Below are 57,671 nucleotides of genomic sequence, written 5' to 3' on the forward strand. Positions count from 1 at the left end.
GGCGCTCAGCATCTTCATCGATGGTGCCGTAGACATTGTCCCGCAGCAGCATTCCTTCTTTCGATTGCTGAGAGATGCTCTTATTCTTTTGCTCTTGGTGGTGACCGCGGAATGTCGCTACTTCAATGATGTCTCGGCCAAACATAATGTGAGCCAAGCGGAAGCGGCGACCAATCAAACGGCAGTTACGAAATAGCTGTTTGATCTGTTCCGGCGTTGCGTTGGTCGCAATGTCAAAATCTTTTGGTTTCTGTCCAAGCAGTAAGTCTCGAACCCCGCCACCCACAAGAAAAGCATCGAAACCAGCACCATTTAGGCGGTACAGTACCTTCAGTGCATTATCACTGATCTGCTTACGCGAAATGTTGTGCTCTTCACGAGTTATTACATTGAGAGCGAGCTCTGGAATAGTGGCAGGTTCGCTTGGTGTATAGTCGTTTGTATTCATGTGCATCTGGCAATAACTGGGTTTAGTCCAATCTTGCTTTGGTTAGTTTTTGCGCCTCTAGGGCCTAATTTGCGGCTAATGATAGCCTACACAATGCCATTTGAGAATCACGGTGTGATCTCGATCTCTGTTGGAAGCTGTTCCAAGCGCCAGTTTTCGCAGCCCCAACGAAGAATCTCTTCTATGTTGGCCGCTTTTATGGCTTCCGGTATCTCGAAGCCCAAAAATGTCATGGCGCGTAATAGAGTAGGCTTTGGTGTCTCTATATCAATAGCCGTCGCGTGATTTTGTTTCGACAGTTTATTGCCGTTGTTGTCCATCGCCAATGGTAAATGCAAGTAGCTGACTTCAGGCTGCCCAAGTATCTGGTACAGACTGATTTGACGCCCTGTTGGCTCGATTAAGTCTGCACCACGCACGACTTCGGTGACGCCTTGGTCGATGTCGTCCAATACTACCGCAAGATTATAAGCAAATAATCCATCTCGACGTTTAATAATGAAATCTTCATTAACGAGTTGCTCTGGAATTTTAATTGTTCCACGCTTCTGATCGAAGAAATGAGCGACAGGCTTGGTCATTTTTAGGCGAATCGCGCCGTCTTTCAAGTTTTTATCGCGGCAAGTGCCAGGATAAAACCCGCCATGCTCTTTAATTTGCTTTCGAGTACATTGGCAATAATAGGCCTCACCATTTTCGAGCCATGTGTTTATTTGGGCTTGGTAAAGGTCATGACGTTCACACTGGTATACCACCTCTCCATCCCAATGCAGCTGATAGGCTTTGAGCGCATCTAGGATAAGTTGCGCCGCACCTGGCATTTCTCTTGGTGGGTCCAAGTCCTCAATACGTACTAACCAGGTTCCGTTGTGTGCTTTCGCTTGAAAATAGCTGCCAAGAGCGGCAATCAGTGAACCAAAATGTAAAGGACCAGAAGGAGATGGGGCGAATCGACCTACATAGCGTGTCATGCGTGTATCTCGAATTTAGTAAACAAATGGGATGAAAAGGTAGTCAAAACAAAAAGGGAGCCTGAGCTCCCTTCAATAATCATAATGCTTGGTTGATTAACCTTGCATTTGCTTCTCTTTGATTTCTGCAAGTGTTTTACAGTCAATACATAGGTCAGCGGTTGGACGTGCTTCAAGACGGCGAACGCCAATCTCTACGCCACAAGACTCACAGAAGCCAAAATCGTCTTCTTTGATTTTATCCAAAGTCTTTTCAATCTTCTTGATCAAACGGCGTTCGCGGTCGCGGTTACGCAGTTCTAGGCTGAACTCTTCCTCTTGAGAGGCGCGGTCAACTGGATCTGGGAAGTTTGCTGCTTCGTCCTGCATGTGGTGAACGGTACGATCCACTTCAGCTCTCAGCTGGTCGCGCCAAGCTGTTAAGATTTTCGTAAAGTGTTCAACCTGCTCTGGTGACATGTACTCTTCACCAGGTTTTTCCTGATATGGCTCCACGCCGGCAATGGCTAGGATGCCTATCGTTTTCTTCTTTGATTCTGGCATACAGCATCTCCTACTTACACCTAGTCAACTGCTACGCAGTCAATTTAAGGCGGGTATCTATAGCAAAAAGAGGCGGTGCAAGCAAATACTGAATCGCAAAGTTATCGTCAATGTGAAGACGACATCATTTTTTCTCTTAATTGATAAAATCAATAGCGGAAATCAGATTCATTCCAGTATCGCTCAGTTCAGCTTTGTAGCAGAGAACTTCCACTCCAGCGTCTTGTGCTTGTTTGAGTAATAGTGAATATTTCGCGTCTATATGGTGCGCCGCGGATACTTTTTCAATACCTGAATGTAAAACAGTGAATAAAAGTATGGCTCTACTTCCATTTTGTGCCATTTCTGTGAGCTCTCTCAGGTGCTTTTGTCCCCGAGTCGTGACCGCATCTGGGAAGTATCCTTGTCCAATAGAGTCGGTCTCATCAAGAAGAGTGACGCTTTTCACTTCTATATAGCACTTTGGCTTGTTGTCTGCGCTGAGCAAGATATCAATTCGGCTATTTTCATTACCGTATTTCACCTCAGTTTGAAGTGTGTCATAACCACAAAGCTCTGAAATGACATTATTTTCAATAGCCTCAACGGCTAATTGGTTGGCGCGCGCGGTATTGATACAAATACGGTGGCCTTGTTCGGTTTCACTCAACTCCCAACTATTGGGGTATTTTCGTTTCGGGTTGTCGGAAGTGGAAAACCAAACTTTGTTTCCGGGTGTCGCACAACCTGTCATAGCGCCAGTGTTTGCGCAGTGGATAGTACGAATTTCACCGGTATCGAGTTCGATATCGGCAAGAAAGCGTTTATAGCGTTTGAGTAGAGTGGCGGACTCTAAAGCGGGTGTGAAATGCATTTGCTTATTTAGACAAAAATTTTTTTATGTACAATGTTGCCACCATTACACCATAAGGTATTTCCTTTGTCACAATTGCCGATTGAAGCCGTGATGCCTGAGTTGCTGACGGCGGTCAAAAATCAACATCAAGTGATCTTAAAAGCGGCGCCTGGTGCCGGTAAGTCGACCTACTTCCCTTTACAGCTCCTCTTAAACCATTCGGTTGTTGGAAAAATCATCATGCTCGAACCAAGACGACTCGCGGCGCGTAACATTGCCCGTTATCTTGCTGAGCAATTGGGAGAGCAAGTAGGGCAACGCGTGGGTTATCGAGTTCGTGGCGAGGCAAAGGTAAGTTCTGCAACGCAGCTGGAGATCGTAACCGAAGGGATCATGACTCGGATGATCCAAACTGACCCTGAACTGGATGGTGTTGAACTGCTGATCTTTGATGAGTTTCATGAACGCAGCATTCATGCCGATACCGCTTTGGCATTCAGTTTAGAAGTTCAAGAGGCATTGCGAGACGATCTCAAGCTGGTGGTAATGTCGGCAACGCTTGATCAACAAGCCTTACAGTCGTTGTTGCCGGAAGCCAGTTACATTGAATCAGAAGGACGCAGTTTCGACGTAGACATGCGTTACCAACCGTTAGGTGTGAATGATCATTTACCTAGGAGTATGGCAAAAACAATAGAAAGTCTTATGAACAAAGAGTCCGGCTCTTTGTTGGCTTTCCTACCGGGCGTTGGGGCCATTAAACAAGTCGAAGAACGTTTATCTCATTTGGCGGATGATATTGAAGTGTGTCCGCTTTATGGGCAACAGAGCTTTACTGAGCAACAAAAAGCCATCACGCCGGCAGAACACGGCAAGCGTAAAGTCGTACTCGCGACCAACATTGCAGAAACTTCACTGACGATTGAAGGCATTCGCCTTGTGGTTGATTCTGGGTTAGAGCGTATTGCCCGGTTTGATTTGAAAAACGGTTTAACACGCTTAGAGCAAACACGCATTGCACAGTCTTCAGCGATTCAGCGTGCAGGACGAGCGGGACGAATAGAAGAGGGCATTTGCGTTCGCCTCTATTCTGAAAGTCAGTTCAAGCAGCAACCTCTGGTTCCCCAGCCCGAAATTTTGCATTCCGATTTGGCTAGTTTAGTTATGGAGCTCGCATTTTGGGGAGCGAGTGATATCAACGATCTCAAGTGGCTTGATGTTCCCGCTAATGCGTCATTGGAACAAGCGAAGCAGCTATTGGTGTCATTGGGACTACTGACGGAAAAAGGGCAATTAACGTCCGAAGGAAAACAGGCGCATGAACTAGGCGTTGAGCCTCGTGCGGCTGCGATGCTAATTAAAGCGCAATCTTACAGTGATAAGATGTTAAATGCTGCTTTGGCGGCGGTCGCACTGATTGAAGAGCCAGAAAGAAACGTCACCAATATCGCTCATAGTTTGCATCGTTGGCTTGTTGGTACTCATCCAAAAAAGTCGATGTTGTTCAAGCGTGCTCAATCTCTGGCGTACAAATTAGATACGGTATTTGACCTGAAAGGCGTGGATGAAGAGGCATTACCGCTGGTGTTAAGTTTGGCATTTCCAGATCGCATTGCGCAGCAGCGCACAAATCAATTTGGGCGATTTACTTTGGCTAATGGTCATGGTGCAGAATGTCGTCAGGAAGACATGCTAGGTGGCTGTGAGTATTTGGTTGCCGTTGACTTAATGCGTTCTCATTCTAACTCCAGTCAAATTCATTCGGCATGTGAATTGGATGTCAATATATTGCGAGCGACCTTTGAAGCGCTATTTTCGTCTGAAGAAGTTGTAGACTGGGATGAAAAAAGAGGGCGTCTAATGGCTGAGAGACAAACAAAACTCGGTCAGCTGGTGGTTGAACGCGAGCCGTTGCCAAGCCCTGGCAAAGAAAAAATGACACAAGCTTTACTCACGTATGTCCGCCGCCAGGGCTTACAGAGTCTAAACTGGACACCGGCAGCGGAGAGCTTGTTGGCTCGGATTCGTTGTGCGGTGGAATGGTTACCCGAGCAATCATGGCCAATGTTTGATGAAGCCAGTTTGTTGGATTCATTAGAAGAGTGGTTAGAGCCGTACATGACGTCCGTCAGTTCGGTTAACGATTTGAGCAAGATAAACTTGGTCGAAGCGCTGAACGCTCGATTAGGTTGGCCACTCAATCAACAACTGGATGAATGGTTACCAGAGCATTACCAACTGCCGACAGGTTCAAAGAAGCGTATCCGTTACCAGTATGGCCATGAGCCGAAATTATCGGTGCGTATGCAAGAGGTATTTGGTGAGAGTGGCTCCCCTACGGTAGCGCTTGGTCGTAAGCGTTTGGTGCTTGAACTGCTTTCGCCGGCACAACGTCCGCTGCAAGTGACGTCTGACTTGGCGGCTTTCTGGAACGGAAGCTATAAAGACGTTCAAAAAGAGATGAAAGGGCGCTACCCAAAACACGTTTGGCCAGATGATCCTGCCAATCATGTAGCAACTACGAAAACAAAAAGACAATTGAATAATGACTAACAGCAAGAAGCCTAGCGCGAAAAAAGCGCCAGCGAAGAAAAGTACAACCAATAAAGGAACGACAAAACAGACTCGACGCACACCGAGTAAAAAGCCGGCTAACGAGAAACGTTCGTGGCTGAAAGTTTTGTGGTCATTTAGCTGGAAAGCCGGTGTTGCGCTTGCCGCTGTTTTGCTGTTTGTGGGTATTTATTTAGATAGTGTTGTGAAAGAGCGCTTTGAAGGCCAGCTGTTTGAACTGCCAACGGTGGTTTATGCTCGCATCTTGAACTTAAATCCGGGTGAAAATATCACCATTCAAGAACTTCGTAACGAGCTGGATGTACTGAATTACCGTAAGGTAAGTCAGCCTCGCTATCCTGGTGAGTACTCTTCTTCTTCCACTCGTATTGAGCTGATCCGTCGTCCATTTGAATTTGCCGATGGTCCTGAACCGGATCGTCACGTGATGCTCCATTTTTCAGATTCTGGTTTACAGCGTATTCAGTCTTTAGAGTCCCGAGGTGATCTTGGTTACTTACGCTTAGAACCGAAGATGCTGGGGATGCTGGAGAAAGATCAAGATGAGCAGCGTCTGTTCTTGCGTCGTGATCAGTTCCCAGAAATTTTAGTTGATGCACTGCTTGCGACCGAAGACCGGGATTTTTATCAACACGATGGGGTGTCTCCACTCGCGATTGCACGAGCAATGGTTGCAAACATTAAAGCGGGTCGTACTGTTCAAGGTGGTAGTACGCTAACTCAGCAGTTGGCGAAAAACCTGTTTTTGACCCGTGATAAGACGCTGTGGCGCAAAGTTAGAGAAGCGTATATCGCGTTAATTTTGGATTACCGTTACAGCAAAGATCGTATTTTGGAAGCCTACCTTAACGAAGTGTATCTAGGGCAAAGTGGTGGTGAAGCGATCCACGGGTTTGGCTTGGCATCGCGTTATTACTTTGGACAACCGATCCAAGAGCTGCGAATCGATCAACTGGCGATGTTAGTTGGGATGGTAAAAGGACCGTCTTACTACAATCCAATTCGTTACCCCGAGCGCACGAAAGAGCGCCGCGATCTTGTATTACGTTTGTTGATGCAGCAAAACATGCTGACATCTGAGCAGTATGAGCAAGCCGTCAGTCGTTCGCTTGATACGCAGAGCAAACCACGTATCGCGAGCCGTCAGCCCGCTTATTTCCAACAATTGAGCATTGAATTGAAAGAAAAAGTGGGGGAGCGATTTAAAGCGGAAACCGGGCTGCGCGTGTTTACGTCTCTAGATCCGGTATCGCAAAGCAAAATGGAGCAAGCCATCGCGAAAAAGATCCCGGAGCTAGCTAAACGAGGCGGTAAAGAATTGGAAGCCGCTGCAGTCGCGGTTGATCGTCATAGTGGTGAAATCCGTGCCATGGTTGGCGGTAAACGTGTTGGTTATGAAGGTTTTAACCGCGCGCTCAATGCCAGTCGTCCAATTGGTTCTCTAGTTAAACCAGCGATTTACTTGACGGCTTTAGAACAACCGGAAAAATATAACCTAGGCACGACGCTGCACGACACGCCGCTAAGCCTGAAAAGCAGTAAAGGTAATGTATGGACACCGCGTAACTACGACCGAAAATACCGTGGTGATGTGCCACTCTACATTGCTTTAGCGAAGTCACTCAACGTGCCAACTGTGCGCTTAGGCATGGCGCTTGGTATCCCAGAAGTATCCGATACTTTAGAGCGTTTGGGCGTCAACAAAGACGAAATCCGCCCAGTGCCTTCGATGTTTTTGGGCTCGTTTTCTTTGACGCCGTTTGAAGTCGCGCAGATGTATCAGACACTGACGAACTCAGGCAAACGTGCGAAACTGACCGCTCTGCGTTCAGTGATGGATATGGAAGGTAATGTGCTTTATCAATCCTTGCCTCGTTCATCAAGAGCCGTGGATGAGCAAGCAGCATGGCTAACGACCTACGCGATGAAACAGGGGGTTGCTCAAGGTACAGGCCGCTTCTTACAAAGCCAGTTTGGTTGGGCTGCACTGGCAGGAAAAACGGGTACCAGTAACGATAACCGCGATAGCTGGTTTGTCGGTGTTGATGGCCGTGAAGTGACGACAATTTGGCTAGGTCGCGACGATAACAAACCGGTTCATCTAACGGGATCGAGCGGTGCATTACGAGTGTACGCAGAGTATTTGAAGCAACGCATTCCTGAGCGTTTAGAGCTTCCATGGCCAAGAGAGATCACCACGTTAGGATTTAAGCCGACATCAGATGGTGGTTTAGAAATGAACTGTCGTAGTGATTATAAACTGCCAGTTTGGGATAAAACGGGTCAAATAAAGCAGCAGTGTGAGAAGAAATCAAACTGGCTTAACAGCTTATTTGATTGGTAGCATCGCCAAATCAACAACATTAGCTTGTCTCTCTGGTCAATTCTTAGTACATATTAGGGCGTGTTAGTGCGGTGCTGCTAGCACGCCCTACTTGATAAGAAATTCAACAAAGGAAGAAGTGAATGTTCAAAAAGCTGTTATCAAGCCCGTCGACTCGCCATTTCGCGCTTTGGGTTAGTGCCTTTTTGATCACCACTCCTTCTGTTTCCCTTGCAAACTCTCTAGCAAAAATGTATGACGTGGAGCCTCGCCCAAAGGTGGCGGTTGTGCTCGCTGGTGGTGGAGCAAAAGGCGCTGCGCATATCGGCGTCCTCAAAGCGTTAGAAGAGATGCAGATCCCGGTCGATATCGTAACGGGCACCAGTATGGGCGCTTATGTTGGTGGTCTCTATGCCACGGGGATGAGCGCTGATGAAATTGAAAGTTTTATCTACACCGTGGATTGGAGCAGTGGCTATCGAGATCGTGTCGACCGTAGTCAACGCCGAGTTCGTGATAAAGAGTATGAAGACCGCTATCAAATTAACACTGACCTCGGCTTAAGATTTGGTGAGGTTCGTGCCCCAACGGGTGTCGTGCAAGGCCAGAACATGTTGCGCGTATTGCGTGAGACTACAGGGAACTTAGGGCGATTCGATTCTTTTGATGATCTTGCCATTCCTTATCGCTCTGTGGCGACAGATATTCTTGCGCTAGAGGAAGTGGTTCTTGGCAATGGCTACCTTGTGGACGCCATGATGGCTAGCATGTCTGTACCAGGAGCGCTTCCTCCCTATAAGCTCAATGGCCATATGCTTGTTGATGGCGGCGTGGTCAATAACATGCCTGTCGATGTGGCTCGCGCCATGGGGGCTGATGTCGTTATTGCCGTCGATATTAGCACCGATTACAAAACCGAAGATGAATTTACGGGGCTGTTTACTGTCGCGGACCAACTCTCTAACTATCTCGTTCGTCGTAGTACACAACAGCAAGTGGACGAGCTTGAACCTCAAGATATCTATATTCGTCCCAATGTGGGCACCATGGAAACCGTCGAGTTCGACAAAATGCCTTGGGCTTTTCAAGCTGGGTACGATATTACCAAGCAGTTAAAAGACAAGCTGAAAGAGTTACGCTTGTCCAACGCGGACTATCAAAAATACATCGATCGCAAACAAGAAGTTCGTAAAACTTTGATTTATGGCGATCAGCGTGTGGTTGATGACATTGTGATTGTAAATAACACGCACTACAGCGATGTGTTATTGACGAATCGTATTGAACTAGAAACCGGACGTCGTATTTCAACGGCCGAAATTGAGAAAGCCGTTGAAAACCTCTACGCGTTAGATCGGTTCGAGCTCATCACTTATCACTTTGAAGAGGTGGATGGTGAGACATTGTTGGTTTTTGATGTTAACGAGAAGTCGTGGGGGCCTAATTATCTCAACTTCCGATTTTTTCTTGAAGATGACTTCGATACAGATAGCCAGTACGGCATAGGAATATCGACCAACTTTACCAATTTAAACTCTCATGGCGCGGAGTTGGCGTTCAACGTAGAAATGGGCACGGATAAGCTGATTGAAGCTGAGTTGTATTCTCCTGTTTTATCTAGCCAAGAACTTTTTGTATCGGGGCGAATTTCCTATGGCAGTGAGAGCCGAAACTTACCTTTAACAGAGCCTCAAGCTCCAGATTTAGAGTCAGTAAATGACTTTTTTCCGGTCACTTACGATGATTTTACAACAGAGTTAGCGATAGGTATCCAACCCACATTGTGGCAAGAACTTCGATTTGGCGCTCGCTACTCAACCGGAGATATTGAGCTTTCTACTTTGGCTTCTGCTGGTAAATTGGATTTTGAACGTCGTGGCCTGTTTGCCAACTATCGCCTAGATACACTTGATGACTTCGCATTTCCGACTCGTGGGCTTTTAGTCGATCTCGAATATTTAGTGTCTCATGATCAAAGTCCTCAAGGCGTTAGCCTTTTAGAGACTGACAAAATTATTGAAGATACCGTGTATGAAATCTCTGCACGATTTAAAGGTGCAGTGAGTCATCAGCGTCATACTTTAGTCGGACATGCTGAATATAGTTTTGTAGAGAGTAAAAACTCATCTTTACCGCTTGATCCCAGAGAGTTGGGCGGCTTTTTAAGCCTATCTGGAATCCCAAGAAATAGCCTGATCGGACAGAACTTATTTTTCAGCAGTTTGGTGTACCGATATAAGTGGTTTGATAATGATTTCGGATTGTTTGAAGCTCCAGTCTACCTGGGCGCATCGGTCGAATATGGCGGTGTTTGGTCTGATAATGATCTGAAACTAAACGAAGCGCCGCTTTACAATGCTGGCTCCATCTTCTTTGGTGTTGACTCACCAATAGGACCAATAATGTTGGCATACGGTCGTACCGAGCAAGATTTGGATGCTGTGTATTTGATCGTAGGAACATCGTTTAATTAATCGGGTATGAGAAAGCAAAAACTTGGCATATTTGGTCAAAATTAGCAGAACTTTAGTCGTAAGTTGCTATGTTGGTCAAAATGATAAGATTTTAATTTAAGGTTAAATTTGCTATTATTTCGCCCACAGTTTGGCCTCTACGGCGCTGTTTCTCAATCATAATTGAATGAAAACAAGGGCAATGGAGAGCCAAGTTTCCAAGGATGTTCACTCCTTTACTTTAACAATAGTAATAATAGAGGAGGAACCGCAATGAGAGGAAAAAGTCGTGCTTGAAGCCTACCGTAAACACGTCGAAGAGCGTGCTGCTGAAGGAGTTGTTCCTAAACCGCTAGACGCAGAACAAGTTGCTGGACTTGTAGAACTTCTGAAAAATCCCCCGCAAGGTGAAGAAGAGTTCATTCTTGACCTACTTGAAAACCGTATCCCTCCAGGTGTTGATGAAGCTGCTTATGTAAAAGCGGGTTTCCTAACAGCAGTAGCAAAAGGTGAAGTTAAATCACCATTAGTGAGTCGTGAAAAAGCGGCTGAACTGCTAGGCACTATGCAAGGTGGTTACAACATCGAGCCGCTAGTTGAGCTACTTGATGACGAAGCACTGGCAGAGATTGCTGTAGAAGCACTGTCTCATACACTTCTGATGTTTGATGCTTTCTATGATGTAGAAGAGAAAGCAAAAGCAGGCAATGCGCATGCACAGAAAGTACTTCAGTCATGGGCTGATGCTGAGTGGTTCCTTTCTAAGCCTAAGCTTGAAGAAAAAGTCACTCTAACTGTATTTAAAGTAACAGGTGAAACGAACACGGATGACCTTTCACCTGCACCTGATGCTTGGTCTCGTCCTGATATCCCAGTGCACGCACTTGCGATGCTGAAGAACGAGCGTGAAGGCATCAATCCTGATCAACCGGGCAATATTGGTCCGATCAAGCAAATTGAAGAATTGAAAGAAAAAGGTCACCAATTGGTTTACGTTGGTGATGTTGTTGGTACTGGTTCTTCACGTAAATCTGCAACCAACTCAGTACTTTGGTTCATGGGAGATGATATCCCTTACGTTCCAAACAAACGTGCTGGTGGTTATGTGCTTGGTGGTAAAATTGCACCTATCTTCTTCAACACAATGGAAGATGCGGGCGCACTACCAATCGAAGTCGACGTGACTAAGCTCAACATGGGCGATGTTATCGATGTTTACCCATATGAAGGTAAAGTTTGTAATCACGAAACAGGTGAAGTTTTAGCTGAGTTCTCGCTGAAAACGGAAGTACTGATTGATGAAGTTCGTGCTGGCGGTCGTATCCCATTGATCATCGGTCGTGGTTTGACAGACAAAGCGCGTCAATCGCTAGGTCTTGAGCCTTCGGATGTATTCCGTAAACCTGGTGAAATTGCAGATTCTGGCAAGGGTTACACGCTTGCACAGAAAATGGTTGGTAAAGCGTGTGGCGTAGAAGGCATTCGCCCTGGTACCTACTGTGAGCCGAAGATGACGACAGTAGGCTCGCAAGATACTACCGGCCCTATGACTCGTGATGAACTTAAAGACTTGGCGTGTTTGGGCTTCTCTGCTGACCTTGTCATGCAGTCTTTCTGTCACACCTCTGCGTACCCAAAACCAGTAGACGTAAACACGCACCACACACTTCCGGACTTTATCATGAACCGCGGTGGCGTATCTCTTCGCCCGGGTGACGGTATTATCCACTCATGGCTAAACCGTATGCTACTGCCGGATACAGTCGGTACGGGTGGTGACTCACATACTCGTTTCCCGCTAGGTATTTCATTCCCAGCAGGTTCGGGGTTGGTTGCCTTTGCTGCTGCGACAGGCGTTATGCCACTAGATATGCCTGAGTCAATCTTGGTTCGCTTTAAAGGTGAAATGCAACCGGGTATCACACTACGTGACCTTGTTCATGCCATCCCTTACTACGCGATTCAGCAAGGTCTACTAACAGTAGAGAAAGCGGGCAAGATCAACGAATTCTCTGGTCGTATCCTTGAGATTGAAGGCCTAGAAACGCTAACTGTTGAGCAAGCATTTGAGCTGTCTGATGCTTCTGCTGAGCGTTCGGCGGCAGGTTGTACTGTAAAACTGTCTCAAGAGTCGATCGAAGAGTACCTAAACTCTAACATCGTGATGCTGAAGTGGATGATCTCTGAAGGTTATGGTGACCGCCGTACTATCGAACGTCGTATTACAGCGATGGAAGAGTGGCTAGCAAATCCTGAGCTGATGCAAGCTGATAAAGACGCTGAATACGCACATGTTATTGAAATCGATATGGCTGAAATCAATGAGCCAGTACTATGTGCACCGAATGATCCGGATGACGCTCGCTTGTTGTCTGAAGTACAAGGCACAGCGATTGATGAAGTGTTCATCGGTTCTTGTATGACGAACATCGGTCACTTCCGCGCTGCTGGTAAGCTGCTAGATAAGTTTAACGGACAGCTTGCAACTCGTCTATGGATCGCTCCGCCAACGAAGATGGACAAGGATCAGCTAACGGAAGAGGGTTATTACGGTATCTTTGGCCGTGCTGGGGTTCGAATCGAAACACCAGGATGTTCACTGTGTATGGGTAACCAAGCGCGTGTTGCAGACAAATCAACAGTGATGTCTACCTCAACGCGTAACTTCCCGAACCGTCTAGGTACTGGTGCGAATGTTTACCTGTCGTCTGCGGAACTAGCTGCAGTAGGTGCAATCCTTGGTAAGATTCCAACCAAAGAAGAGTACTTGGAGTATGCGAAGCAAATTGATGCAACCGCTACAGATACTTACCGCTACTTGAACTTCCATAAAATGGATCAGTACACCAAGAAAGCGGATGAAGTGATCTTCCAAGAGCCTGCATAAGTTTAACTGCACAATTAAAAAGCACCTCAAACGAGGTGCTTTTTTTATGGGCGCAATTCGCTATACTCCGCACCAAATTGATACGAAAAGGCAATCTCGATGGAATTTGAATTCATCCGTAACACGTTGATGGGCGAGTACTACGTAAAATGCAGCATGGGGCATGAGATTGTTGGGCGCTGGCTACAAGAAGAAATTGGCAAAGACCCTATGAAGATTGCTCAGGTTGAAAAGCTAATTGAGCAGTCATTTTCAGTGCCTTCTCAAGAGCATAACCTAACAGGTACAGAAATTAGCTTGATGATTCAGGGCGATGAAGTCCTAGTGCAAGAAAACGCATTGGCCCATGACCATGATGTTGAGATGGAAAGTGAATTCGATTTCTACAATGCAGAAAGTACAGCAAGCTGTGGAATAGAGGACTTCATGATTCTTATCGAGCGATGGAAAGACTTTTTGAACATTTAGTGCACAGTTTTGGGTAACTTTCCTTCTGTTGCTTTAAATTTGTGAAAAGGGCGCACCGATATGGTGCGCCCTTTTTGTTTATAGATATGTAAATTGACGTTAGTTTTTATTATTCAATGACTTAAAAACTTGGCACGTAGATTGGATTATTAGAAGTGTTTCAGGATGAAAGCTTCGGAGAGAATTGAATGAAAATAATCAATGCCATTATTAAGCCGTTTAAATTAGACGATGTGCGAGAAGCATTGGCTAACGTCGGTATCGAAGGGATGACGGTATCAGAAGTTAAAGGGTTTGGTCGTCAAAAAGGCCACACGGAACTGTATCGCGGCGCTGAGTATCAGGTCGATTTCCTACCAAAAGTGAAAATTGAAATCGCTACTCACGCGGATAATGTTGAGCGAGTGGTTGAAGCGATTACAAAAGCTGCGCAAACAGGAAAGATTGGTGACGGTAAAATTTTTGTCTACGACCTGAACCAAGCGGTGCGTATCCGAACGGGCGAAATGGACGCAGAAGCACTTTAAGAATTCAAGGGATTGGAGAAACTTATTATGGAATTAACAACAACAGTAACCGAGTTACGTTACGCACTTGACACCTTTTTCTTCCTCATTTCCGGTGCGTTGGTAATGTGGATGGCAGCTGGTTTTGCGATGCTAGAGGCTGGTCTTGTGCGCTCTAAGAACACAACAGAAATTCTTACGAAGAACATCTGTTTGTACGCAATTGCATGTACGATGTTTCTAATCGTTGGTTACAACATCATGTATGTCGACAACGGAGAAGGAGGCTGGTTACCTTCATTTGGTGCGCTGATTGGTACCCAAGGAGAAGGGGCTGATCACTCTCTAGAGTCTGATTTCTTCTTCCAAGTCGTCTTCGTTGCAACTGCAATGTCCGTCGTTTCTGGTGCGGTGGCTGAACGTATGAAGCTTTGGTCTTTCTTGGTTTTCTCTGCGATTTTGACCGCATTTATCTACCCAATGGAAGGTTATTGGACATGGGGCGGTGGTTTTCTAGCAGAAGCTGGATTTAGCGACTTTGCGGGTTCAGGTATCGTACATATGGCTGGTGCTTCTGCAGCTCTCGCAGGTGTGTTATTGCTTGGTGCTCGTAAAGGTAAATATGGAAAAAACGGTGAAATCTACCCGATTCCAGGTTCAAACATGCCTTTGGCAACACTAGGTACTTTCATCCTTTGGTTTGGTTGGTTTGGGTTTAACGGTGGTTCTCAGTTGATGGTTTCAGACTTTGAGAACGCAACAGCGGTAGGTCAGATCTTCCTAAACACCAACGCAGCAGCTGCTGCAGGTGCTATTGCGGCGCTGTTTGTATGTAAAACGACTTGGGGCAAAGCGGATTTAACGATGATTCTCAATGGTGCGCTAGCTGGCTTGGTTGCTATCACCGCAGATCCTCTATCACCATCGCCATTATATGCAGTTGCTATCGGTGCAGTATCTGGCGCGCTAGTCGTATTCAGCATCATTGGCCTAGATAAACTAAAAATTGATGACCCAGTCGGTGCGATTTCAGTGCACGGTGTTTGTGGCTTCTTTGGTTTGATGGTTGTGCCTCTAAGCAACGGCGATGCTACATTCGGTGCGCAGCTTTTAGGTGCTGTTGTTATCTTTGCTTGGGTATTTGGTGCCAGCCTAGTTGTGTGGGCTATCTTGAAAGCAACCGTTGGAATTCGCGTCACGGAAGATGAAGAAATGGAAGGTATGGACATGCATGATTGTGGCGTCGGTGCGTACCCAGAATTTGTCACTGTGAAGTAATCAATAGCCTGTAATAAATAGTTACACTCTCAACATATAAAAACCTGCTCCGATGAGCAGGTTTTTTAATATTTGTCATTGTCTTCTTATTGAACATACATATAATAACGCAACTGATAAACGTTATCATTAGCATGGTAAAGGATTAAACAATGAAAAAACTGCTAACTCTTTCAGCATTAACTTGCGCTACCTTAGCTCCAACAGCAATGGCTGCTGAAGAAGTGAACGTCTACTCTTACCGTCAACCTTTCCTAGTTGAACCTATGTTCAACGAGTTCACTAAAGAAACTGGCATCAAAGTAAACGTAAAATTTGCTAAAAAAGGCTTAGCAGAAAAGCTAGCTCAAGAAGGCGAGTACAGCCCAGCTGACGTTATCCTTACGACAGACATCAGTCGTCTAGCTGAACTGACAAACAAAGGTTTAGTCCAGAAAGTAGATAGCAAAATCATTGAAGAAAACGTACCAGCTCAATACCAAGATAAAGAGAATGAGTGGTTTGCCCTAACTCTACGCTCACGTAGTGTTTACTCTTCACGTGATCGCGTAGGTAAACTAGGCGCAGATTTCAACTATGCAGATCTGGCTAAGCCAGAGTTCAAAGGTAAAATTTGTACTCGTAGCGGTAAGCACCCGTACAACGTTTCTCTAGTTTCAGCAATGATTGCTCACAATGGCGAAGCAGAAACCAAAGAGTGGTTGGAAGGCGTGAAAGCAAACCTTGCTCGCAAACCACAAGGCAACGATCGTGCACAAGTTAAAGCGATCAAAGAAGGTCTATGTGATGTTTCTCTAGGTAACAGCTACTACCTAGGTAAAATGGTTAACGACAAAGAGCAAAAAGCTTGGGCAGATGCAGTTTACATCAACTTCCCTAACCAAGAGACTACAGGTACTCACGTAAACATCTCTGGTATGGCGATGGCGAAGTACTCTCCAAACAAAGACAATGCTGTGAAGCTAATGGAATTCCTAACGGGTGACAAAGCGCAGCAGATGTACGCAGAAGTTAACTACGAGTACCCTGTTAAAGAAGGCGTGAAGCGTTCTGAACTTGTGGAATCTTGGGGTGACTTTAAAGCAGACAAGCTTTCTCTAGACGATATTGCAGCCAACCACGAAGCGGCAATTAAGCTTTTAGACGAAGTGAAATTTGACCTTTAATTCCTTGTGGGGGTATAACAGTCCCCCCATTTGATTAAAGGATATGAGATGTATTTGCAACAGCATTTGTATTTCATACAGCCTTGCAGTAATTAGGCGATGAAAGATAAACACTCTTTATGGAAAACCAGTAGTGGGGTAATAACTCTGTTACTGGTTTTGCCGATCTTAGCGATCTTCTACACCGCAATTGGTGAAACGGATGATTTGTTTGCCCATTTAATGGCGACAGTCATGCCGACTTATATTTTTAACACGGTTGCGCTCACTATTGGCGTAATGGTGTTGTCCTTAATTCTTGGTATACCAAGCGCTTGGATAATGGCCATGTGTAAACTGCCGACCGAAAAATGGTTGCAGTGGGCATTGGTGCTACCTCTTGCGATGCCAGGTTATATCATTGGTTATATTTTTACTGATTGGTTTGATTTTGCAGGACCGATTCAAATCTTTTTGCGTGATGTAACCGGATGGGGACCTGGCGAGTATTGGTTCCCTGATATTCGCACCTTGCCTGGCGCGACCTTTGTGTTGGCTTTAGTGCTGTACCCTTACGTGTATTTGCTGTGTCGAGCTGCATTTATGGAGCAAAATGTCTCTTTGTTGCAAAGCGCGCGTTTGCTCAAATGCTCTCCATGGGAAAGCTTTTGGCGCATCTCGATGCCATTAGTGCGACCTTCTATCGCTGTGGGTTTGTCGCTGGTCGCAATGGAGACTATCGGTGACTTTGGTACTGTAAGTTACTTCGCTGTGAATACGTTAACCACAGCGGTCTACGATACTTGGTTGGGGTACTCTAATCTTAATGCTGCAGCCAAGATTTCTGCCATGATGCTCGTCATTGTAGTACTGCTTCTCAGTGCCGAACGCTACAGTCGTCGTAAACAAAAGCTTTTTCAAAGCCAATTTAACAGTCACGAAGATTTTCGTTATGAGTTGACGGGCTGGAAAAAGTGGACCGCGCTGGTTTGGTGTTGGGGCTTGGTTTCGGTCGCGTTTATTTTGCCATTACTACAGCTGATTGATTATGCGATAACTTACTTTGCGCAGAGTTGGACCCCCGAGTTTCGTGAATACGCATGGAATAGTTTGGTCGTGTCGGTTATTGCCGCCATTATTGGTGTTGCTGTCGCACTGATCGTTAACTTTACCCATCGCGTCAATGGCAAGCGCGAAAGCTTGGCATTTATGCGTCTTTCTTCGATGGGGTATGCAGTGCCAGGAACCGTATTAGCGATTGGTGTGATGGTCGCAGTACTGTTTATGGATCACCGCGTCAACGACCTTGCTAAAGCCATGGAATGGGGAAGACCGGGACTTATTTTTTCTGGCTCCATGTTCGCCCTGGTTTTTGCCATGGTTGTGCGCTTTTCAGCGGTGGCGATTGGTAGTATCGAAAGTAATTTAAATAAAATTTCGCCTTCGTTAGATATGGCGTCTCGCACCATGGGTTGTAAGCCTAATGCCATGCTGTGGCGTGTGCACTTTCCGCTGGTTAAACGTGGTGCACTGATTGCGGCTCTGTTAGTGTTTATCGAGTCGATGAAAGAGCTCAATGCGGCTCTATTACTTCGTCCATTTAACTTTGAAACACTAGCCACATACGTTTATAACTTCGCCTCGGATGAGCATTTAGAATTGGCCGCTTTGCCTGCGGTTCTGTTGGTTCTTGTTGGGTTGATCCCGCTTGTTGTTGTTAACCGTTCACTGGAGCAAAATCACTGATGAGCTGCGCATTATCAATTAAAAACCTAACTTGCCAATATGATGATCAAACCGTACTCGAATCATTATCTCTTGAGGTGGAACAAGGGCAAATTGTCTGTTTACTAGGTGCAAGTGGTTGCGGAAAAACAACACTATTAAAAGCCGTTGCAGGGCTATTGCCATTAACGTCAGGCGAAATGAGCTTAAATTGCGTCACGATTGATGATGGGGAGAACTGGTTGCCACCAGAACAGCGTAATATCGGGATGATTTTCCAAGATTATGCGCTTTTTCCTCACCTGACGGTGGAGCAAAATATTGCCTTTGGCTTAAAGCATTACTCGACAAAAGAGAAAAATGGCAAAGTTCAAGAGATGCTCGATCTCGTGCATTTGCAAGGCTATGGCGATCGTTATCCTCATCAATTGTCTGGTGGACAGCAGCAGCGTGTTGCGATTGCTCGCTCATTAGCTTACAGCCCAGACTTATTGCTGCTGGATGAGCCGTTCTCTAATATTGATACGCAAGTTCGCCATGAGCTGATAAGTGAGATCCGTAAGATTTTTAAGGCGCAAGGCGTGACTGCCATTTTTGTTACGCATAGCCGTGAAGAGGCTTTTGCCTTCGCTGATAAAATGGCAGTGATGAACAATGGTGTTATCGAGCAATATGGCACGGCATCTGAGCTTTACTATCAGCCTTCAAGTAAGTTTGTTGCGGATTTCTTAGGTGGTGGTAGCTATCTTGCCGCTAAACGAGTTTCGGATTCAGAATATGAAACCCACTTGGGTGTGGTTGAAGCCACAGCCCAACAAGAGATCCCAGTGCAGTCTGAATGCTCTTTGTTGCTAAGGCCGCAACATGTGCAAATTCAATCCGATGAAGAGAGCTCAGTAACGGTGCTGGAGCAGCACTTTATGGGCGACCATTGCCGCTACGTGATTGATGCGAATGGCGACCGTTTGTTGGCTACAGCATCGCAGGCATTAAATATTGGTGAGTCTGTTGCTGTGAAAATTGAAACGCAGGGCGTGCTGGCATTCGCTTAATGTCTCTGCATACGGGATTGCGAATCCATTCTCGATTTGTTGATACAAAAAAGCCCGGCAGTGATGCCGGGCAAGTGCTCTTCTCCTGTTGATGAGCGCCTTTTCAGACAGCGTCGACTCTCATCATTGTGCTCGAAGCGGGCACAAGGTCAGTTATAAAGATAAGAAGTCTTTAAACTGTTGAAGAACACGTTCCGCAGTGTCCTTATCTTGCATTTCTGCAAAAATACGTAGTAACGGCTCAGTACCAGAAAAGCGGGCGATGATCCAACCACCATTCTTGAAATACACTTTCGCACCATCTTCATAGCTGACTTTTTCGATCTCAAATTCAAACTCAGGCAACAGCTTTTCAACATAAATTTTGTTGAACAGTACCTCTTTTTGCGCTGGTTTGAATTTGCAATCGCCTTCTGCCATGTAGGCATAACCGTACTTACCGTAGATTTCATCCAGCAACTCAGACAATTTCTTGCCTGTTACTGAAATCATTTCAACTAACAAGCTAGAAGCGAAGACGCCATCTTTACCTTTGATGTGGCCGCGAATGGTTAGGCCGCCAGAGCTTTCCCCACCAATCAGTGAGTCATCCGCTTCCATTTGGGAACTGATGTGCTTAAAGCCTACAGGAACCTCAAAGCATTTCTCGCCATGATCTTCGGCAATTTTGTCGAGAAGGTGGGTGGTTGCGATGTTACGTACCACGGAGCCTGTCCAACCTTTGTATTCAAGTAGATAGTAGTAAAGCAGTAGTAGTACTTCATTTGGATGAATGAAGTTACCTTTTTCGTCAATAATACCAAGACGGTCCGCATCGCCATCGGTACCGATGCCAATATCGTAACCTTGCTCTTTTACTAGGTGCATCAAGCGGTAGAGTGTTGCAGCACTTGGCGAAGGCATTAACCCACCGAAGTCTGGGTTTTTTCCATCGTTAATCACATCAACGTCACAGCGGCCATTGATTAATACGGTTTGCAGCGCATTTTTTGCGACACCGAACATCGGGTCAATCAAAACGCGTAGGTTGGCTTTTTTGATCGACTCGATATCAATAAAGTTAATGATCGAATCTACGAATTCGTTCATCGGGTTGATAATTTGAATCAGCTTATCTTCAACCGCTTGTTCAAAATCGACACTTTTTACATCTTGTGCAGTGAGCGTATCGATTTGTGATTCGATTTTTTGGGTGATGATTTCATCTGCATCACGACCGCCTTCAATGAAGACTTTAATGCCGTTGTAATCGGCCGGGTTGTGCGATGCCGTAATACATGCAGAGTAAGCACAGCCCATTTCCTTCGCTTTAAACATTACGATAGGCGTTGGAACAAACTTATCGATAAAGCTAACGACGATGCCGTTTGCTGCTAAAACTTCGGCAAACCAACGGCCAGCTTTGTCAGACAGAAAACGTCGGTCATAGCCAATGACAAAGCCGTGATCAGCAACAGATTCGTTATTCGTAATGTTTGCAACTGCTTGAGCAACCAAACGAACATTATCTTTAGTGAATTCTTCACCGATAAATGCACGCCAACCGCCTGTACCAAATTTGATCATGATTCGATCCTCGATAAGAGCGGCATCCCACCGTCTCTTAAATCTTTGCTAGCGAACCGATGCACTCACCAAACTCAAGTGCATCGGATAAATCAAAAGGGGAGAAGCTATCCCCTAAAAGATGATTAACCTAGAGTAACGATAACTTCGTTTACTGAACCTTCCGCTTGAACTGGTACTGATGCGCCAGTGATAGCTTCGCCGTTCAGAGTGATAGATTTCACGCCTTTGCTGACTGAATCAGGGTTAACAACTTTGATGTTGTAAGTCGCGCCTAGCCACTGACGAGTGACTTCAAACCCTGGCCAGTTTGTTGGGATACATGGGTCGATAGTCAGACCATCAAAGCCTGTACGTACACCAAGGATAAAGTTGGTTACGGCGAAGTAAGCCCAACCAGATGTACCTGTTAACCATGGGTGGTTTGCACGACCGTGGTCTTGGTGGTCACGACCCATGATGAACTGTACGTACGAGTAAGGTTCTGCAATACGTTTTTCGATGATGTCGTTCTGGTTGTATGGGTTTAGTGCATCGTAGAACTTCATTGCACGGTCACCACGACCTAATTTCGCTTCAGCTACCCAAGCCCATGGGTTTGGATGCGAGAAGATTGCACCGTTTTCTTTTACGCCTTGGTAGACGCGAGTGACGAAGCCGATATCATCGTTTGGCGTAGCGAATGATGGCGAGTTTAGGTGAAGGCCGTATTCAGAGAATAGATTTTCGTCGACTGCGTCCATCGCTTTTTCGCCGCGCTCTTGAGACACCGCACCAGACAGCACCGCAAGTGTGTTTGACTCAAGGTGTACACGACCTTCTTTTTGCTGCGCAGTACCGATCTTGTCGCCGTTTTTCGTTAGACCACGGATATACCAGCCGCCTTCTTCGTCCCAAAGGTGTGTTTCACACGCTTCACGAACGTTTGCCGCCATCTCGGTGTATTTCTCAACGTCAGCGTCTTTGCCTAGGTATTTTGCAAGGTCGATAAACTCTTGTAGCGCCCAGAAGTGTAGGAAAGACACCATTGAAGACTCGCCGCCACCTAGGTTTAGACAGTCGTTCCAGTCTGCACGAAGACCTTTGCAGATACCGGTTTGACCCACGTACTCCGCAGAGAAGTCTAGCGCTGCTTTCATGTGGTCATAAACGCTTGCATCGCCGCCATCTGCGTAAGGGATCACTTCGTCGAAGAAGCTGTGCTCACCCGTTTCCATCACGTACTTACAGATGGTTGGAACTAGCCATAGATGGTCATCAGAACACGTGTCTTCAATACCGTGGATCTTGTCTTCATCAGATGGAGTAGGAACAACTGTTGGGGATTTCGATGGTTTAACATCCGCTTTTTCTGGATCGAACCAGTCTGGATCGAATAGGTGTAGACCGTAACCCGCTTTCACTTGGCCGCGCAGTAGGTCAACGATACGTTTGCGCGTCATTGCTGGGTTAGCGTGAGGAACGGAAATTGCATCTTGCGCTGTATCGCGGTAACCAAGACCAGTACGACCACCCACCTCAATGAACGAAGCAAAACGAGACCACACCACACAAGTTTCTGCTTGGTACAGTGTCCAAGCATTGATCATGGTATCTAGACCTTCGTTTGGTGATTTCACTTGGAACTTGCCACAACGCTCATCCCAGTGTGCTTTGATACCCGCAAATGCATTGTCGACTTCTGCAAGGTCTTGGTACTTAGCACGCAGACGTTCACCGTTACCTTTGCCGATACCCAGAATGTAAGCAAAGCGAACTTCTTCACCTGGTTGGATAGTAAATTGCTTGTGCAGAGAGCCACAGTGGTTGTAACACGTTTGTGCGGTGTTAAAACACTTACCTTGTTCTACTGCTAGTGGGTTTGCTTCGTCGCGGTATAGACCTAGGAAGCTATCACGTTGACCGTCGTATGAATCTGGATCAAACGTCGACGCTAGGTAGTAGAAGCCTTCGAAATCGTTCGTGTTGTAGTACAGGTCGTATTCAATCACGCCTTCGTTGTATGACGTACCAGCAGAGTAGAGAGACATCTGGTGGTTTTGGTTATCAGATTGAATGTGGCTGAACGAGAACTCAACAAATGAGAATGCGCTGATCGTACGCGGTTTGTCAGAGGTATTCTTGATGACCACATCCCAAATTTCTGCATCTTCGCCTTTTGGTACAAAGAGTGTTTTGGTTGCACTAATGCCGCTGTATTCGCACTTGAATTTAGAGTACGACAAACCATGACGAACTTCGTAGTTCGCTTCGTCTAGGCTTTTGGCAACTGGTTGCCAAGAGATTGACCAGTAATCACCCGTCTCATCATCACGTAGGTAAACGTAGTGTCCTGGGCGATCGAATGTCGCATTTGGACGGAACTTAGTAACACGGTTGTATTCTGGAGAGTTGTAGAACGAATAGCCACCTGCGTTATGCGAGATAACGGTACAGAATTTTTCTGTACCTAGGTAGTTGGTCCAAGGAGCAGGTACATCAGGGCGAGTAATGACGTATTCACGATTCTCGTTATCGAAATAGCCGTATTTCATTTGTGTCTTTCCTTTTTACAAAGCTGCGTCTGCAGCCAAAATTTAAAAACTCTTCAAGCGTGATGCTTCTACATCAGCTCTGTATTACTTCCACGGTTTACGGTAATTCACTCCCTGCAAATCAAGCAGCGGTAGGTGTCCTTTCAAACGTGATAAATAGTCGGTCCAGTCTCGGTGTTGTTTGTCTGTCCAACATGCTTCTGCCATTGCGGTTAAGCGCGGGAAGACCATGTAGTCCATACGAGACTGGTTGTTGATGATTTCGCACCACAATGCTGTTTGAATGCCCCAAATGCGTTTACGTATTGGATCGTCGGCTGGCACTTCAGCGAGTGGTTCATAGTTGTAAGCTTTTTCTAGCGGCAACGGGTTCGCCCAATCCACGCCCGGTTCTTCTGGTGCGTAGTCTTGGGTCATATCTAGGTAGGTGGTTTGTGCAGGTTGTAGCACCACATCGAAACCTTGGCGCGCGCAGTTCAACGCCGCTTCTTCGCTTAACCACGAATAGATCACCGTATCTTTACTGACTTTGTCGCCGTGTTGAGCTTCTTCCCAGCCCAGCATGCGTTTGCCCAATTTACGAAGTTTGTCTTCGGCACGACGCAAGAAGTGACCTTGCAACTCTTTGTAGTCGCTGTAACCTTGTTGCTCCATTAGGGCTTGGCACGCAGGGCTTTTTGACCAAACCCCGTTAGGTACTTCATCCGCACCGATATGAACATAAGGCGCAGGGAACAGCGCGGAGACTTCTTCCAACACTTTGTCGATAAACTCATAACTTCCCGGAAGAGCAGGGTTAATGACGTTGTCGTTGTAATGCTGAATACTGCGGTATTCGGTGGTATCTTCTGTTTCTACCAATAGGTGTGGTAACGACTTGATGGCAGCTCGGCAGTGGCCTGGTACATCGATTTCAGGGATAACAGTGATGCCTCGTTTCGAAGCAAAGGCAACCACGTCTTTGATGTCTTCTTGAGTGTAAAAACCGCCGTAACGCTCAGCAAGGTGCGTGTACTGTGGCTCATTGGTTTCATCCAACCCACGCCATGCGCCAATATCGGTTAGTTGAGGCAATGATTTGATCTCAATTCGCCAACCTTCATCATCGGTAAGGTGCCAATGGAATGTATTGAACTTGTAGTGAGCCAACTGGTTGATCAAACGTTTGACTTGCTCAACGGAGTGAAAATGGCGAGCACAATCTAGCATCATACCGCGGTAACGAAAACGTGGTCGGTCTTTGATCGAACAGCAAACCACTTCCATTGAGGCTGGTTGATCGCCAACTTTGATTAGTTGCAATAACGTTGCACAAGCATGGGTAAAACCAGACGAAGAGCCTGCTTCAATTTTGATCGACTCTTCTGCTACCTTCAGCTTGTAAGCGCCTTCATCCAAGGTTGGGTTGCCTTTGAAGATGATCTGACTGCCATTGTCTGATGCGAACTCAAATTGATGAATGCGCTTAAGCTCTTCAAGTAACCACTCTTTAGCTGCATTGGCTAGGTTTGAATAAACCGCAACGCCAGCTTGATGATTAAAGCTAAAGCAGTGATCGCTGACTTCTATATGGTTTGGTTTTGGCAATAAAGGCTGTGCATGCGTCAAGCTGGAAGGGATCTCACTACGTTCACGGTACGGTGAAGCCAATACGATCGGCGTGACATCGACTTGAGCTCGTTGAAGGTTGCCGTTGACTTCAAAGTTGACCAAGGCTTCATTGAATCCATCAGAATAGTAACGGAATGGGTTCGAACCAATACTGAACTCGCAGTAAAAATGATGGTTAGCTGCCAGCACCAACCCTTCTGGTTTGAGGGTGCAGTAGCTGCCAATTTGCTTGAGCTGACCATTCGAAATACTATCCGGCAGAATGTAGCGATCAAAAGCAAAAATCAGGCTCCAATTGTGGAGATCTTGATCGCTCAAGTTATGGAAAGTCAGTCCGAAACGGCAGTTTTGCTTTTGTTCTGATAGGACGACGAGATCAACACGATATTCCATATCTACTCCTACGCCGCACTGAGCGAGTAAAGGTTATGTTCAGGTTTACCTGCAAACATAATTGCGCCTTCAATCGCGTCAAACTGTGGCTCAACAACCCATTGCTGAACTGGTGGCGAAAGCCAACGTAAAATACGTTCAGCAATGCTGCCCATTAAACAAATACGTGTTGCGCCGCGCTTGTTTAATGCCACGAGAAACATTTCTATATCAGCTGCAGTTTGCTTCAGCATCTCAATTGCTAGTGCATCACCTTGTTCTGCATGTTGGAAAATTGCAGGAGAAAACTGGCCATAATCACGAGGAAGCGCTTGTTTAGACCAAGCCACCACGTTATCAACGTCATTTTCGAAATGCGCCATGACGTGTTGTGCTAGAGGCGTTTTCTCTCTGATGCCATCTTCTGCTAACAAAACTTGTTGAACTAGGCGAAGCCCCATCACTGCGCCGCCACCTTGATCCGAAATCGGGAATTCACGACCACCGACAACGTGCTGCTCCAATCCTTTAAGATAGATGCCACAAGAGCCCGTTCCTGCGATCATGATTGCGCCATCTTCGCCATTGTGTGCACCAACGCACGCGCCGTAAGCATCTGTATTAAGAGTCATACTGTCAAACGGATGAGGAAGAGACATAAAGGCTTGCCAAGATGCTTTGTGCTCAGCACCTGCAAGGGCTAAGCCGACATGCATCGATGTAAAATCTTGTTGTGTCAGGCCACCTTGTTCGGCAGCCGAAGAGATGGATTCAAGAATCGAAGCCATTGCAACTTCAGCGCCTAGCATGATGTTGGCGCTGCCGCTTTTGGCCTCGCCAAGAAAATTACCTTGTGAATCTTTAATCCTGGCTCGACATGACGTGCCGCCACCATCGATACCAACAAAATACATCCCCATGATTATTGTTCCTTAATATTTTTAGAGGTTGCCAACTGAGAAATATGCTGAGCTTGACTCATTATCGCGAGTAAGTACCAAGCGCCATGCGGGATCCATTGTTCGCCCCAGCGCCAGTTTTGTAACATGTCGTCTTTTTGTGCTGGTGGGTTAAATGCGATGTCTTCCTCGTCTTCAAAGCCGCCAGTGATTCCGTTACACACACCGCCTTTAGCGTTGAAGAAACCATATTGAGGAAGGTAATCAGGGTTGTTACGACCGTGGCCATCAAGCATGCACATGTCGTATGGGTTTAAGCCTACAATCCAGTTCAATGCATCTTGAGCAAACACGAAAAGTTGTTGCTGTATTTCTTGCGACGCTATATGCGGTTGAGCAAGATACGCCATGGTCGCGAGTGAGCCCAATCGAGCATTCTCTCCTTGCCACCAATAGCCGGATTCATTGTTGTGTGCGACAAAAAATGCATCGCGTTTTGACTCATTTACGCCTTTAACATACTGGCGAGGGTAACCGAATGGGTTGGTCACTTTATTGGATATTTTGATCTCAAACTCACACGCTCGGTTAACGATGCGTTTTACCGATTCTGTCTGTACGGAGTCGTCTTCAATTGCTAGGTATTCGCACAGGGCAATAACGGGTAGACCTGCTTCGGCAGCGTGAAAGTATGGACGACTGCCGTCTTGGTTTGCTGACCAAAAGTGTTGAATCTGTTCGTCGCTCATTTGGCGGGCAACTAAGCGTTGTGCCCACAAACGGCTCTCTTCCAAGTAGCGAGTTTCTTTGGTGGCTTTAAACAGTTCTACACTAGCTAGTAGCGCACAGTATTCGTCGATAATGTTTTCTTCACCATCATTGAGGTACTGCGTATTGTGCTCTTTTAAGTGCCAGTAACCATTTTCAGCAGCGTTGCGGTATTTCTGTTGATCGTATTCGCCGTGAACACCTAAACGCGACGCCGCGGCCAGCGCTGCGATGGCGACACCGCCACCTTGTCGAAAGCCTGCTTGGTAGTCATCAAATTTGTGACCAAGTTGCGTTTCGTAGGCACAGATTTCTCGTTGCGCAGTATCTTTGCTCCACTTATCAAAGACCGTCATGTAGAAGAAGCCTTTTTCGTTTTGCATACGAACAAGGAAGTCTGCACCGAACAGGGCTTCTTCAATAAGACGTGTACGTGTGAAGGCTGCAATGTCTTCGCTTCCTTCAAGCAATGAAAGTCCTTTTAGGATGTTCCAAACCACCATTGGGGTTTGTTGAGGGTTCAAATAATTAGCGTATGAAAGATGACTTAAATACTTGCTAACGTCTCCAGATGCGTCGTACCACCCTCCGTGTACATCAACCGTTTGGTTGGCGCTGAGCACTGGAACTTGTCGATCTTGTTGATCGAAAATTCCACCACAACGTTGTGATTTGAAGTAGTGGATCACATCCGACAAAGTTTGATCCAACAGAATATGTTCGCCAATGGTGAAAGAGGAAGAGCGCGTATCTTCCACTTGCAGGAAATAGTCGCCTGAATCTGTGAAAGATGAAAAGTCGATGAGGTAGAAATAGCCCTGATGCCAGTTCGCCACTTTACCTTGTTCTTCAACCGCAAAAGTTGCCACGGTTTGCTCGCTAGTGGCACAAATCAATTGAGCAGTGTAAGAAGACAAGTGTGGTTGTTCGGTCTGGACAATGGCTTTCTTTGGGCCCAGATGTTCATAACCAATGTGGTTAGTCAGTAGCAGCATTCAATGTCTCCGGGAAACGATAAAACAGGAATGGGTCAGGCTGAACCTGACCCTCGTTATAATTAATCTTCAAATAAGTAACAGCGAACAAAGTGGTTCTCAGAAAGCTGAGTGACGCCTGGTAGTCGTTCGCGACATTTATCGGTTGCGTGTACGCAGCGTCCTGCAAATGGGCAGCCGACTGAATCCGGTGTCCAAAGTGGTATTTCCCCTTTGTTGCCTTTCAGCTTCTCGTGGATAGACTTCGATGGATCAGGCACAGCAGATACCAACAGTTGCGTATATGGGTGTTGAGGATCGTGAATGATTTCTTCAGTATCGCCCCATTCAACCATGTGACCTACGTACATAACCGCGAGATCTTCAGCAATGTAACGCGCCGTTGCGATGTCGTGAGTGATGTAAAGCAGAGACATTTGTTTTTCAAACTTCATCTCTTCCATCAAGTTAAGAACACCAGCACGAATTGACACGTCCAGCATTGATGTTGGCTCATCTGCCAATACCACTTCTGCACCTACAGCGATGTTACGAGCTAGGTTTACACGTTGACGCTGACCGCCAGATAGCTGGTGCGGGAACTTTTGCGCGGTTTCTTTTGGCGGAATCAGGCCAACTTGTTCTAGTAGGTCATACACACGCTCTTCCAGTTCCTTTTTGTTGCCTGGTGCAATCTTTTTATGGATCAGCAACGGGCGAGCAATGTGGTGAAAGATATTGTGTGTAGGGTTTAGTGAGCCAAATGGGTCCTGCCATACCATTTGTACGCCTTCACGGTATGTCATCAAGTCATGTCGAGAGGTAATATCTTGGATATCACGACCTCTGTATTCGATCACACCCTCGGTAGGGGCGTACATTTTAGCTATCATTTTAGCGGTAGTAGATTTACCAGAGCCTGATTCACCTACTACTGACAAACCGCGGCTCTTGTACATCTTGAATGACACGTCGTTGATCGCGCGCATTTTTGACTGCTTGATTGAGTTACTATTTAAAGGGAAGTCCTTAACGACATGTTTACCCTCAATCAGCAGTTCGCCGAGTTGTTTGCTCATAATTCTCTCCAGTGTAATTTTGTTCTTAGCTAGCGTTATTTTTTGTTGTTAAACCTTAGCTTGAGCAATCGTGTCGCCGTATAAGTGGCAATTTGAAAAACGACCAGGTTCAATTTGACGCAGCTGAGTTGGTACTCGTGTACAAGCTTCGTGGACGCGGTCGCAGCGGGCTTGGAAGCGGCAGCCTTGAGGAATCTCTAACAGGTTCAAAGGGTTGCCTGGAATACCAGTTAATTTGGTTTTAGGACCAGTTAGTGGAGGGAAAGAGCTACCCAAACCTTTAGTGTAAGGGTGGTAAGGACTTTCCAGAATTTGCTTAGAAGGGGCGACTTCAATTAACTCACCGGAGTACATAATGCCGATTCGATCCGAGAACTCGACCATGAGTGACAAGTCGTGGGTAATGAAAAGGATCGAGAAGCCGAACTCTTCTTTTAGTGCATAGATCTTTTGTAGGATTTCACGCTGAACCACAACATCGAGTGCCGTCGTTGGCTCATCCATGATGATCATTTTTGGATTGAGAGCCAGAGCAATCGCAATGACTAAGCGCTGGCGCATACCACCAGAAAATTGGTGTGGGTAGTCATTCAAGCGGCTTGGGTGAATATCAACGATTTCCAACAATCCTTCGGCGCGCTTTTTCGCTTGTTCACGTGTCATGTTGGTGTGGCGCATGATGACATCGCAAAACTGCTCTTCCATCGTAAGCACCGGATTTAATGCGTTCATTGCACTTTGGAACACCATCGACATCTCGCTCCAGCGGAATGATTGCATACGTTCATCGCTGTACTTAATGATGTCTTCACCGTTGAAGATGACCTCACCACCAGTGATGAATGCTGGCGGCTTATGAAGACGCATGAGCGAGAAAGCAACTGTGGATTTACCACAGCCAGATTCACCTGCCAGGCCAAAGACTTCACCTGGCGCAATGTCAAAGCTAACGTTGTTACAGGCGCGGACATCGCCCGCATCTGTGATGTAATCTACGCATAGGTTACGGATAGAAATTAGTGGTGCAGTCATGATTATTTATCTCCGCTCCATAGTGCATTTTGTGGTGCCATTTCAGGCGCGCGCTCTTTCTTGTCTTTCTCTGCCAGTTTCTTCCAGCGTTTCATGCCTTTGTGAGAACGAAGCTGTGGGTTAGCAATTTCATCAACGGCAAAGTTAAGTAGAGCAAGACCAGTCACCAAAAGAGTTAAGGCGATACAAGGTGCTAATACTTCCCACCATGCGCCAATCAACATTGCTGATGAGGTTTGCACGTTGTAAAGCATGATGCCCCAACTGATGGTGTTAGCATCGCCCAGGCCCAAGAACGAGATTACAGCTTCAGTATTGATAGCGAGCATTACTGAGCCGATGAAGCTTGCACCGACAATCGGGATTAGGTTTGGTAAAATTTCAACGAAGATGATGCGGAATGAAGACTCGCCCAATACTTCAGCGGCTTTCACAAACTCTTTCTCACGCAGAGCCATGGTTTGAGAACGGACAACACGTGCGCCCCACGCCCAAGAGGTACCAGCGATAATCAAGGCAATGGTGAGTGGACCTGCTTCGCCAATAAAGGCTGCCAGTACAAAGAGCAATGGGTATTGAGGGATTACCAGCATGATGTTCATCGCTGCACTCAATATGTCATCCACTTTGCCGCCGAAGTAACCTGCCGAGATACCAATGACCGTTGCTAGGAAACATACGATGATGCCAGCACCAAAGCCGACACCCAGCGATACGCGAGCACCGTAAGCCACTTGTGACCAAATATCACGACCCATACGTGAAGTCCCCAGAACGTGATCAGCCTTTTTCGACATAATCAGCGTACGACGATCATCTGCTAGATTTTTAGCTACCCAGCCATCAGGATTATTTTGCGCTTGTTTTACGACAAAGCTAGGGTATTCGTGTGGATTACCGGTTCGCTTGTCTGGCGCATGTTTCGTAAGTAAAGGAGCTGCGATCGCAACGAATACGAATACGGTAACAATACCAAGACCGATTCGAGCGAATGAGTTACCTAAAATAAGTTTGAATAGTTCTTTCATGATTATTTGCCTCCCGTACGTAGGCGAGGGTCTAGAATCATGTACAGCATGTCAGCCATTAAGTTGAAGCACAGCATGAACATCGTCATGATAATTAACTGACCTTGAAGTACTTGGTAGTCACGAGCGTGAATTGCGTTAAGTAGCACGGTGCCTAAACCTGGGTAGTTGAAAATCATCTCGATGATCAATTGACCACCAATGGCCATACCCAAAGACATAGATAGCGCGGTTACACTTGGAAGTAGCGCGTTACGTGCGGCGTAATTGAAGACGACACGGTTCTCGCTCAGCCCTTTGCCTTTCGCCATCGTGATGTAGTCTTCGGCGAGAAGGTTGATCATGTTGTTACGCATATTGACGAGGAAGCCGCCGATCTGGACGATGGTTGCACAGAATAGCGGGAGTACTGCGTGGTAACCCACGTTTTTGATGAACTCCCAGCTTGACCAATCAGGGATAGTACCTGGCGTGTAAGCATAGCCAGATGGGAACCATTTTAGGCCAATCGCAAAGGTAAACAGCGCTAACATTGCGATAACCATCTGTGGGATAGCTTGAATGATCAATGTACCAGGCGTTACGAATGCATCGTACTTACTACCACGCTTCCATGCGGCAAAAATGCCGAGTACAGAAGCGATTGAGAAAGAAAGTACAACCGCAGTACCAGCTAGGAAGAGAGACCAGCCAAATGCACTACCTAGTAAAGAGTTAACTGAAAGAGGGTAGAACTGGATTGATGTACCTAGCTCCCAACTTAGAATGTTTTTAATGTACGAAAAGTACTGAATGTAAATCGGCCCATCAACGAAACCGAGCAGTTCTTTCATTGCTGCGATTCGTTCTGGCGTCACCTGTACAGAAGCGTTAGCAAACATCATGGTAACTGGGTCACCAGGCATTGCTCGCGGAATAATAAAGTTTAACGTCGCTGCAACTAAGAGCGCGACAAGATAGAACGACAAACGTCTTAAAAAATAACCCATAACTCACACCTTACTCACCCAGATTTTTTCCCTGTTTCTGGTTTCAGGTCGCTCCTAGCGAAATTTAGAGCGAAAAATCCCCTGACGACGAGCGCCACATATTGGTTTCGTTAACAAGGGATTTTTATAGGCGGCACACGGGATGTATGCCGCTTGAAATGAACTTCTACTTATTTAACTGGTTTTAGGTCCAGTACGTGAAGTAGACGCTCTGGGATACCAGCCCAAATGTTTGGACGGCCCTTAGGATTTTCTTCGTTCCACCAACCAGTGAAGCGAGTTGTGTTGTATTGATACATGTACGCGCCAGATAGCACAGGAATGGTTACTTGGTCCTGAGCAATGATCTTCTGGATACCATGAGCGATTTCTAGCTGTTCTTGCTTATCAGCGGTTTTGTAGAAGCTGTTAAGAAGACCGTCTAACTTATCGTTCTTGTAGAAGTGCATTGCAAAGCGAGGCATACCGTCACCAGACTGTAGCTTCGAGTTGTAGCCGCTGTCCCAGTACAAGTGTGGATCCGCACCGTGGAAGTAGTTGGTGTAAGCAACGTCGTATGTACCTTCTAGCATTGCTTGGTTGTATACCGAGAAATCTGGAGTACGAGCACGTGCTTTAATGCCGACTTCTGCTAGTTGCTCAACAGCTAGTTGTACAGTGTTGTTAAAGTCAGTCCAACCGTTTGGCGATTGAATGAGAAGCTCGAAAGACTTGCCAGATGGTGTATCTACAAAGCCATCTTTGTTTACATCTTTGAAGCCTGCTTTAGCAAGAAGCTTTTTCGCACCTTCGGCGTTGTATGTGTTGTAACCTTTGTACTTGTTGTGCGTCTCTTCGTCAGACCAAGCTTCGAATGCGTAGCCTAGACCCGAAGCGAAGTCATTTACTGTACCGCCACCGTAGAATGCAATGTCGATAATCGTTTGACGGTCTAGCGCCATAGAGAACGCACGACGGAAGTCAACGTTAGTAAGTGCTTCGTTTTTCGCCGCGTCTGGGTTTTTGAAGTTCACTACAAACGCTTGAGTACCCGCTGGTGGGTACCAGTAGTGGTGATTCGGACTTGCTGCAGCGTAAGTGCGGTCGATGTCTGGTACGAATGAAGACGTCCAGTCCATTTCGCCGTTAACGATTTTGCCCAAGAATTGGTCGTTGTTAGCGATTTGTGGCACTCGTAGACAGTCTACATCTAGGTTATCAGCATCCCAGTAATTCGGATTCTCACACTGAATGTATAGTTGCGGTGTAAAAGTGTCGATTTCGGTAAATGGACCACTACCTACAGGATTTTCGTTTGTGAATGTTGCTGGATCTTTCACTTTGCTCCATACGTGCTTAGGTACAACTGGTACTTTCGCAATTTCGTAAGGAACGTTTGAGTTTGCTTCGCTTAGACGGAATTTAACTTTGTAGTCGTTAACTTTCTCTACGCCAGTAACCCAAGAGTTGATACCAGATTGGTCTAGCTCTGGCTTCTCTTTAACTAGGTTGAAAGAATAAACTACGTCATCAGCGGTAAACGCTTTGCCGTCAGACCATTTTACGCCCTTACGAATATCGAAGGTCACGCTCATTAGGTCATCAGCCATGGTAAAGTTTTCTGCTAGACGAAATACTGGCGTGTTACCGTGCATTTCGTTAAAAACAACGAGCGGCTCGTAAATAAAGTCGGTTGTTGTGTGCAGGTTAGTTGCACCCAAGAAAGGGTTAAAGTTACGAACGAAAGTTGTAAACTCTTTAGGGTGGATAGTCAGTTCACTGCGTTCAGCCGCAGTAGCTACCGATGCAAAACCTGTAGTAGCCGTTGCAATAATTGCTGTTGCTAGTGCTGTTTTTTTAATATTGGCAAGCATAGCTGTTCCTTACTATTTGCTTTCATTTCACTAAATGGAATTGAATGTCATCAATTGATAAACACTCTCCAAGACCTACCTCTTGTTTATGCATTACTCATTACAACATTGAGTTTCGCCAAGAGTGGCCTGTAGGCCTTAGGCAGGAGTAAGAAAACACCTTATCCATAAAATAATCAAACTCGATTCTCGTTAAAAACGTTAAAATATCGTCACTCTCCGTTATAAACGTTATTTTGGCTAATTTTGACTAGAGATAGACCAAAAAATAAACGTTGATATGCGTCGCAGTTTATATCCTTGTTAATAGTAAGTGTTAGTAAATGCTAACCTATAATCTATTTAAAATAAAAGCCTTCTGATTCTCTTCCTGGTTCGGAGATCTCGCTCACATGCAGAAAATGTGTTAATTAATTAGCTAAAAATTAATCTGCCGTTCTGTTGTGATTGAGTTCGCAATCTCTGTCAATTGTTGGTTAAAAACCGTTTGTTATCTGAAAAATAGTCTCTTTTATCGACAGTTTTCTCTCATTTATTACTCTTTTTTTATTGTGAAAATGAAGTGTTTTATTCGCTCGACTCAACCTAGTTTGGGTAGGTTATATCGATAGAAGCGTATGTTTGGAATGCCTACCATGGACAACTTTGTCCAGAGGCTTATTCCTCTTTAGAGAAAGAGAAGGGCTGGATAATAAAAAGCCCAGCGTATGCGCTGGGCTAGTTTTTTGATAGGTATTAGCTGGTCAACAGTCGCTGTAGTTTATCTCGTTGAGCTTCGATGTATGCACGCTCAGGACTCTGTTCTTTACAGTGTTCAAGGATGAATTCTATTGAGCTCAACACCGTTCTCCAACGTGGCGTTTTTGGCAGCGTTTCTATACGCATGTATTTATCCAAAGTGCGTGTTTGCAGAGTGCTACGGTCAAGATAAACGCGCCATAAGCCACTTTGTTCGGCAAATGCGAATTTACTTTCACCAGTGACTGACTCCCAATACTCTAAGGCGTGTGTCATTGCGTCGACCAGAATTTCTCGCATTAGCTCTTGTTTGTCTTTTTTGTTACCAAGCGCTTTGTCTGCAAGCCGTGTAAACTCTCCACCGAGTTCTTTCAGCTTCTGCAGCTGGTCTTTATCGCCATCAAAAGCATAACTTGAAAGCACCTCTACTGCGGTTTCTAGGTTGTGTATGCGAGCGGCATTGGCTCCTCCGCCAACATTAAAGATATACATGACATCTAAGCCTGAGCCTTCAGGTAGTTTAAGAATGTCTGCTTCGATGTTTTGACGAATATCTTCAATATAGATATCAATCTTGCCACAGTAATGAGGTTGTTTGACGGTCAGATACTTAGGTGCAATCAACTCATCGGCAGATGAACGTTTTAATTGTTCTAAGTTACGCTTGAATAGCTTGCAAGCAGCTTCATTAGCAAACCGGATACGTTTATCTTCACGCAAACAGATAATCGCTTCAGGAGCCGATTCCAGTTGTTCCAACAATCGCCCTTGAGTTTCTAATAAGCTTGCCTCTACAGCCGCTCGTTGGCGAAGTTCAGATTCAAGTATCTTATTCTCCATGTGGCGCATTTCAGCTTGGCTTGCCGTTAAGTGCGCTTGGATGCGCGCAGCTAGCTCTTGTTTATTGAATGGCTTAGATAAATAGTCGTTGGCTCCTGCTTCAAAGCCTCGTACACGATCTTCTGTTTGACTAAGCGCGGTGAGCATAATGATAGGTAGCTCGGCATGGTCATAAGTTTCACGTAATTCACTGCAGACTTGATAGCCGCTCATGCCTGGCATCATGATATCCAATAACAGGAGTTCCGGTTTTTCCTGCTCAACGAGTGCTAATGTTTCTGGTCCATCAGAGACGGTACGTACGCGATAGCCCTCTAAACGTAAGAAGCTCTCAAGCACACGCAGGTTTACTGGTTCATCGTCAGCGACATACAGTAACGGGCCGTCTGGATTCTCTGGCAGTGATAAGTCTTCATTGTTCTCTACATCGATTTCAGGAATCTGGAAGTGTCCGTGCGCTGCAAGGGTTTGAGTTGTTTGGATCTCTTCTTCACTGGCAAGTGGTAACGTGAAACTGAAGGTGGTGCCGACCATAGGCTGGCTGCTGACGTATAACGAGCCACCCATCAACTCAATCAATTGACGGCTAATCGAAAGCCCGAGCCCCGCACCTTGACGATAGCGACTTGCGTCTTGTCCTGCTTGGATAAGTGGTTCGAAAATATGTTCAAGATGTTCTGCGGGAATACCTTGCCCAGTATCCACAACTTGCACACGAACATGATCATCAACCACATTGGCGGAGATAACGATTTTACCTTCTGAGGTGTACTTAATCGCATTACCGATCAGGTTATATAACACTTGTTCAAGGCGTTGAGGATCGGCAGACACCGCTTTCAAATCCGCTGGTACTTGGTTGATGATACGGATGGTTTTATTTCCGAGTAAATGACTGGAAAGCTCTAGTACCAGTCGCGTTGCACTGGCTAAACTCACCGCTGACTTCTGGATATCCATGCTTCCGTAACGCATTTTATGATAATCCAATAAGTCATCAACAAGGTTTGCGAGACGTTGCCCACTTTTAATGATGATATCAAGCTGATATTTTTGGCTAGCAGGGATAGCACCGTTAGCGCCGGACGCTAAGGTCTCAGCGATTCCGACCATGCCGTGCAATGGTGTGCGAAGTTCATGAGAAGTGGTGGCTAAGAACTCATCTTTAAGTTTGTCGGCCAATTGCAGTTCATCATTTTGTTTTTGAATGATCTGGATGTTGCTCTCGAGCTCTTCATTTTGCTTCTTAATGGTTTGAATTTTCTCTCGAATAGAGCGTTGCATTCGTTCAAAACTCAGCGCAAGACGGCCAATTTCATCTTTGCGAACCGTATTAAAGGTGGTGTCATCAAGATCTCCGGCAGACACTTTTTCGGCAGCCCAAGTTAACTTCAGCAACGGAGAAGTAATAAAGTTTGATAAATAATGGGAAGCGATTACCACTAGAATGATGGCGATCAGCATGGCGATAACAAACAGTTTTTCTAGTTGATGAATACGAGCGAAAGCTTCGTTTTCTGGTAATTGCACGACGAGTGCCCAAATAACACCACGCGTTTCAATCGGTGCATAAGCAGCGATGATCTCTTCACCTAAACCGTTCGTGTAAGTGCCGACGCCAAATGCACCAGAGAGTGCTTTATCGATCACTTCTAAGCTGTTCTTAATGTCATCTTGCTTGGTGTTAATTGTGCGAGGTTGGTGATCATTTCCAACCAGTAAGGTATTAATGGATGACTCTCGGTTGGCGTCTGCGGCTAACTTCGTGATGCCATTATTTGGTAAGCGGAACATAGCATAGCTGTGTAGGTAGCCTTGCTGAACAATTGGAGCACCTAACCAAGCGACTTGTTTACCACCTTCCAGTTCGAAATCAGACACAATCACAGGGGTGTAGTCTTCATTCACCTTACGGCGTTCAGTGACGTCATCAGCTAGACGCTTGAAGGTTTTGCCAAGTGCTGAGTCTTTGTAGGGGCCTGATAATAAGTTTGTTCCGTAGTTATCGTCTTTGTTGATCGAGTAGGTGACATTACCGTTGATATCGACCAGCAAAATATCATTAAAATCAGAGCGCTTGAGGAGCTCCAAGTAGGCCCAGTGGTAACGTTTATGTAAGAGTCGGTAACGTTCACTTCCGACATAGTTGGAAGACTCGGGTAACGTTGACGTTTTGATTTGATCTCCGCTGCCTTCAATGTAGCGCTGTTGGGCATTTTTACGAGATTCTTCAATGTCATTACCTAAACGACTAAAAGCATTGACGAGACCGTAGAATCGACCACCACTGGCGTAAGCCAGTTCAGAGCGCACAAAGCCCATGACTTCGGTTTCCCGCGCCTCAAAGTAGTCGATAATTTGCTGTTGTTTTGTATCTCGAACAGACAACAAGTGTGAGGTGCTTTGTTCTTGCAGATCTTTACTGTGGGACTGTAGGAAAAAGATCGCAGTAATAGTAAGAGGTGTGATACTGAGCACCAGAAATGCGGTCATCAGTGTACTCTGAAGGCGCTTAAATTTCTGTTTTTTGTAGAATTTAAACATGGATAAGATTACAACTCATAAAGGGCAGTTCTAAAATGTACTTCGCTGCCGAGGTTCTCGTTAAAAACGGATAAGATGTTCAACTAGATAGAATTAACAAAATTAACGAGTTTTTTTTCTTTGACAAGAAAGTTAGTTGTAAAGCGTGCAGGGTGACGCAGTTTTTCTTATGAGTGTTGAGTTTTTGAGAAAAAATCGCGCAGGTTTGTACCTGCGCGAGGGAAGATTATGACTTTTTCGCGTAGTAGATAGAAAACTTATTGGTCTTATTTAGCGTCTCGCAATTATTAAACGCTCGCTCAATAATAGGTGGATATTTTAAGAAGCTATTCGCGACAATGATCATTTCACCATGGTTATCGAGATACTTTGGAGCCTGACCCAATAGTGTTTCTGCTGCGTTGTAGTTCGTATCCAAACCACTGTGGAAAGGTGGGTTACTGATGATAAAACGATAATCGTCGGCAGTGTCTGAGTAAATATCAGAGGCGAATACATGGCCGGTTAATCCATTGGCTTTTAGTGTGGCTTGACTCGATGTGATGGCATACGCGTTAATGTCACACATCTCAATCGCAATTTCCGGATTGGCTTTTGCCATGAAAGCACCTAACACCCCAGCACCACATCCAAAGTCGAGGACTTTACCTGATAGAGTAGGTAAGGTTTCGAGTAATAGGCGGCTACCTAAATCGAATTCGCCATGACTGAATACTCCAGGCAAGCTCTTAACAGTCAGTGATTGCTCACCAAGTGTGACCGTATAGGTTTTAAACCAGTCTGCTTGATTGAACGGCTTTGGTTCATTGAGGCAAGTGCCCCAGTAAAATGAACAGCGACGAGCGGAATCGTATTTATTGACCGGGCCATACTCTTTGAACATCTTCTCGATGCTTTTAACACCTGAGCGGTTTTCGCCAACCACTACAATTTCAGTGTTCACGCCTAGTTTCGCCATCAACATCGCCAGGAGGTATTCGGCTTCGGCTTTGGCTTTAGGCCAGTACAAAAGCACCATGTCTGCTTGTGTCTCAGTATTAAACTCAGAACCAAAATGGCTTTTAACCTTGTTATGAGTGCGAATTTGACGGTAGAAGCTGTAGTTTGAAGTGAAGACTTCCACAGATTCACAGTGTTTGGTCAGTTCAAGTGGAAAGAGATCTTCGACTTCACCTGCAACTAAAACATGTTTTCCGTTGAAGTACTCGAGCTGACGCTGAGCTATTTGGCTAGGAGCGATATAAGCAGACATAAATTGGGTTCATCAGAAATAATTTGGGGCAGATTTTCGCACAATCTGCCCCAAGCTTGAAGTGATTAAGCTGTGACTAGCTGTTGTCTTGCTGGTTGAGGAAGTCTTTGAATTCTTCTTCGTAGATATTAAACAGTACCATTGTCACGGCAAAAATCAGTGGACCGTAAATCAGGCCGATCAATCCGAATAGATGCAGACCACCCAGTAACGAGAAGAAAATCATTAGGGTATTCATGCCTGCGCTGCCTTGCATTAGCAGCGGACGCAATAGGTTATCAATAGAACCAACGACGACCACACTCCACACCGTCAAGAAGATAGCCCAAGTCATATCGCCTGTTAAGAACAAGTACGCCGCTGCAGGAATCCAGATTAGTGCGGTTCCGACCACAGGGATGAATGATGCAAAGCCCATCATCGTTCCCCAGAATAACCCCGGGAAACCAGCGAGCCACATACCGATACCGCCAGCCAGACCCTGTGCAATAGCCGTTAGGAATGAGCCCATCACGGCTGATTTAGAAACCTGCTCGATCTCTGTCAATATACGGTCTTCCTGGCTGCGTGAAAGTGGCAGAATATGACGAATCGCAGAGATAATTTTGTCGTGGTCACGAAGCAGAAAAAACAGCACAAACAGCATGAGGAAGAAGTTCATTAGGAAGTTGGTGGCGTCTCCTAAAATCTTTGCGCTGATAGCAACTAAGTTAGAGCCAAACGATGTAGCAAATTGACCAATTTTCTCAGCAATGGCTTTTGGCTCGATTTTATCGAAAGGTAAGTACTCATTAACTATAGCTAGACCTTTGATAACGAAAGGATGTTGGAATATATCTTGGATGCCGCCATTCGTGACCCAGTTGTACGTATTTTGTGAAAAAACAGAGCCTTGTTGAACAATGGCTGCAAACACAAATAGCAGTGGTATAACGATAATAAACGTCAAGACGACACATGACAGCAGTGCGGCCATATTGGGGTGCTTGGGAATTTTTCGCTCAAACCATTCGTGTACCGGAAACATGAGCAAAGAAATGATAAAAGCCATCACAATGGAATTGATGTATGGCTCAACCAATAAGTAGCAAGCAAAAGCAGCGGCGAGTAAAGCGACCATTAGCACTCGGTGACTCGACGTTATTTTTACATTATTTGGCATGAGATTAGTCCAACTTACAGGTGACGTTTACGGTTTTCGCCTTCAAAGATGGCGTTGAACCTTTATTACTTTGCACTCTTAACTCTTTCAACCTTATGACAATGCCGAATTAGAGCAGAGCAATATACCTTGTTATAATGACCACAAATCAGTCGGTTATCAATCAAGAGATGAACTATGGGTTGTTGCAACGGTGATAAAAAGTGTCAAACCGAGAAAAAAGCCAAACGAATACCGTGGTTTGGCATTGTTATTGGTGTTTTAGCAGTATTGGTTATATTGAATTGGCAATAAAAAAGGACCGTGATGGTCCTTTTTTAAATTAGTTATCGCAGCTTTTAAGCGATTATTTTGCTTCTTCTGCAAGAGTTGCAAAACAGCGGTCAGCCGCTTCTAGCGTGGCATCGATTTCTTTTGAACCGTGAGCAAGGGAAGTAAAGCTCGCTTCGAACGCTGAAGGCGCTAGGTAGACACCGTGTTTGAGCATTAAGTGGAAGAAGCGCTTGAAGCGTTCCACATCGCACTTCGTTACGTCTTCGTAGCAAGTCACTTTTTCTTGGTCAGTGAAGAAGAAGCCAAACATGCCGCCCACTTGGTTCACAACCAGAGGAATACCGTGTTTCTCTGCTAGAGACTTAAAGCCATCTGCTAGTTGTTTGGTTTTTGAAGCTAGGCGTTTTTCGTTGCCTTCTTCTTTTAGAAGGTTCAAACATGCATAGCCTGCAGCCATTGCGACAGGGTTGCCAGAAAGCGTACCTGCTTGGTAAACCGGACCCGTTGGCGCAACGTATTGCATTACTTCTTTACGACCACCAAAAGCACCCACTGGCATACCACCACCGATCACTTTACCCAGTGTCGTTAGGTCTGGCTTGATGTTGTAGTGCGCTTGTGCGCCACCAAGTGCCACGCGGAAGCCTGTCATTACTTCATCAAAAATCAGTAGGGCGCCTTCTTGATCACAGATTTCACGTAGACCTTCGTGGAAGCCTTCCACTGGTGGGATACAGTTCATGTTGCCTGCAACTGGCTCAACGATGATACAAGCGATTTCGCCTTTGTTAGCAGCGAATAGCTCGCGTACAGAATCTAGGTCGTTGAATGTTGCTGTTAGCGTGTGCTTAGCAAAATCTGCAGGAACGCCAGGAGAGCTAGGTTGACCAAGAGTCAGTGCACCAGAGCCCGCTTTGACTAGCAAGCTGTCTGCGTGACCATGGTAACAACCTTCAAACTTCATGATCTTGTCGCGACCAGTGAAGCCACGTGCAAGGCGAATCGCGCTCATAGTCGCTTCGGTACCAGAACTTACCATACGGATTTGCTCCATTGATGGAACAAGTTCAGAAACTAACTCTGCCATCGCGATTTCAAGTTCTGTCGGCGCGCCGAAGCTAAGGCCACGTTGCGCTGCGTCAATGACGGCTTCGCGGATAACCGCGTGGTTGTGGCCAAGAATCATTGGACCCCAAGAGCCAACGTAATCAATGTACGCTTTACCATCGGCATCAAAAATCAGTGGACCGTCTGCTCGTTCGATAAATAGCGGAGAGCCGCCAACGCCGTTGAATGCACGAACTGGTGAATTGACACCGCCAGGGATGGTTTGCTGAGCTTTTTGATACAGCTCTGATGATTTGGTCATGGGGTTATCCTCTTTTGATTGCTCGGACCAAGTGGAGCGCATTGTACCTAGCTATAATCAAGTTAGAAACGTTTTGCTTAATTTATGTGTTGTTTCGCAGTGTAATCTTATATATCCGCATCTGTTATAAAGAATCGGCGGTGAATACTTGAACGAGTTTGTCAGGTATTGGATAATCGTCTCAATTAGCACAAATTTGACGTCTTGCTTCAGGCTTGACGCATTACACGAGTGAGAGAGGTCTTCGTGAGCGAAGTAAACGTACCATTATCTTTTTCTGACGCAGCAGCATCTCGCGTTAAAGCATTGATTGCTGAAGAAGAAAACCCAGCATTGAAACTGCGCGTATACATTACTGGTGGCGGCTGTAGCGGCTTCCAATACGGCTTTACTTTTGATGAAAATGTAAACGAAGGCGATACGACAATCGTAAACAGTGGTGTAACACTGGTTGTAGACCCTATGAGTCTGCAATATCTCGTTGGCGGCATTGTTGACTACACAGAAGGGTTAGAAGGAGCGCGCTTCTTTGTAAACAACCCAAATGCAACGACAACATGTGGTTGTGGTGCATCGTTCAGTGTGTAATTAACACCAATCAGGCAGCCAGTGGCTGCCTGAACTTTACGTAGAAGGATGTCACGTAAAGTCGCTCTCGCAGAATATGCAGAGAAATAATAAAAAGGACTTTATATGTCTGGATCGTCTTTCGGACGTCGCATTGTCGAGCGCCCGTGGCTAGTATCTCTTATCCTCATATTGCTTCTTGTTGCATGGTTGGCAATCGGTCAACTGAAAGCACAAGATGATAATCTCAATTCTTCATCCTCTTCAACGAACACCACGCCACTTGCAAAGGTGATGTTCGACACCTTTATTGCTGAACCCACAAGTAAAACCATCGAACTGTATGGGAGGACTGCACCCAATCGTCAAGCGCGCCTTGGCGCTGAAGTCGCCGGTAAAATAGTCAGCCTCAATATAGAAAAAGGTCAAACAGTCAAGCAGGGGCAAGTGATCGCAAGCATCGACAAGCGCGATCTTGGTATTCAGCTCAAGCGGGCTCAGGCGATGCTGTTGGTTAAAGAGAAAGAGTTTAATGCAGCTAAATCGCTAAAAAGTCGCGGACTACAGGGCGAAGTTGCGTTTGCGACAGCACAAGCGGCATTGGTGGATGCTCGAGCGAATTTGAGCAACGTGCAAACAGCATTAAGAAATACCGAGGTGAAAGCACCATTCGATGGCATTGTTGATCACCACTTTGTTGAGTTAGGCGACTTTGTAGGGATTGGCGATCCTATTGCGACGGTCATTGATTTGGACACTTTGGTGATTGAAGCTGATGTCAGTGAGCGGCATATACAATACCTTAAGGAAGGTCTACAAGCCGATGTAAGAACCATTAACCAACAGCATTATCAAGGTCGGGTACGCTACATTGGGCGTGTTTCTTCTGCTTCTACTAACACCTTTCCAATTGAAATCGAAATTGATAACCAAGACGCAAGAATTCCGGCCGGTATGAGCGCTGAAGTACAGTTGCCGTTGAGTGAAGTGTTAGCGGTAAAGATTACGGCTGCAATGCTAGCACTCGATGAAGAAGGTAATTTAGGCGTTAAAACACTGCGTAATGAGCATGTTGAATTTGTTCCGATTCAGCTCGTTAAGGCCGAGGGTGATGGTGTTTGGCTCTCTGGGTTAGGAGAGCGAGCCGATATTATCGTGCTGGGGCAAGGGTTTGTACGCGATGGCGATCAAGTACTGGCCAACAAAGTTGATGACGTAGTTGTTGAAGCGGCTAGTGAGCAGTAAGGAGCACCTATGTACACTCTGATTGATGCTGCGTTATCTCGCGCTCGCACTATGCTGACATTATTGGTGATGATCTTAATTGCCGGTGTCATTACTTACGTCACTATCCCCAAGGAATCGAGCCCTGATATTACCATTCCTATTATCTACGTTTCCGTTGGACATCAAGGCATTTCTCCCGTCGATGCCGAGCGTTTATTAGTTCGCCCAATAGAGCAAGAGTTGCGCTCTATTGAAGGCGTAAAAGAGATGACCTCTGTGGCATCAGAAGGTCATGCTTCGGTGACGCTGGAATTTAGTGTTGGAGTGGATCTTGATAAAGCGATGGCAGATGTCCGAGACGCCGTTGACCTTGCGAAGCCAAAATTGCCAGAGGACAGTGATGAGCCAACGGTAAACGAAGTCACGTTTGCATCTGAAGAGCCTGTTTTGACCGTTGTGCTCTATGGCACCGTACCAGAGCGAACCATTGTTCAGATTGCTAGAACGTTACGTGATCGTTTGGAAAGTTTCCGTCAGATTCTTGAGGTTGAAATCGCAGGAGATCGCGAAGACATCGTGGAGATAGTTGTCGATCCACTATTAATGGAAAGCTACGGTCTCGATCAAGCGGATATTTATAATTTAATCGCCTTGAATAACCGGGTTGTGGCAGCGGGGTTTGTCGATACTGGGTATGGACGCTTTTCGGTAAAAGTCCCATCGGTTTTTGATTCACTGAAAGATGTGCTTGAACTACCGATCAAGGTGAATGGCAAAGAGGTGATCACTTTTGGCGATGTGGCGACAGTACGACGTGCATTTCGCGACCCTGAAAGTTTTGCTCGTTTAGATGGTGAATCTGCCATCGTTTTGGACGTAAAAAAACGGGCAGGGGAAAACATCATTGAAACGGTTGAGCTGGTCAAAGAAGTACTGGCTCTGGGTCAGAAGCGCGCCGAGTGGCCGGACAATTTGCAAGTCAAATACACTTGGGATCAATCCGACGATGTCAAATTGATGCTCAGTGATCTACAAAACAATATCTTATCCGCTATTATCCTCGTAGTTATCGTCATTATTGCCATATTGGGGGTTAGGACCGCGCTTCTCGTAGGGATTTCTATTCCAGGATCGTTCTTGACTGGGTTGTTGGTGTTATCGGTATTTGGGCTGACGGTCAATATCGTCGTACTGTTTGCTTTAATTATGGCGGTAGGCATGTTGGTGGATGGTGCCATTGTGGTGACAGAGTTTGCAGATCGGCGCATGCAAGAAGGAACGCCACGTAAAGAAGCCTATCGAGATGCAGCAAAGCGAATGGCCTGGCCTATTACCGCATCCACAGCAACCACATTGGCTGCGTTTGCTCCGTTACTTTTCTGGCCAGACATTACTGGTGAGTTCATGAAGTACTTACCACTTACTTTAATTGCTACTTTGGCCGCTTCGCTGATGATGGCTCTACTGTTCGTTCCTGTCATCGGTGGGATCATTGGCAAGCCTCAAGTAGTCAATCAGAAAGCTCAGCGAGAAATGGTTGAGCTGCATAACGGCAACTTTGAAAAAGCGACAGGCATTACCAAGCTTTATTACCAGACTCTGTCGGTAGCGATTCGTCATCCATGGAAAGTCTTACTCAGCGCGATACTGCTAGCGGCAGGTGTCGGCTTCACTTACAACAAAGCTGGCTTGGGTGCAGAGTTTTTCCCTGAAGTGGACCCTGCCTTTTTTACCGTTAAAGTTCGTTCTTATGGTGACCTGTCTATTCACGAAAAAGATGTTGTTATGCGCGAAATCGAGAAGGTGATGCTCGGTCATGACGAGTTTGAAAGTGTCTACACGCGCACGGGGTCGAGCGATAATGGGGACGAGATTGGCCAGATTCAAATAACTCCTGTGGATTGGCAGTATCGACGCAAAGTGAAAACCATTATTGAGGAACTAAAAGAGACCACAGATCGCTTTTATGGTGTTGAACTTGAATATAAATTCCCGGACGCAGGACCGCCTGTCGAGCATGATCTCGTGATTGAAGTGTCATCACGAAACTTGAGTGTTAGTGCGTTAGATGAAGCGGCCAAACAAGTCCGACACTGGGCTGATGGTAATCCTGCACTGACCAATTTGAGTGATACCACTAATAAGGAAGGGATTGATTGGCAAATTGATATCCAGCGAGATGACGCTTCTCGCTTTGCAGCGGATGCTACCTTAGTCGGGAATACCGTCCAGTTTGTTACGAACGGTTTGAAAATAGGCGATTATTTGCCCGATGATGCGGATGAAGAAGTCGATATTTTGGTACGCTATCCACAAGATAAGCGCGATATTGGTCGATTTGACCAACTGAGAGTGAAAACGGCAGCTGGTCTGGTACCGATTACGAATTTTGCTCAAATCAAACCAGATCATAAGCAAGACACCATTCGTCGGGTCGACGGTCATCGAGTTATCAATATTAAAGCGGATATGGTGGAAGGTTACAATTTGGCTCTTGAGCTACCGAAGATTGCCGCTGGAATGGAACAGCTCGACTTACCGGAAGGCATTGAATATAAGATTCGGGGTCAAAATGAAGAGCAGGAAAACTCATCAGCATTCTTACAAAATGCTTTTATTGTCGCGCTTGGTGTGATGGCTCTGATTTTAATTACGCAGTTTAATAGCTTTTATCAAGCTTTCTTAATCCTCAGTGCTGTGTTGTTTTCTACCGTTGGGGTCTTTGCTGGATTGCTTATTTTCCAAAAGCCATTTGGCATCATCATGTCGGGAATAGGGGTGATTGCGCTTGCAGGTATTGTTGTGAATAACAACATCGTATTAATCGATACTTATAATCAGATTCGTAAACGTGGCTTAGAGAAATCTGAGGCGATCTTGCGTACAGGTGTGCAGCGTTTAAGACCCGTTTTACTCACGACGGTGACCACCATACTAGGCTTATTGCCAATGGTGCTAGAAATGAACATCGACTTAGTTAACCAAAAAGTGGAATTTGGCGCGCCAAGCACTCAATGGTGGTCTCAACTTGCGACGGCTGTCGCGGGTGGATTGGCGTTTGCGACTTTGCTAACACTGGTTCTGACACCATGCTTGCTCATGCTCGGGAGAGAGCATCACTCCGAAAAGTAAGCTTCATCGTGATGATATTGAAGAAACAAAAAGGGCAGCTTCGCTGCCCTTTTCAATGCATCAATTTACTTCATTGCTAACAGTTTGCTGTAGCGCTCAAGTTTGTCCATGCTAATTTTTGCGTTTGCCATGAAAGTTTGTCTTGCTTTGCCTGTTAGGGATTTAGACTGTGGCAAATTCACCGTACGCGGGTTTTTGTGGACACCATTCACAAGGAACTCATAGTGCAAGTGAGGGCCTGTTACACGACCTGTTCCGCCAAGCGTACCAATGGTTTGACCTTGCTTAACGCGTTGACCAGCTCGTACTGTACGTTTAGTTAAGTGCAGGTACTTGGTAATGTAAGTATTGCTATGTTTAATGAAAACGTAGTTACCATTAAATTTGTTGTAAGACGATTTTTGAACGACACCATCGCCAGCCGCCCAAATCGGGGTGCCCACAGGTGCAGCATAATCTGTGCCTCTATGAGGACGAACGCGTCCCGTTACAGGGTGTAAGCGGCGTGGGTTGAAGTTAGACGAAACTCGACGGAAATCCAACGGCGCGCGCAAGAACGCTTTTTTCATTGCTCGTCCATTTTCGTCGTAATACTTGCCACTTTTCTGATCCAGTATTGCGGTGAAGGTATCGCCTTGGTTTTTAAAGATCGCAGCAATGATTTTTCCACGACCGATTACTTCACCTTCTACCACTTCCTCTTGGTAAAGCACTCGGAAGCTGTCGTTTTTACGAATATCTAAAGCAAAGTCGATGTCCCAACCAAATATGCCGGCCAGTTCCATGATTTGGTTGCCATTTAATCCTGAAGAGATTCCCGCATTCCAAAAGTTTGATTTGATAGTGGCTTCAGCGTAGTTGTACTGGAAGTCGACTTCTTTTTTATCGACTTCTGAGACGTATTTGCCGTCTTTTAACGTGATACGAAAAGTTTCGAATGCGCTTAATGTTCTTCTTAACTGTACTAAGTCGTTGTTTTCATCAAAACCGAATTGCAATCGATCGCCAGGTCGAAGCCGGGTTAATTGCTTTTCCACTTCTTTGTCTGATGAGACAAGCTCATGCAATAGGCGGGCAGAAAGCCCCACGCGACTAAACAAGATGGCGGCACTCTCACCATTTTTCACTTTGTACGTTTCCCAACGCAGTACAGCGGGGGACGCTGGAGACGAACTGTTTAGTGCACTGAGTTCTAGGGAAACTGGCACAGGATAATGTTGACCAACTTTTAATCGGCTCTGCTGCGGGTCTAGGTCTTGCGGATCAGGTAAAAAGAAGAGCGCGAAGATAATCAGCGCACTAAAAAAACCGATCAATACTTTGTGCAAGAGTGGAAGTCGGACAAAAATCGAATGCATGAGGTACTTGATTGCTAAATTAAACGGAAAAATTGACAACTACCTAGTCTAACGTGTTTCAAAATGCATCGCTATTCAAGTAATATGTTCAGCTATTATATTTTTGCCAAATCTGTGGGAGTGAACAAGAATGGCGAGCATTGAAGCTGCACTAGCCGAGATTAAGCGCGGTGTTGAAGAGCTGATTCCAGAAGAAGAGCTTATCGCAAAACTAAAAGAAGACCGTCCTCTACGTATTAAATTGGGTGCGGATCCTACGGCTCCAGATATTCACCTAGGTCATACGGTTATTTTCAATAAGCTTCGCTTGTTCCAAGAGCTAGGTCATGAGGTGACGTTCCTAATTGGTGACTTCACTGCAATGGTTGGTGACCCAACAGGTAAAAACACAACACGTCCACCGCTAAGCCGCGAAGATGTATTGCGTAATGCAGAAACTTACAAAGAGCAGGTATTCAAAATTCTAGACCCTGCAAAAACTAAGATTCAGTTCAACTCTGAGTGGTTATCTGAGCTTGGTGCAGAAGGTATGATTCGTCTTGCTGCAAACCAAACCGTTGCTCGTATGCTAGAGCGTGATGACTTTAAAAAGCGTTACGCGGGTGGTCAGCCAATTGCTATTCATGAGTTCATGTACCCACTTCTACAAGGTTGGGACTCAGTAGCAATGGAAACTGACGTTGAGCTTGGTGGTACTGACCAGAAGTTCAACCTGCTAATGGGTCGTGAACTGCAAAAGTCTCACGGTCAAAAACCACAGGTTGTACTGATGATGCCTCTTCTCGTGGGCCTTGATGGCGAGAAGAAGATGTCTAAGTCAGCAAACAACTACATCGGTATCAGCGAAGCGCCAAGCGAAATGTTTGGTAAAATCATGTCTATTTCTGATGACCTAATGTGGAGCTACTACGAGCTGCTATCTTTCCGTCCTCTGGAAGAGATTGCTCAATTCAAAGCTGATGTAGAAGCAGGCAAAAACCCTCGTGACATCAAAGTATTGCTAGCAAAAGAAATTATTGCTCGTTTCCACAGTGAAGCTGATGCGGATGCGGCAGAGCAAGAATTCGTAAACCGTTTTGCGAAGAACCAAATTCCTGATGAAATGCCAGAATTTGATTTTGATGCAGGTCGCCCAGTGAGCAATCTGTTGAAAGAGGCTGGCTTATGCCCATCATCGTCAGATGCGATGCGTATGGTTAAGCAGGGCGCTGTGAAGATGGATGGTGAAAAAATTGCGGACAGCAAATTTGCTCCACAAGCGGGTACTTACGTGTTCCAAGTAGGCAAACGTAAATTTGCACGTATTACTATTCAGTAATCAATAATCGCTGCAAATGAAAGCGCCTGATGGGCGCTTTTTTTGTATAAAAATTTAGCGAAAAAGACAAAGTAAAACTTCCAAACATGTTTAACTTTGCTACTATACTCTCGCTGCCAATAATGGCAGCGATATCGGAGATTTACATGAACAATACCGACCATCCTCCCAGTCGTTGGGTGAGTAAGAGCAAGGGAGCGAAATAACCCGCTTCGGTATTGGCGATCTCCGCCTTACCTAAGTGGTGAGGCATCTTTTCTAATTTTCTTCTCGTTATTTCCTTCATACATTCTGAATAGACAGTGCGTCCGCATTGGTTTTCTCTGTGCATCTTAATTGTTGTGTGACTTTAAGTATGCAAGATTGACTTTGCGTGCCTTGTCGATGGTCGTTACCAATGCCAATCGGGAGATTCGCCATGACGGTAATGAACAACACTTTTATTGAAACAACACCAAACTTTTCTGAAGTAGAAATTGGTGCAGCTCGCAATGCATTTTTGCAGTATGAGCAAGAGCAACAAGTCCATTTGCTTACGATCATGCCGATCGATGAGGCGGTAGGTATTTTGCAGCATTGCTCTGTCGGTTATGTGAATAGTCTTATTGCTCAACTTGAGCAAGCAGGCCATGACAAACGCGCACGTCATTATGCTCACCAATTGGGCTTGCATATGTCTGAAGTTGATACACCTGATGGTTATTTATCGACTAGTGTTTTGGGGCACGTGAAGCAGCGTATTGGGTGGATCATTGCACTGGCCCTTTTAGGGATTGTGTCGGGTTTGATCATTGCTCAGTATGAAGACACCCTTAGCCAGCTCGTTTTGCTTGCGGTGTACATGCCTGTGATCGCTGCGGCTGGTGGTAATACAGGAACACAAGCTGCAACTTTGGTGATTCGTGCTCTTGCAACTGGAGAGCTAAAAAAACGCCAATGGTTAGAAGTTTTGTGGAAAGAGAGCCGCGTTGCTCTATTTATTGCGTTAGCTATCGCTATCGTGATGATTGGACGCATTATGTTATTTAGTGCCGGTCAATCAACAGGGGGCTTTGAACTTACCGATATCGCACTGGCAATAGCAGTTGCGCTGTTCATTCAAGTCACCATTTCTACAACATTGGGCGGGCTGTTGCCAATTATTGCACGAGCTTGCAAGTTGGACCCAGCCGTATTGGTGAGTCCAGTTCTTGCATCTATCGTCGATATCTCAGGGATGTGGATATACTTTAATGTGGTGAACTATTTCTTGGGTATCGCCTGACTAAAGTTCACAATATCACTATAAAAAAGCTGCTCAAAATGTGTAATAGGGGCGATGACAGGCGTGTTATCGTCCCTTTTTTCTGGGAAGTAGTCTGAAACAAACTGAACAAAAACGGTATTAGGTTGACCATTTTTATCCAAGCCATATCCGGCCATGTTATAAGTTCCGTAGAGGGAGCCGCTTTTGGCGATCAATTGTCCTTTAATTGGCAACTTTCGCATACTTTGTCGGTACTTTAGTGTGCCTGACTCACCTGACTTCGGCATGATGGCGATCAGTTTAAGCTCGTCTTCGTGCTTCCAAATATAACGAAGAATTTCCGCCATTTTGGTGGCGGAGATACGATTGTTTCGTGAAAGTCCTGAGCCGTCTTCTAGGCGCGCATTACGAATATCAATACCAGTATTGGCGAAAATGATCTGCTTGATCGCCTCTGTACCGTTGGCAAAGCTACCTGACTGAACAAAAAACTTAGCGCCAAGTGTTTTGGTTAATGTATCTGCAATCAAGTTATCAGAGTTTTTAAGCATCTCTTCCAAAATGTCTGGTAATGCCTCTGATTGGTGCATGGCGATTAGCTTGCGCTGTTTTTCCGGAGCCGAACCGATCCGAATCTTTCCTGATAACTCAATATTGAGCTGCTTAAGCAAAGCTGCCAATCTATGGCTGGTATAAAGTTCGGGATCTTGAACCGCAAATTTCAGTGGCAATGGTTTGTCTCTTTCAACCAAGCACCCTGTTAGCTTGTAGTTGTTATCGGGATTTGCAACTAAACCTAAGTCACAATGACGACTTTTCTTAATGGTTTTAGAAACTGTTTCTACGGTACTTGTGACACGAATAGGTTGATGATCAGGTACGTAGACTCGAGTCCCACCGTCCTTTTGCGTATAGATAGAAGCCTGCACACAGTTGTTATTGAGTGTGATGGTCGATGCCGGAGCGCTGTAGCAAACTCCCAAGATATCCCACGGCCAGCCCACTGCACGGTTGTAACCAGTGAATGCGCTGTTATCGAGCCATAAGTCACCGTCAATACGTTTTAAACCATTTTTCTTGGCTAGGGCAAGAAGTGATTTTAAATCGTTGGTTTGGAGCGTTGGATCGCCGACAAAGTAAATCACTGCGTCTGAGCTCGACGCTTCTAGCTTGGTTCGAAAGCGGAAGTTATCACCCAGCTCTAACTTCGCCGCTAATGCTGTGACGATTTTTAATGTACTGGCTGGTGGGAATAATTGTTCGGTAGGATGAACACCGTCAAGTTCAGCATTCTCACTGAGTTTTTCCGCGACTAAACTGATGCGAGAGCCTTCCGGCAACACTTCTTGATGAGGGTACGCTTGTGAAAAAGCAGAAAGTAATGAAGAGAATATGAGCAAGGGCCAACGTAAACGCATAATGATACTTTCTAAGGTGAGTTATGTGATTGAGTATACGCAAGTCCTTTCAATATGCTAGGTAACTAAAGAAATGCTTTATATGTCATCAGGAATGAGACATGAGAGAAAGGCGCGCGGCTTAAAATGGAGTATAAAAAATGCCCGCTTGAAGCGGGCATTCGATATTCTAGTCAAAGACCGGAATTAGAAGTCGTAACGTAGACCTAGAGCTAGCTCGTCTTCTGCATCAGCTTTAGATGCTGTAGTGTTGCCACCAACTTTACCTAGTTTATCGCCAGAGTCGATTAGGTTGAAGTTGTATGAAACGTAACCACGGAAGTTAGGCTTGAAGTAGTAAGATGCATCAACAGCGAAGTTGTTAGCAGAAGTTTCGTTGTTAGTTTCTGCGTTGTTGTACGTTGTTGTGAATACTGTTTGACCTAGAGTGTAAGCACCAGCTAGTTCGTAACCAGTGTAGTCACCTTCAGTTTTCGCTTTTTCACCATCAGTGAAGATACCAGCGAAGTATAGGTCACCCATAGTGTAAGATGCAGCTAGCATGTATTCGTTAGCTTCGTCTTGGTCTGCGTAACCAGCACCTAGCTCAAGACCTGTGTCTGCTACTGCGTAGATTGCAGATAGAGAGTAGCCGTCTTGTTTGTTGTCTGAGTAGTGATCAACGCGATCGTTTTCACCAGCAGGAGTACCGTCTGCTTTTAGCTCTGTACGGTCAGCGAAGCGGTAGCTTGCTTTAACACTTAGGTTTTCGAATTGACCTTTGTAAGCCATCATGTTGTCTGTACGGTCTGCTACAGCTAGTTTGTCTGCTGCAGAGTTACCGTGGTAAGCCATGATATCTGTGAAGTCAGTGATAACGCCTAGTGCACCTTCAGTTTTACCGTATGCGAACTCACCGTAAGCACCACCAAGACCAGCGTAAGCAAGACGAGTTTCTAGATCGCTCTTGTCGTCGCCGTCTACAGTACCGTTTTGAGCAGTCTCAAATTCACCTTCCCAGAAACCAACACCGTATAGGTTGTCATTGATCTCTTGTTTACCAAGGAAGTTTAGACGGATGCGAGATTTGTCTTGAGCGTCGCCATCTTTCATAGATAGACGTGCTTCAGCACGGCCGCCCATTTCTAGAGAAGTGCCGTCTTGGTTGTAAAGTTCAGCTGCGTTTACGCCAGTTGCCATAGCTGCTGCAGATACAGAAAGAGCAATTAGAGTCTTTTTCATCTTATTTGTCCTAGTTAGCTGTCCATAATCATTGTTGTATGGGGGAGAGGTAATCTCTCACAAGTTGTTGGTCTATAATTGGCCAGTAAGCGGTATAATTCGCCCTTGTAAGCCTTTGATCTAACAACTCGCTGGACATGTTTTACTGCTAAAGTTTCCGTATGAGTTAGTAAAATGATATAAATCGTATCGATGAACACTGTTCGATTGTTCTGGCTTTTGATTTAAATTTTTGTTTTAAATGATATTTTGTGGCTATAACATTCGTCTGACATTGATTAGTTTTTATCTTTTTTGATGTTTTTGGTGTAATGAACAGTGTTGTTTTTCAACAAATTGCGACAGTGATGCACTCTAGAATCGTTCTAAAAGTGACTTATATCATTATGCCGAAAATGCATAGTCTTACAGCCTTTCGAATTAAGATGATTTCGTCCGGGAGTTTGTTTACACTAAATGAAATACATCTTTAAGCGCACTACCCAGCCCTATGGCAGGGTGGGCTTTTTTTTGTCCAAAGACCCATTTGGGCTTGAGGTTATAAAATGGAAAAAGTTCCAATGACACTACGTGGCGAGCAAAAGCTACGTGCAGAACTCGATCGTCTACTTAAACTACGTCCTCAAATTTCAGAGGCAATCGCTGAAGCTCGAGAGTTAGGTGATTTAAAAGAGAACGCAGAATATCACGCCGCTCGAGAAGAGCAGGGTATCTGTGAAGCACAAATCCGTGACATTGAATACAAACTGTCAGTTGCTCAAGTAATTGATGTAACGAAGATGGAGAACACGGGTAAAGTTATTTTTGGTTCAACCGTAACCTTGATTGACATCGACACCGAAGAAGAAAAAACATACCAAATTGTTGGTGATGACGAAGCAGACATTAAAGCTGGCCGTATTTCAGTAAGCTCACCAATTGCTCGTGGCTTGATCGGTAAGATGGAAGGCGATGAGGTTGCTATTCAAACTCCGGGTGGCGCGAAAGACTTCGAAATCGACCGAGTAGAGTACATCTAAGTCGTTGAGAGTAGTCTGTTACTCCAATAAAACGCAAAAAGGTCGCCAATGGCGACCTTTTTTCTTCAGCAACGTAAGTAGAATTACTTACGAGGGATTTCGATTTTACGCTCTTCAGACTGGCGGTACAGCACAAGCACTTTACCAATAGTCTGAACTTTTTCTGCGCCCGTCTCACGTACGATAGCGTCGATGATTAGCTGTTTTGTTTCACGAGCTTCTGAAGCAACTTTTACTTTGATCAGTTCGTGATGGTTAAGAGCGATTTCAATTTCTGCTAGCACGGCTTCTGTAAGTCCATTTGCGCCCATTAGCACGACAGGTTTTAAACTGTGAGCTAGGCCTTTAAGGTGCTGCTTTTGTTTGGTGCTTAGGTTCATTACGCGGCCAATTTTCTTTAAAATAAGGGTTGAAAAAAGCTATTTTAACGCCATCTATTGCTGAAGACTATAATTTATTGAGTAATAGGTAGCGCTTATTAAAACAATAGCTCCAATTTGCGCCTTGTTGGGATTAAAATGAGTAAACAAAAACATTCGGCTAGTTCTGGTCGTTGGTTGAAAGAACACTTTGATGATAAATACGCGAATGAGGCTCGTAAAAAAGGCTATCGCTCACGTGCTTATTTCAAGATCGATGAGATTCAAACGAAAGATAAATTGTTAAAGCCTGGGATGACAGTCGTCGATTTGGGTGCGGCACCGGGCGGGTGGTCTCAATATGCTGCTAAGATAGTAGGAGACAGTGGTCAGATCATTGCGTGTGATTTGCTTCCTATGGACCCGATTGCAGGTGTCAGCTTTTTACAAGGCGACTTTCGCGATGATGCAGTATTGGAAGCTTTGCTAGAAAGAATCCAACCTTCAATGGTAGACGTAGTAATGTCTGACATGGCACCTAATATTGCGGGAAATAACTCTGTTGACCAACCTCGTGCTATGTATTTAGTTGAATTGGCTTTAGATATGTGTCGACAAGTTCTAGCGCCTAATGGTAGCTTTGTCGTAAAGGTTTTCCAGGGGGAAGGCTTCGATCAGTATGTGAAAGAAGTCCGAGACATGTTTAAAGCCGTAAAAATTAGAAAACCAGACTCATCGCGAGCTCGCTCTCGAGAAGTCTTTGTTGTAGCCACTGGTTACAAAGGTTAACCATTTTGCTCTCTTGAGAGCGTGTTAACACTATAGCTACAGTGAATGAACTGTAGTACCCTACCTTTAATTACAATTAGTTATCGAGAGGCTTACACCTTGAGTGACATGGCAAAAAATTTAATTCTGTGGCTTGTTATCGCCGTCGTATTGATGTCGGTATTCCAGAGCTTTGGCCCTGGAGAAAGCAATGGCAGAACCGTGGATTACACCACGTTTGTACAGGAAGTTGGCCAAGGCCAGATTCAAGAAGCAACTTTTAAAGACGGTGAAATTAGCTTTGTTCGTCGTGGCGGCGGTGCCAAAATGGTCACTTACATGCCAGTGTATGACCAAAAGCTTCTAGATGACCTAATTAACCAAAACGTGAAAGTACAGGGCACGCCTCCAGAAGAGCAAAGCTTGCTTGGTACTATTTTCATTTCTTGGTTCCCAATGATCTTACTGATTGGTGTATGGATTTTCTTCATGCGTCAAATGCAAGGCGGCGGCGGTAAAGGCGCTATGTCTTTTGGTAAGAGCAAAGCTCGAATGATGAGCGAAGAACAAATCAAGACAACTTTTGCTGACGTCGCTGGTTGTGACGAAGCAAAAGAAGACGTGAAAGAGCTGGTGGACTACTTGCGTGATCCAAGCCGCTTCCAAAAACTGGGCGGTAAGATTCCTACTGGTGTGTTAATGGTTGGTCCTCCTGGTACTGGTAAAACGCTTTTAGCGAAAGCCATTGCTGGTGAAGCGAAAGTACCGTTTTTTACCATCTCGGGTTCAGATTTCGTAGAAATGTTCGTGGGTGTCGGTGCATCTCGTGTACGTGACATGTTCGAACAAGCTAAGAAAGCAGCGCCTTGTATTATCTTCATCGATGAAATCGATGCGGTAGGTCGTCAGCGTGGTGCTGGTGTTGGTGGTGGTCACGATGAACGTGAGCAAACACTAAACCAAATGCTAGTAGAGATGGATGGTTTCGAAGGTAACGAAGGTATCATCGTAATCGCTGCAACTAACCGTCCAGACGTTCTTGACCCAGCGTTGCTACGTCCTGGTCGTTTTGACCGCCAAGTAGTGGTTGGATTGCCAGATGTACGTGGTCGTGAGCAGATTCTAAAAGTACACATGCGTAAAGTCCCTCTAGCAGGTGACGTAGAGCCTTCTCTAATCGCTCGTGGTACACCAGGCTTCTCTGGTGCTGATTTAGCAAACCTAGTCAACGAAGCGGCACTATTTGCTGCGCGTGGTAACAAGCGTAACGTTTCTATGGTTGAATTCGAATTAGCGAAAGACAAAATCATGATGGGTGCCGAGCGCCGTTCAATGGTGATGTCTGAAGAGACAAAAGAGTCAACGGCTTATCACGAAGCGGGTCACGCAATTGTTGGTCGTTTAGTACCTGAGCACGATCCAGTGTACAAAGTATCGATCATTCCACGCGGTCGCGCGTTGGGTGTGACTATGTACCTACCGGAGCAAGACCGTGTCAGCATGTCTCGCCAGCATCTAGAGTCTATGATCTCTAGCTTGTACGGTGGTCGTCTAGCGGAAGAACTCATCTACGGTGCTGATAAAGTCTCAACAGGCGCGTCAAACGATATTGAACGTGCAACTGATATTGCTCGTAAGATGGTTACTCAATGGGGTTTCTCTGAAAAGCTTGGTCCTCTACTGTATGCAGAAGATGAAGGTGAGGTGTTCCTTGGTCGTAGCGTGACTCAGACTAAGCATGTATCTGACGATACGGCGAAGCTGATTGATGATGAAGTTCGTCAAATCATTGACCGCAACTATGACCGTGCGAAGAAGATTCTTCAAGAAAACATGGATATCATGCATGCGATGAAAGATGCGCTGATGAAGTATGAAACCATTGATGCTCGTCAAATTGATGATTTAATGGAGCGCAAAGCTGAAATTCGTGAGCCTGCGGGTTGG

Annotated in this window: 40 protein-coding genes (2 of these 40 running past the window's edge); 18 read left to right on the top strand and 22 right to left on the bottom strand. The window is 45.5% G+C overall.

What is annotated here, in order from left to right; genetic code table 11:
- From pcnB to sfsA, 4 genes are all read right to left on the bottom strand, one after another.
- Positions 1–454 carry the 5' portion of a polynucleotide adenylyltransferase PcnB gene (pcnB, locus tag ACZ5ZC_RS20240; RefSeq protein ID WP_046875073.1) on the bottom strand. Its footprint begins 914 nt before the window's first position, so only the first 454 of its 1,368 coding nucleotides appear in the window; the start codon lies at positions 452–454; its stop codon lies beyond the left edge, outside the window.
- Positions 455–555: 101 nt separating this feature from the next.
- Entirely contained in the window at positions 556–1,419 is an 864-nt protein-coding gene (gene gluQRS / locus ACZ5ZC_RS20245) for a tRNA glutamyl-Q(34) synthetase GluQRS (protein WP_464932228.1), read from the bottom strand.
- Between the two features lie 96 nt (positions 1,420–1,515).
- Positions 1,516–1,962 (bottom strand): RNA polymerase-binding protein DksA, encoded by a 447-nt coding sequence (gene dksA, locus ACZ5ZC_RS20250; protein WP_005386584.1) that lies wholly within the window; start codon positions 1,960–1,962, stop codon positions 1,516–1,518.
- A 136-nt stretch (positions 1,963–2,098) separates the two neighbouring features.
- The gene (gene sfsA, locus ACZ5ZC_RS20255) at positions 2,099–2,815 is read right to left on the bottom strand and encodes a DNA/RNA nuclease SfsA (protein ID WP_464932229.1); all 717 of its coding nucleotides are present in this window, start codon (positions 2,813–2,815) and stop codon (positions 2,099–2,101) included.
- A 66-nt stretch (positions 2,816–2,881) separates the two neighbouring features.
- Between sfsA and hrpB the strand changes: the two genes are divergently transcribed.
- The 10 genes from hrpB to ACZ5ZC_RS20305 all read left to right on the top strand — a co-directional run bounded on the left by hrpB (position 2,882) and on the right by ACZ5ZC_RS20305 (position 19,208).
- Positions 2,882–5,350 carry an ATP-dependent helicase HrpB gene (gene hrpB / locus ACZ5ZC_RS20260; RefSeq protein ID WP_237283979.1) on the top strand — a complete coding sequence of 823 codons (2,469 nt, stop codon included), beginning with the start codon at positions 2,882–2,884 and terminating at the stop codon, positions 5,348–5,350.
- On the top strand, positions 5,343–7,715 hold the full coding sequence (mrcB, locus tag ACZ5ZC_RS20265; RefSeq protein WP_176320173.1) for a penicillin-binding protein 1B: 2,373 nt from the start codon (positions 5,343–5,345) through the stop codon (positions 7,713–7,715). Before hrpB ends, mrcB begins: the two co-directional genes overlap by 8 nt.
- Positions 7,716–7,837: 122 nt before the next feature.
- The gene (locus ACZ5ZC_RS20270; protein ID WP_256894557.1) at positions 7,838–10,168 is read left to right on the top strand and encodes a patatin-like phospholipase family protein; all 2,331 of its coding nucleotides are present in this window, start codon (positions 7,838–7,840) and stop codon (positions 10,166–10,168) included.
- A gap of 268 nt (positions 10,169–10,436) precedes the next feature.
- Complete coding sequence (acnB, locus tag ACZ5ZC_RS20275; protein WP_012841427.1) at positions 10,437–13,034, top strand: bifunctional aconitate hydratase 2/2-methylisocitrate dehydratase; 2,598 nt, start codon at positions 10,437–10,439, stop codon at positions 13,032–13,034.
- Between the two features lie 99 nt (positions 13,035–13,133).
- Positions 13,134–13,502 carry a YacL family protein gene (locus tag ACZ5ZC_RS20280; protein ID WP_464932230.1) on the top strand — a complete coding sequence of 123 codons (369 nt, stop codon included), beginning with the start codon at positions 13,134–13,136 and terminating at the stop codon, positions 13,500–13,502.
- 188 nt (positions 13,503–13,690) lie between these two features.
- On the top strand, positions 13,691–14,029 hold the full coding sequence (locus ACZ5ZC_RS20285) for a P-II family nitrogen regulator (RefSeq protein ID WP_005396729.1): 339 nt from the start codon (positions 13,691–13,693) through the stop codon (positions 14,027–14,029).
- A gap of 27 nt (positions 14,030–14,056) precedes the next feature.
- Complete coding sequence (locus ACZ5ZC_RS20290) at positions 14,057–15,286, top strand: ammonium transporter (protein ID WP_046875065.1); 1,230 nt, start codon at positions 14,057–14,059, stop codon at positions 15,284–15,286.
- Between the two features lie 152 nt (positions 15,287–15,438).
- Positions 15,439–16,452 (top strand): Fe(3+) ABC transporter substrate-binding protein, encoded by a 1,014-nt coding sequence (locus tag ACZ5ZC_RS20295; protein ID WP_005386566.1) that lies wholly within the window; start codon positions 15,439–15,441, stop codon positions 16,450–16,452.
- A gap of 99 nt (positions 16,453–16,551) precedes the next feature.
- Positions 16,552–18,177 carry an ABC transporter permease gene (locus ACZ5ZC_RS20300; RefSeq protein ID WP_005396731.1) on the top strand — a complete coding sequence of 542 codons (1,626 nt, stop codon included), beginning with the start codon at positions 16,552–16,554 and terminating at the stop codon, positions 18,175–18,177.
- Positions 18,177–19,208 carry an ABC transporter ATP-binding protein gene (locus ACZ5ZC_RS20305; RefSeq protein ID WP_167426257.1) on the top strand — a complete coding sequence of 344 codons (1,032 nt, stop codon included), beginning with the start codon at positions 18,177–18,179 and terminating at the stop codon, positions 19,206–19,208. Before ACZ5ZC_RS20300 ends, ACZ5ZC_RS20305 begins: the two co-directional genes overlap by 1 nt.
- A gap of 153 nt (positions 19,209–19,361) precedes the next feature.
- On the opposite strand, the gene ACZ5ZC_RS20310 is transcribed toward ACZ5ZC_RS20305, so the two are convergent.
- The 14 genes from ACZ5ZC_RS20310 to hemL form a co-directional block, all read right to left on the bottom strand.
- The gene (locus ACZ5ZC_RS20310; RefSeq protein ID WP_464932231.1) at positions 19,362–20,774 is read right to left on the bottom strand and encodes a phosphoglucomutase/phosphomannomutase family protein; all 1,413 of its coding nucleotides are present in this window, start codon (positions 20,772–20,774) and stop codon (positions 19,362–19,364) included.
- Positions 20,775–20,899: 125 nt separating this feature from the next.
- Complete coding sequence (locus ACZ5ZC_RS20315; RefSeq protein ID WP_256894554.1) at positions 20,900–23,308, bottom strand: glycoside hydrolase family 94 protein; 2,409 nt, start codon at positions 23,306–23,308, stop codon at positions 20,900–20,902.
- A gap of 84 nt (positions 23,309–23,392) precedes the next feature.
- Complete coding sequence (locus tag ACZ5ZC_RS20320) at positions 23,393–25,312, bottom strand: beta-N-acetylhexosaminidase (protein WP_464932232.1); 1,920 nt, start codon at positions 25,310–25,312, stop codon at positions 23,393–23,395.
- An 8-nt stretch (positions 25,313–25,320) separates the two neighbouring features.
- Positions 25,321–26,211 (bottom strand): glucosamine kinase nucleotide-binding domain-containing protein, encoded by an 891-nt coding sequence (locus tag ACZ5ZC_RS20325; RefSeq protein WP_464932233.1) that lies wholly within the window; start codon positions 26,209–26,211, stop codon positions 25,321–25,323.
- Between the two features lie 2 nt (positions 26,212–26,213).
- Entirely contained in the window at positions 26,214–27,953 is a 1,740-nt protein-coding gene (locus tag ACZ5ZC_RS20330) for a glycoside hydrolase family 9 protein (RefSeq protein ID WP_464932234.1), read from the bottom strand.
- 62 nt (positions 27,954–28,015) lie between these two features.
- Positions 28,016–29,011 carry an ABC transporter ATP-binding protein gene (locus ACZ5ZC_RS20335; protein ID WP_005394711.1) on the bottom strand — a complete coding sequence of 332 codons (996 nt, stop codon included), beginning with the start codon at positions 29,009–29,011 and terminating at the stop codon, positions 28,016–28,018.
- A gap of 48 nt (positions 29,012–29,059) precedes the next feature.
- On the bottom strand, positions 29,060–30,043 hold the full coding sequence (locus ACZ5ZC_RS20340) for an ABC transporter ATP-binding protein (protein WP_005394709.1): 984 nt from the start codon (positions 30,041–30,043) through the stop codon (positions 29,060–29,062).
- Positions 30,044–30,045: 2 nt separating this feature from the next.
- Positions 30,046–31,071, bottom strand: a complete 1,026-nt coding sequence (locus ACZ5ZC_RS20345) for an ABC transporter permease (protein ID WP_005394707.1) — start codon at positions 31,069–31,071, stop codon at positions 30,046–30,048.
- Positions 31,072–31,073: 2 nt separating this feature from the next.
- On the bottom strand, positions 31,074–32,060 hold the full coding sequence (locus tag ACZ5ZC_RS20350; RefSeq protein WP_005394705.1) for an ABC transporter permease: 987 nt from the start codon (positions 32,058–32,060) through the stop codon (positions 31,074–31,076).
- A gap of 170 nt (positions 32,061–32,230) precedes the next feature.
- Complete coding sequence (locus tag ACZ5ZC_RS20355; RefSeq protein WP_005394703.1) at positions 32,231–33,913, bottom strand: ABC transporter substrate-binding protein; 1,683 nt, start codon at positions 33,911–33,913, stop codon at positions 32,231–32,233.
- A gap of 735 nt (positions 33,914–34,648) precedes the next feature.
- Complete coding sequence (locus ACZ5ZC_RS20360; RefSeq protein ID WP_048625952.1) at positions 34,649–38,035, bottom strand: hybrid sensor histidine kinase/response regulator; 3,387 nt, start codon at positions 38,033–38,035, stop codon at positions 34,649–34,651.
- 226 nt (positions 38,036–38,261) lie between these two features.
- Positions 38,262–39,287 carry a 16S rRNA (guanine(1207)-N(2))-methyltransferase RsmC gene (gene rsmC / locus ACZ5ZC_RS20365; protein WP_005394693.1) on the bottom strand — a complete coding sequence of 342 codons (1,026 nt, stop codon included), beginning with the start codon at positions 39,285–39,287 and terminating at the stop codon, positions 38,262–38,264.
- 76 nt (positions 39,288–39,363) lie between these two features.
- A complete protein-coding gene (locus ACZ5ZC_RS20370; protein ID WP_006743285.1) occupies positions 39,364–40,449 on the bottom strand; it encodes an AI-2E family transporter in 1,086 nt (361 codons plus the stop codon).
- Between the two features lie 346 nt (positions 40,450–40,795).
- Positions 40,796–42,091, bottom strand: a complete 1,296-nt coding sequence (gene hemL, locus ACZ5ZC_RS20375) for a glutamate-1-semialdehyde 2,1-aminomutase (protein WP_012841437.1) — start codon at positions 42,089–42,091, stop codon at positions 40,796–40,798.
- Between the two features lie 246 nt (positions 42,092–42,337).
- On the opposite strand from hemL, the gene erpA reads away from it, so the two are divergent.
- From erpA to vmeK, 3 genes are all read left to right on the top strand, one after another.
- The gene (gene erpA / locus ACZ5ZC_RS20380) at positions 42,338–42,679 is read left to right on the top strand and encodes an iron-sulfur cluster insertion protein ErpA (RefSeq protein ID WP_005380031.1); all 342 of its coding nucleotides are present in this window, start codon (positions 42,338–42,340) and stop codon (positions 42,677–42,679) included.
- A 105-nt stretch (positions 42,680–42,784) separates the two neighbouring features.
- Positions 42,785–43,903 carry an efflux RND transporter periplasmic adaptor subunit gene (locus tag ACZ5ZC_RS20385; RefSeq protein WP_464932235.1) on the top strand — a complete coding sequence of 373 codons (1,119 nt, stop codon included), beginning with the start codon at positions 42,785–42,787 and terminating at the stop codon, positions 43,901–43,903.
- Between the two features lie 9 nt (positions 43,904–43,912).
- Entirely contained in the window at positions 43,913–47,017 is a 3,105-nt protein-coding gene (gene vmeK / locus ACZ5ZC_RS20390) for a multidrug efflux RND transporter permease subunit VmeK (protein WP_395208617.1), read from the top strand.
- Positions 47,018–47,082: 65 nt separating this feature from the next.
- Here vmeK and ACZ5ZC_RS20395 read toward each other — a convergent pair whose 3' ends face one another.
- A complete protein-coding gene (locus tag ACZ5ZC_RS20395) occupies positions 47,083–48,375 on the bottom strand; it encodes a peptidoglycan DD-metalloendopeptidase family protein (protein ID WP_046875053.1) in 1,293 nt (430 codons plus the stop codon).
- Positions 48,376–48,505: 130 nt separating this feature from the next.
- Here ACZ5ZC_RS20395 and tyrS point away from each other — a divergent pair, with 130 nt between their 5' ends.
- Both tyrS and ACZ5ZC_RS20405 read left to right on the top strand, forming a co-directional pair.
- Complete coding sequence (gene tyrS / locus ACZ5ZC_RS20400; RefSeq protein ID WP_047008954.1) at positions 48,506–49,693, top strand: tyrosine--tRNA ligase; 1,188 nt, start codon at positions 48,506–48,508, stop codon at positions 49,691–49,693.
- Between the two features lie 418 nt (positions 49,694–50,111).
- Positions 50,112–50,957 carry a magnesium transporter gene (locus ACZ5ZC_RS20405; RefSeq protein WP_192943656.1) on the top strand — a complete coding sequence of 282 codons (846 nt, stop codon included), beginning with the start codon at positions 50,112–50,114 and terminating at the stop codon, positions 50,955–50,957.
- Here ACZ5ZC_RS20405 and dacB read toward each other — a convergent pair.
- Together dacB and ACZ5ZC_RS20415 are read right to left on the bottom strand one after the other, a co-directional pair.
- On the bottom strand, positions 50,936–52,357 hold the full coding sequence (gene dacB / locus ACZ5ZC_RS20410) for a serine-type D-Ala-D-Ala carboxypeptidase (protein WP_464932236.1): 1,422 nt from the start codon (positions 52,355–52,357) through the stop codon (positions 50,936–50,938). The two genes, ACZ5ZC_RS20405 and dacB, sit on opposite strands and share 22 nt — an antisense overlap.
- 186 nt (positions 52,358–52,543) lie before the next feature.
- A complete protein-coding gene (locus tag ACZ5ZC_RS20415; protein WP_054867131.1) occupies positions 52,544–53,578 on the bottom strand; it encodes a porin in 1,035 nt (344 codons plus the stop codon).
- A gap of 545 nt (positions 53,579–54,123) precedes the next feature.
- On the opposite strand from ACZ5ZC_RS20415, the gene greA reads away from it, so the two are divergent.
- On the top strand, positions 54,124–54,597 hold the full coding sequence (gene greA / locus ACZ5ZC_RS20420; protein WP_005380065.1) for a transcription elongation factor GreA: 474 nt from the start codon (positions 54,124–54,126) through the stop codon (positions 54,595–54,597).
- Between the two features lie 83 nt (positions 54,598–54,680).
- On the opposite strand, the gene yhbY is transcribed toward greA, so the two are convergent.
- Positions 54,681–54,977, bottom strand: a complete 297-nt coding sequence (gene yhbY, locus ACZ5ZC_RS20425) for a ribosome assembly RNA-binding protein YhbY (protein ID WP_054867132.1) — start codon at positions 54,975–54,977, stop codon at positions 54,681–54,683.
- 138 nt (positions 54,978–55,115) lie between these two features.
- On the opposite strand from yhbY, the gene rlmE reads away from it, so the two are divergent.
- Together rlmE and ftsH are read left to right on the top strand one after the other, a co-directional pair.
- Positions 55,116–55,745, top strand: a complete 630-nt coding sequence (gene rlmE, locus ACZ5ZC_RS20430; protein WP_005388985.1) for a 23S rRNA (uridine(2552)-2'-O)-methyltransferase RlmE — start codon at positions 55,116–55,118, stop codon at positions 55,743–55,745.
- 108 nt (positions 55,746–55,853) lie between these two features.
- Positions 55,854–57,671: the 5' portion of an ATP-dependent zinc metalloprotease FtsH gene (ftsH, locus tag ACZ5ZC_RS20435; RefSeq protein ID WP_041852890.1), read on the top strand. Its footprint extends 156 nt past the window's final position; only the first 1,818 of its 1,974 coding nucleotides appear in the window; it begins with the start codon at positions 55,854–55,856; the stop codon falls past the right edge of the window.

Source organism: Vibrio sp. JCM 18905 (assembly GCF_055393305.1).

What these genes read in the sequence shown, in the direction of transcription:
- gluQRS (WP_464932228.1), bottom strand. Translation starts at nt 1,419, where the DNA reads ATGACACGCTATGTAGGTCGATTCGCCCCATCTCCTTCTGGTCCTTTA.
- dksA (WP_005386584.1), bottom strand. Translation starts at nt 1,962, where the DNA reads ATGCCAGAATCAAAGAAGAAAACGATAGGCATCCTAGCCATTGCCGGC.
- sfsA (WP_464932229.1), bottom strand. Translation starts at nt 2,815, where the DNA reads ATGCATTTCACACCCGCTTTAGAGTCCGCCACTCTACTCAAACGCTAT.
- mrcB (WP_176320173.1), top strand. Translation starts at nt 5,343, where the DNA reads ATGACTAACAGCAAGAAGCCTAGCGCGAAAAAAGCGCCAGCGAAGAAA.
- ACZ5ZC_RS20270 (WP_256894557.1), top strand. Translation starts at nt 7,838, where the DNA reads ATGTTCAAAAAGCTGTTATCAAGCCCGTCGACTCGCCATTTCGCGCTT.
- ACZ5ZC_RS20280 (WP_464932230.1), top strand. Translation starts at nt 13,134, where the DNA reads ATGGAATTTGAATTCATCCGTAACACGTTGATGGGCGAGTACTACGTA.
- ACZ5ZC_RS20285 (WP_005396729.1), top strand. Translation starts at nt 13,691, where the DNA reads ATGAAAATAATCAATGCCATTATTAAGCCGTTTAAATTAGACGATGTG.
- ACZ5ZC_RS20290 (WP_046875065.1), top strand. Translation starts at nt 14,057, where the DNA reads ATGGAATTAACAACAACAGTAACCGAGTTACGTTACGCACTTGACACC.
- ACZ5ZC_RS20295 (WP_005386566.1), top strand. Translation starts at nt 15,439, where the DNA reads ATGAAAAAACTGCTAACTCTTTCAGCATTAACTTGCGCTACCTTAGCT.
- ACZ5ZC_RS20300 (WP_005396731.1), top strand. Translation starts at nt 16,552, where the DNA reads ATGAAAGATAAACACTCTTTATGGAAAACCAGTAGTGGGGTAATAACT.
- ACZ5ZC_RS20305 (WP_167426257.1), top strand. Translation starts at nt 18,177, where the DNA reads ATGAGCTGCGCATTATCAATTAAAAACCTAACTTGCCAATATGATGAT.
- ACZ5ZC_RS20310 (WP_464932231.1), bottom strand. Translation starts at nt 20,774, where the DNA reads ATGATCAAATTTGGTACAGGCGGTTGGCGTGCATTTATCGGTGAAGAA.
- ACZ5ZC_RS20315 (WP_256894554.1), bottom strand. Translation starts at nt 23,308, where the DNA reads ATGAAATACGGCTATTTCGATAACGAGAATCGTGAATACGTCATTACT.
- ACZ5ZC_RS20320 (WP_464932232.1), bottom strand. Translation starts at nt 25,312, where the DNA reads ATGGAATATCGTGTTGATCTCGTCGTCCTATCAGAACAAAAGCAAAAC.
- ACZ5ZC_RS20325 (WP_464932233.1), bottom strand. Translation starts at nt 26,211, where the DNA reads ATGGGGATGTATTTTGTTGGTATCGATGGTGGCGGCACGTCATGTCGA.
- ACZ5ZC_RS20330 (WP_464932234.1), bottom strand. Translation starts at nt 27,953, where the DNA reads ATGCTGCTACTGACTAACCACATTGGTTATGAACATCTGGGCCCAAAG.
- ACZ5ZC_RS20335 (WP_005394711.1), bottom strand. Translation starts at nt 29,011, where the DNA reads ATGAGCAAACAACTCGGCGAACTGCTGATTGAGGGTAAACATGTCGTT.
- ACZ5ZC_RS20340 (WP_005394709.1), bottom strand. Translation starts at nt 30,043, where the DNA reads ATGACTGCACCACTAATTTCTATCCGTAACCTATGCGTAGATTACATC.
- ACZ5ZC_RS20345 (WP_005394707.1), bottom strand. Translation starts at nt 31,071, where the DNA reads ATGAAAGAACTATTCAAACTTATTTTAGGTAACTCATTCGCTCGAATC.
- ACZ5ZC_RS20350 (WP_005394705.1), bottom strand. Translation starts at nt 32,060, where the DNA reads ATGGGTTATTTTTTAAGACGTTTGTCGTTCTATCTTGTCGCGCTCTTA.
- ACZ5ZC_RS20355 (WP_005394703.1), bottom strand. Translation starts at nt 33,913, where the DNA reads ATGCTTGCCAATATTAAAAAAACAGCACTAGCAACAGCAATTATTGCA.
- ACZ5ZC_RS20360 (WP_048625952.1), bottom strand. Translation starts at nt 38,035, where the DNA reads ATGTTTAAATTCTACAAAAAACAGAAATTTAAGCGCCTTCAGAGTACA.
- rsmC (WP_005394693.1), bottom strand. Translation starts at nt 39,287, where the DNA reads ATGTCTGCTTATATCGCTCCTAGCCAAATAGCTCAGCGTCAGCTCGAG.
- ACZ5ZC_RS20370 (WP_006743285.1), bottom strand. Translation starts at nt 40,449, where the DNA reads ATGCCAAATAATGTAAAAATAACGTCGAGTCACCGAGTGCTAATGGTC.
- hemL (WP_012841437.1), bottom strand. Translation starts at nt 42,091, where the DNA reads ATGACCAAATCATCAGAGCTGTATCAAAAAGCTCAGCAAACCATCCCT.
- ACZ5ZC_RS20385 (WP_464932235.1), top strand. Translation starts at nt 42,785, where the DNA reads ATGTCTGGATCGTCTTTCGGACGTCGCATTGTCGAGCGCCCGTGGCTA.
- vmeK (WP_395208617.1), top strand. Translation starts at nt 43,913, where the DNA reads ATGTACACTCTGATTGATGCTGCGTTATCTCGCGCTCGCACTATGCTG.
- ACZ5ZC_RS20395 (WP_046875053.1), bottom strand. Translation starts at nt 48,375, where the DNA reads ATGCATTCGATTTTTGTCCGACTTCCACTCTTGCACAAAGTATTGATC.
- tyrS (WP_047008954.1), top strand. Translation starts at nt 48,506, where the DNA reads ATGGCGAGCATTGAAGCTGCACTAGCCGAGATTAAGCGCGGTGTTGAA.
- ACZ5ZC_RS20405 (WP_192943656.1), top strand. Translation starts at nt 50,112, where the DNA reads ATGACGGTAATGAACAACACTTTTATTGAAACAACACCAAACTTTTCT.
- dacB (WP_464932236.1), bottom strand. Translation starts at nt 52,357, where the DNA reads ATGCGTTTACGTTGGCCCTTGCTCATATTCTCTTCATTACTTTCTGCT.
- ACZ5ZC_RS20415 (WP_054867131.1), bottom strand. Translation starts at nt 53,578, where the DNA reads ATGAAAAAGACTCTAATTGCTCTTTCTGTATCTGCAGCAGCTATGGCA.
- greA (WP_005380065.1), top strand. Translation starts at nt 54,124, where the DNA reads ATGGAAAAAGTTCCAATGACACTACGTGGCGAGCAAAAGCTACGTGCA.
- yhbY (WP_054867132.1), bottom strand. Translation starts at nt 54,977, where the DNA reads ATGAACCTAAGCACCAAACAAAAGCAGCACCTTAAAGGCCTAGCTCAC.
- rlmE (WP_005388985.1), top strand. Translation starts at nt 55,116, where the DNA reads ATGAGTAAACAAAAACATTCGGCTAGTTCTGGTCGTTGGTTGAAAGAA.